The organism is Streptomyces verrucosisporus (assembly GCF_017114865.1).
Taxonomy (GTDB): Bacteria; Actinomycetota; Actinomycetes; order Streptomycetales; family Streptomycetaceae; genus Streptomyces; species Streptomyces fenghuangensis.
Window position 1 is genome coordinate 1 of record NZ_JADEYH010000012.1, and the last position, 56,134, is coordinate 56,134.

Sequence of the window (56,134 nt, forward strand, 5' to 3'; positions counted from 1 at the left end):
ATGGCGCGCCTGCGCTGAGCACACCCGCACCGGGCACGTCCGCGCCGGGCGGCCGGGGCATTCTCCGCCCCGCTTCCACCCGATACCCGCGGGCCACACCTCCACACACGCGCACGGCAGGGCCCCGCACACCACGAGTGTGCGGGGCTTACCCTTGAGTGTCATCTCCCACCCGCGATCAACGAGGGGCAGCACCACCCGTGCGCATCGCCAGATTCTCCATCGACGGCAACGTCGCGTTCGGAGTCGTGGAAGGGGACGCGGGCAGCGCCGACGGCCTCGTCCTCGACATCATCAAGGGCCACCCCTTCGCCGAGTTCGAGCGCTCGGGCAAGAGGGTCCCCCTGGACAAGGTGCGGCTGCTGCCGCCCGTGCTCCCGAACAAGGTGGTGGCCATCGGCCGCAACTACGCCGAGCACGCGGCGGAGATGGGCGGCGAGGTCCCCGAGGTGCCGGTCGCGTTCTTCAAGCCCTCCACCTCGGTGATCGGCCCCGGCGACCCGATCGTCTACCCGTCCTTCTCCCGTGAGGTGCACCACGAGGCCGAGCTGGCCGTGGTCATCGGCCGGATGTGCAGCCAGGTGCCCCGTGAGCGGGTGGCGGACGTGGTCCTCGGCTACACCTGCGCCAACGACGTCACCGCCCGCGACATCCAGCGCACCGAGTCCCAGTGGGCCCGGGCCAAGGGCTTCGACGGCTCCTGCCCGCTGGGCCCGTGGGTGGTCACCGACGTCGACCCGGCGGACCTGGCCGTCATGTGCACCGTCAACGGGGAGCAGCGGCAGCTCGGCCGCACCGGCCAGATGGTCCGCTCGGTGGAGGACCTGGTCGTCCACATCACCGAGGCGATGACACTGCTCCCCGGGGACGTCATCCTCACCGGCACCCCGGCGGGCGTCGGCCCCATCAACGTCGGCGACGAGGTCGCCGTCACCATCGAAGGCATCGGCACTCTCACCAACAAGGTGATCAAGCGTGGCTAGCGCATCTGACGTACGCGTACGGTTCTGTCCCTCGCCGACCGGCAACCCCCATGTGGGCCTGGTCCGAACCGCCCTGTTCAACTGGGCGTTCGCCCGGCACCACGGCGGCACCCTGGTCTTCCGCATCGAGGACACCGACGCGGCCCGCGACTCCGAGGAGTCCTACGAGCTGCTGCTGGACTCGATGCGCTGGCTGGGACTGACCTGGGACGAGGGCCCCGGGGTCGGCGGCCCGCACGCCCCCTACCGCCAGTCGCAGCGCATGGACGTCTACGCCGACGTCGCCGGCAAGCTGATGGAGGCCGGCCACGCCTACCGCTGCTACTGCACCGCCGGGGAACTGGAGGAGCGGCGCGAGGCCGCCCGAAAGGCCGGCAAGCCCTCCGGCTACGACGGCAAGTGCCGCACTCTCACCGGGGAGCAGAAGGCCGCGTACGAGGCCGAGGGCCGCGCCTCCATCGTCCGCTTCCGGATGCCGGACGAGGCGATCACCTTCACAGACCTGGTCCGCGGCGAGCTGACCTTCACCCCGGAGAACGTCACCGACTACGGCATCGTCCGCGCCAACGGCGCCCCGCTGTACACGCTGGTCAACCCGGTCGACGACGCCCTGATGGAGATCACCCACGTCCTGCGCGGCGAGGACCTGCTCTCCTCCACCCCCCGCCAGATCGCGCTGTACCGGGCGCTGGCGGAGATCGGCGTCGGAGGCGGGAGCACTCCTCGGTTCGGGCACCTGCCGTATGTGATGGGGGAGGGCAACAAGAAGCTCTCCAAGCGCGACCCGCAGTCCTCGCTCAACCTCTACCGCGAGCGCGGCTTCCTGCCCGAGGGCCTGCTCAACTACCTGGCCCTGCTGGGCTGGTCGATCGCCGAGGACCGCGACATCTTCTCGCTGGAGGAGATGGTCGCCGCCTTCGAGATCGGCGACGTCAACGCCAACCCGGCGCGCTTCGACCTCAAGAAGTGCGAGGCCATCAACGCCGTCCACATCCGGGACCTGGACACCAAGGAGTTCATCGCCCGCTGCGAGCCGTGGCTGACCGCCCCGCACGCCCCCTGGGCGCCCGAGAGCTTCGACCGCGCCGCCTTCGAGGCGCTCGCGCCCCTGGCCCAGACCCGCCTCACCGTCCTGTCCGACATCACCGCCAACGTCGACTTCCTCTTCCTGGACGAGCCGGTTCAGGACGAGGCGGCCTGGAACAAGGCCATGAAGCCCGGCGCGGACGCCCTGCTGCGCACCGCGCGGGCGAAGCTGGCCGGGGCCGAGTGGAACGCCGACGCACTGAAGGCGGCCGTCCTGGCCGCCGGCGAGGAGCACGGGCTCAAGCTCGGCAAGGCCCAGGCCCCGGTCCGCGTCGCCGTCACCGGCCGCACCGTCGGACTGCCCCTGTTCGAGTCCCTGGAGATCCTGGGCCGGGAGCGCACCCTGTCCCGCGTGGACGCCGCTCTGACCAGGCTGGAGGCCGCCGCGCAGGCGTGAGCCGCCGATGAGGGCGTGGAAACCCTGTGAGGGAGGCCGGGAGCTCTGCTCCCGGCCTCCCCGGGCTTTCCGGGACGAACCTCGCCCGCACCCTCGCAGGCGGAACTCCTCCGCCGACGGCGGTGGGGAGCGGACGCAGCCCACCGCGGCGGCCGGGCCCGATCCCGTGCCGGAAGGAGGCCCCGAAGCGCAGGCGGGGCCGCAGCGGTCGCCATGCGTGCGGGAGCGGTGCCGTTGGTGGGTGTTTCCGGCCGCCGGCGACCCGGCGGGAACTCGTTTTGGAGCACGGGCTTCCATCGGGTAATGTTCTTCCCGTCGCCAGGCGGAACGGGCCGAAAAGCCGGAGAAGCAAGGCGGTCACCAGGACAAGAGTTCCGCAAGAGCTTGAGTTCCGGTGGGGTATGGTGTAATTGGCAGCACGACTGATTCTGGTTCAGTTAGTCTAGGTTCGAGTCCTGGTACCCCAGCGCGATCTTCCCAGCAAGATCCAAGCCCCCGTTGTGTAGCGGCCTAGCACGCCGCCCTCTCAAGGCGGTAGCGCCGGTTCGAATCCGGTCGGGGGTACTCGCGGTCCTTCGGGATCGCTGCTGGGGCCCCCGTTGTGTAGCGGCCTAGCACGCCGCCCTCTCAAGGCGGTAGCGCCGGTTCGAATCCGGTCGGGGGTACAAGCGAGGGAAGGCCCTCCGCTTCGGCGGAGGGCCTTATTCGTTGTTCCGCCGGTGTTTCCGCGGCGAGGCGCCCCGCCGCGGAAACACCGGCGGGGCGTTCAGCCGCCGTTGCGGCGCAGCGCCTCGGTGAGGCGGCCGGCGGCCTCCACGATCGCCTGGGCGTGCATCCGGCCCGGGTGGCGGGTCAGGCGCTCGATCGGGCCCGAGACCGACACCGCCGCCACCACGCGGTTGGACGGGCCGCGCACCGGTGCCGAGACCGAGGCGACACCGGGCTCGCGCTCACCGATGGACTGGGCCCAGCCGCGCCGCCGCACTCCCGAGAGGGCCGTCGCCGTGAAGCGGGCGCCCTGCAGCCCCCGGTGCAGCCGCTCGGGCTCCTCCCAGGCCATCAGGACCTGAGCCGCCGAGCCGGCCTTCATCGGGAGTGTGGAGCCGACCGGCACGGTGTCCCGCAGCCCGGACAGCCGTTCCGCCGCGGCGACGCAGATCCGCATGTCCCCCTGGCGGCGGTAGAGCTGGGCGCTCTCCCCGGTGATGTCGCGCAGGTGCGTGAGCACCGGGCCCGCCGAGGCGAGCAGCCTGTCCTCGCCCGCGGCGGCGGCCAGCTCGGCCAGGCGCGGACCCAGGATGAAACGGCCCTGCATGTCGCGGGCCACGAAGCGGTGGTGTTCCAGCGCCACCGCGAGCCGGTGCGCCGTGGGGCGCGCGAGCCCGGTCGCTCCGACCAGCCCGGCGAGGGTGGCCGGACCGGACTCCAGAGCGCTCAATACCAGAGCCGCCTTGTCGAGTACGCCGACGCCGCTAGAGTTGTCCATGCAACGATATTCACGTCTCACATTACGAAACGCAAGTTCCTTTTCCCCGGGAACCCGCCAAGCTGGGGTGACAGTCGCCACCCCGCCCGTGCGGAGGCGGCGGCACGGATGTCGAGACGAGGCCGGCAGTGCGGCCGGTCGGAGGGAAAGCGATGGGACGGACACTCGCGGAGAAGGTCTGGGACGACCACGTCGTCCGGCGCGCGGAAGGCGAGCCCGACCTCCTCTTCATCGACCTGCACCTGCTGCACGAGGTCACCAGCCCCCAGGCGTTCGACGGGCTGCGCAAGAACGGGCGCCGGGTGCGGCGCACCGACCTCACCATCGCCACCGAGGACCACAACACCCCCACCCTGGACATCGACAAGCCCATCGCCGACCCCGTCTCGCGCACCCAGCTGGAGACGCTGCGCAAGAACTGCGCGGAGTTCGGGGTGCGGCTGCACCCGCTGGGCGACGTCGAGCAGGGCGTCGTCCACGTCGTGGGACCGCAGCTCGGGCTGACCCAGCCGGGCATGACGGTGGTCTGCGGCGACAGCCACACCTCCACGCACGGCGCCTTCGGGGCGCTGGCGTTCGGCATCGGCACCAGCCAGGTCGAGCACGTCCTGGCCACCCAGACCCTGCCGATGGCGCCCTTCAAAACCATGGCGGTCACGGTCAACGGCGAGCTGCCCGAGGGCGTGACCGCCAAGGACCTGATCCTGGCGATCATCGCCCGGATCGGCACCGGCGGCGGCCAGGGATATGTGATCGAGTACCGCGGCGAGGCCATCGAGAAGCTGTCGATGGAGGCGCGGATGACCATCTGCAACATGTCCATCGAGGCCGGCGCCCGCGCGGGCATGATCGCCCCGGACGAGACCACCTTCGCCTACCTCGAAGGGCGCGAGCACGCGCCCAAGGGCGCCGACTGGGACGCGGCCGTGAAGTACTGGCGCACCCTGCGCACCGATGAGGGCGCCGTCTTCGACCACGAAGTGGTCATCGAGGCCTCCGAGCTGGCGCCGTTCGTGACCTGGGGCACCAACCCCGGCCAGGGCGCGCCGCTGAGCGCGAGCGTGCCGGACCCGGCCTCCTTCACCGACCCCAGCGAGAAGCTGGCCGCCGAGAACGCGCTGAAGTACATGGGCCTGACCGCCGGGCAGCCGCTGCGCGAGATCGCCGTGGACACCGTGTTCGTCGGATCCTGCACCAACGGCCGCATCGAGGACCTGCGCGCGGCCGCCGCCCTGCTCAGGGGCCGCAAGGTCGCCGACGGGGTGCGGATGCTGGTGGTACCCGGCTCGGTACGGGTGGCGCTCCAGGCCGTCGAGGAGGGTCTGGACAAGGTGTTCACCGAGGCCGGCGCCGAGTGGCGGCACGCGGGCTGCTCGATGTGCCTGGGCATGAACCCTGACCAGCTCAAGCCCGGTGAGCGCTCCGCGTCCACCTCCAACCGCAACTTCGAGGGCAGGCAGGGCAAGGGCGGCCGTACCCATCTGGTCTCCCCGCAGGTGGCCGCCGCCACCGCGGTCCTGGGGCATCTGGCCTCACCCGCCGACCTGTCCGATGTACGCGAGCCCGCGGGAGTCTGAGGAAAAGCCATGGAAGCCTTCACCACCCACACCGGCCGCGCCGTCCCGCTGCGCCGCTCCAACGTCGACACCGACCAGATCATCCCCGCGCACTGGCTGAAGAAGGTCACCCGCGACGGCTTCGAGGACGGCCTGTTCGAGGCCTGGCGCAAGGACGGGGAGTTCGTGCTCAACCGGCCGGAGCGGCAGGGCGCCACCGTCCTGGTGGCCGGGCCCGACTTCGGCACCGGCTCCTCGCGCGAGCACGCCGTCTGGGCGCTGCAGAACTACGGCTTCAAGGCCGTGATCTCCTCCCGCTTCGCCGACATCTTCCGCGGCAACTCGCTGAAGAACGGCCTGCTGACCGTCGTCCTGCCGCAGCCGACCGTGGACGCGCTGTGGGAGCTGACGGAGGCCGACCCGACGGCCGAGGTCACCGTCGACCTGGTGGCCCGCAAGGTCACCGCGCCCGGTGTCGAGGCCGACTTCGAGCTGGACGAGAACGCCCGCTGGCGGCTGCTGGAGGGGCTGGACGACATCAGCATCACCCTGAGGCACGAGGAGGACATCGCCGCGTACGAGGCGAAGCGCCCCTCCTTCAAGCCGCAGACGCTCCCCGCCTGACGACCTGTACCCCGTACGCCCGCCCGTCGCGGCGGACGCACGCGCACCCCTTCGAGCGCCCCCGGCTCCGCGAGCCGGGGGCGCTCGGGCGTACGGGCGGGCACACGGAGAAGGAGGAGAGGTCCAAGTTCCTTGTCACTGGGCACAGTTGCCTCACCCGTACGTGTCCGTCCGCGGCGTGTTGGGGCCGACCGGGGTGACAACTCACCTTCAATGGCACAATCGGTGCATGGACAGCGACGGCCAACTTCCCCTCTACGACCTCGTCGCCGCCCGGCTGAAGGACGCGCACACCATGGTGCGCGCGCTGCAAGTGCCCGACGACGTACGGGCGGCGCTCGTCCGCAGGCTCCTGGCCGTCACGGCCGCCGCGAAGCACGACCTGGGCGGCGCGGCACGGCGGCTGGACCGGCTGATGGAGGACATCCGGGCCGGTGACGGCCTCTTCCCCGGAGAAGGTGAAGACCGGTGCGCGGACCGAAGTGCGTGATGGTCTATTTCGTTGCGACACAAGGGTGATTCGCACGTTTCGCGTTTGATTTGCGGTAAATATCTGCCTAACGTGCGAAAAAGCTTGGACAGATTCGTTCCGGCAATGCCTCCGAAGGGGAAGACGTGAACAAGGCGCAGCTCGTTGAAGCAATTGCCGACAAGCTCGGCGGACGACAGCAGGCCGCCGACGCGGTCGACGTGGTGCTGGACGCGATCGTCCGTGCGGTCGTCGCCGGCGACCGGGTCTCGGTCACCGGATTCGGCTCGTTCGAGAAGGTGGAGCGCCCGGCCCGCTACGCCCGCAACCCGCAGACCGGCGAGCGCGTCAGGGTCAAGAAGACCTCCGTTCCGCGTTTCCGAGCCGGTCAGGGCTTCAAGGATCTGGTCAGCGGCGCCAAGAAACTCCCCAAGGGCGGCGAGGTGGCCGTGAAGAAGGCCCCCAAGGGCAGCCTCTCGGGTGGGGCCGGTGCCACCACCCGCAAGGCGGCCGCCAAGAAGGCCGCCGCCAAGAAGGCGGCCCCGGCGAAGAAGGCCGCGGCGAAGAAGACGGCGGCGAAGAAGACGGCGGCGAAGAAGACCACCGCCAAGAAGACGGCGGCCAAGGCCACCCCGGCGAAGAAGACGGCGGCGAAGAAGACCACCGCCAAGAAGACGACCGGAAAGAAGAGCGCCGGAAAGGCCGTCGCCAAGAAGGCGCCCGCCAAGAAGGCTCCCGGCCGCAGGACCTCGGCGCGCAAGAGGGCGGCGACCCGCAGGAAGTGAGTCGCGGGAAGGGGTCCACGGGAAGTGAGCCGGGCACACGGGCATGCGGTGACCGCGCCGGGCCGGACTCCAGGGGAGTCCGGCCCGCGGTCCGTCCCGGGACCGCCGTCCGGCCGGGCCAGGCGCCCGGTTCGTCCGGTGCCGTGTCGCTCGGGGTCTGCCCGGCGGCGGGGCTCCCCTCCCCGGTATCCCGGCATCCGGCCGGGAGCGCCCCCAGGTGCCGCGGCCTCCCCGGGCCCGCAGGGCCGAGGGGACACGATCGCCAGGCGGCCGTAAGCCGCGTGCACTCGTCCCGCCCGGGCTCTCGGCCAACGCGGCACGGGGGCGCCCCCAGGCAGGAGGCCGGGGAAGCGGCGAGCGGGGTGAACCCCGGCCGATACGGCACTAGGCTCGGCGCCATGCAGGCCACCGCGTACACCTACGACCCCGCGACCCGCAGCGGCAGCGTGCTCCTCGACGACGGCACGCCCCTCCCCTTCGACACCGAGGCGTTCGACGCGGGGGGCCTGCGGCTGCTGCGCCCGGGGCAGCGGGTACGGATCGAGACCGAGACCGAGACCCTGACCGGCACCGAAACAGGAACCGGCGCCGGCGCAGGGCGCCGCCGGATCACGCTGGTGACGCTGCAGACGTTCTGAGCGTGTGCGGGCCCACGCCCAGGGCCAGCGCCGCGGCCAGATCCTCGCCGGTGTCCACATCCCGGCGGACGCTGTCCACCCCGGACAGGACGATCTCCGCCGCCCCGGAGCGCAGGTGACGGACGCGTGAGGCGCCTCCGAAGGCCGGGGCCAGAGCGGCCCCGCCGGACGCGGCGAGCAGCGTGGTGCCGACCTCGGCGGCATCGGCCAGGAAGGCCCGGCGGTGCGCCCGTGCCGCCTCCAGTACCCGGCCCAGTTCCGTGGGGCGCAGGGCGGGCAGATCGGCGTTGAGCGCGGCCACCGAGGCGCCGGGACGCTCCAGCCGTACGACCGCCTCGCCGTGCTCCAGCGCGGCGTTCATCCCGGCGCCCGGCGCGTCCGGCACGATCCGCGCTCCCAGAGCGGCCAGTTCCGCGCCCGCGAGCGGATCGTCCGTGACGATCACCACATCACCCACCGCCGCGCAGGCCAGTGCCGCGGCGACGGTGTCCTGGGCGAAGGCCAGGGCCAGTGCGGGCCGTAGCCCGCTCCCCGCCGCCGGGGCCAGCCTGCTCTTCGCCAGAGCCAGGGGTTTGAGGGGCACCACCAGGGTCCATTCCCGGGCCGCCGCGGCCCACGCCGCCGTGTCGTCGCGATGCATCGGCACCATTCTCACCCGCCGCCGGAGTCGCCCGGGGCTTTACGGGGTTACGGTGTGCTCGACAGGGCGACGACCCGGGGCGACACTTGTGCGGTTGTTCCCGGCGGCGCGTGTGCCGCAGCAGGCAAGAGGAGATGGTGTCCGGGTGTCCCGCCGCAGAATCGGCTTCTGGTACCGCTTTGCCGCGGTTTTGGCGAAACCGCCCCTGGTGGTGCTGTTCAAGCGGGACTGGCGCGGAATGGAGCATATTCCTCAGGAGGACGGATTCATCACCGTGGTGAATCACAACTCCTATCTGGATCCGCTCTCCTACGCCCACTACCAGTACAACACCGGCCGCGTCCCCCGTTTCCTGGCCAAGGACTCCCTGTTCAAGGGCGGATTCGTCGGCGCGGTGATGCGCGGCACCGGGCAGATCCCCGTCTACCGCGAGACCGCCGACGCCGTGAGCGCCTTCCGCGCCGCCGTCGAGGCGATCGACAAGGGCGAGTGCGTGGCGTTCTATCCCGAGGGCACCCTCACCCGCGACCCGGACATGTGGCCGATGGAGGGCAAGACCGGCGCCGCCCGCGTCGCCCTGATCACCAGGGCGCCCGTCATCCCCGTCGCGCAGTGGGGCGCCAACGAGGCCGTACCGCCGTACGCGGGGATCAAGAAGATCCGGTTCTTCCCGCGCAGGACGCTGAAGGTGCTGGCCGGGCCGCCCGTCGACCTGTCCCGGTTCTACGACCGCGAACCCACCGCGGAACTGCTGCGCGAGGTCACCGACGTCATCATGGACGCGATCACGCAGCTGCTGGCCGAGGTGCGCGGCGAACCCGCGCCCGCCCAGCGCTACGACCGCCGCCGGGCGCTCGCGCAGGGCCGGCGCGGCCCCGCCGCCAAGGCGGCCACGGGCCACGGCCCCGCCGCGCACGGCGCCGGCACGGAGCCGGCCACCGGCCGGAAGACCGCCGGCCGCACGGTAGCCGAGGGAGAGAGCGCGTGACGCGAGTCGCCGTCTACGGCACCGGATCCTGGGGCACCGCCTTCGCGATGGTGCTCGCCGACGCCGGCTGCGAGGTGACCTTGTGGGGGCGCCGTGCGGAGCTGGCCGAGGCGGTCAACACCACCCGTACCAACCCCGACTACCTGCCCGGGATCGTCCTCCCCGAGGCCGTGCGCGCCACCACCGACCCGGCCGAGGCCGCGGCCGGGGCCCACTTCACGGTGCTGGCCGTGCCCTCCCAGACCCTGCGCGGCAACCTCTCGGCCTGGAAGCCGCTGCTGCCGCCGCACACCGTGCTCGTCTCCCTGATGAAGGGCGTCGAACTCGGCACCGCCAAGCGGATGAGCGAGGTGATCGAGGAGGTCGCCGGGGCCGGCCCGGACCGGATCGCCGTGCTGTCCGGCCCCAACCTGGCCCGCGAGATCGCCGACCGGCAGCCCGCCGCCTCGGTCGTCGCCTGCCGCGACGAGGATGTGGCCCGCAGGCTCCAGGCCGCCTGCCACACCCCCTACTTCCGCCCCTACACCAACACCGACATCGTCGGCTGCGAACTGGGCGGGGCGGTGAAGAACGTCATCGCGCTGGCGGTCGGCATCGCCGACGGCATGGGCCTGGGCGACAACGCCAAGGCCTCGCTGATCACCCGCGGCCTGGCCGAGACCACCCGGCTCGGCCTGGCCATGGGCGCCGACGCGCACACCTTCGCCGGCCTGGCGGGCCTGGGCGACCTGGTCGCCACCTGCTCCTCGCCGCTGTCGCGCAACCACACCTTCGGCACCAACCTCGGCAGGGGCATGACCCTGGCGGAGACCGTCGCGGCGACCCGGCAGACCGCCGAGGGCGTCAAGTCCTGCGAGTCGGTACTGGACCTGGCCCGGCGGCACGGTGTCGAGACGCCCATCACCGAGACGGTCGTCGACATCGTCCACGACGGCAAGCCGCCGCTGGTCGCCCTCAAGGAACTGATGTCGCGCAGCGCCAAGCCCGAGCGCCGCTGACCGCCCACCACCGTCACGTCAGGTAATCTCGCCCGGATATGAGCAGCCAGTCCTTCTCCCCAGGCCCCCAGACGCCCCCGCCCCCCGGCCGGCGGCCGCGTGTCGCCGTCGTCTTCGGCGGTCGCAGCTCCGAACACGGGATCTCCGTGGTCACCGCGGGCGCCGTGCTGCGCGCCATCGACCGCAACGCCTACGACGTCCTGCCCATCGGCATCACCGCCGACGGCCGCTGGGCGCTGACCGCCGACGACCCCGAGCGGATGGCGATCGCCGACCGCGCACTGCCGAGCGTGGAGCAGCTCACCGAGTCCGACACCGGCTCCGTACTGCTGCCCTTCGAGCCGGACAACCGCGAGGTCGTCTACAGCGAGCCGGGCTCGGTGCCCAAGGTGCTCGGGGAGGTCGACGTCGTCTTCCCCATGCTGCACGGCCCGTACGGCGAGGACGGCACCCTCCAGGGCCTGCTGGACCTGGCCGGGGTGCCCTACGTCGGCTCGGGTGTGCTGGCCTCGGCGGTCGGCATGGACAAGGAGTACATGAAGCGGGTCTTCACCTCCTTCGGGCTGCCCGTCGGGCCCTACACGGTGGTCAGGCCGCGCGAGTGGGAGCAGGACGAGAAGGCCGCGCGGAAGAGGATCGTGGACTTCGCGGCCGACCACGGCTGGCCGGTCTTCGTCAAGCCCGCCCGGGCCGGATCCTCCTTCGGCATCACCAAGGTCGAGGACCTGGCGGGTCTGGACGAGGCGATCGCCGAGGCGCGGCGCCACGACCCCAAGATCATCGTCGAGTCCCTGCTGCGCGGCCGTGAGATCGAGTGCGGCGTCCTGGAGTTCGAGGACGGCCCGCGCGCCAGCCTGCCGGCCGAGATCCCGCCGGCCACGGCCCACGACTTCTACGACTTCGAGGCGAAGTACATCGACTCCGCCGAGGGCCTGGTGCCCGCCCCGCTGACCGACGAGCAGACCCGCGAGGTCCGGGAGCTGGCGGTGCGCGCCTTCGACGCGGCCTCCTGCGAGGGCCTGGTCCGCGCGGACTTCTTCCTGCTGGACAGCGGCGAGTTCGTCATCAACGAGATCAACACGATGCCCGGCTTCACGCCCATCTCCATGTACCCGCGGATGTGGGAGGCCAGCGGGGTCGGCTACCCGGAGCTGGTCGACCGCCTCATCAGGGCCGCCCTGCGCCGCCCGACCGGCCTGCGCTGACCGGCCTGCGCGGATTCGCTCCGGGCCGCGAGGGGCGCGCGGGCCCGGAGGCGGGGACGGCGGGACGTCACAGCGGCTTCCCAGGGACCGTCTGCCGCACCGCGTCGGCGAGGTCGACCAGGGCGTTGACCTCGGGCGCGTACGCGTCGGGGACGGTCACCCGGACGAAGACCTCGCGTTCGAGGAGGGTGAACCGGTGGCCGCCGCCCTGCTCCTCCAGCAGCCAGGAGACCCCGTTCACCTCCACCGAATCGGAGAGGGGGTTGTAGTGTTCACTGCCGGGCGTGAGGACCTCGGGCCGCGGCACTCCGCAGCCCAGTTCGATCGCGGGTTCGCCCCACACGGCGGCGAACCGCGTCTCGGGCTCGATCTCACCCCGGGGCTGCCCGTCCACCTCCTCGGGCAGCGCGCCGTACAGCTCGCGGCAGATGCCGGCGGCCTCGCCCGCAGGGCTCGGTACGGGCGGGCCGGAGCGGTCGCCGCCGGACGGCGTGCAGCCGGCCGCCGCGGCGAGCACGGCGAGCACGGCGGCCGGCTTACGGAGGGCGGACGGCAGGGAGCGGTGGGACACGGAGCTCACCGGGCGAGCATACGGGGGGCTACAGATGCACGACCGGGCAGGTCAGGGTGCGGGTGATGCCCTCCACGTGCTGGATGCGGGCCACCACCATGCGACCCAGGTCGTCCACCGTGTCGGCCTCGGCCCGCACGATCACGTCGTAGGGACCGGTCACGTCCTCGGCCCGGACCACTCCCGGAATCGCGCCGACGACCTCGGCGACGGACGACGCCTTGCCGACCTCCGTCTGGATCAGGATGTACGCCTGTACCACGGAACCTCCAGGGCGGCCACGAGGATCATGGGGGAAGAAGGGACGCCACGGTACCGCGTCACCCGTACCGCCGGGGAGACCCGCACCGCGGGCGGGCGCGGCGGTACGGCGGCGCGGGGAGCCGGACCGGCGGCCGCGGCGGTACCGTTCGAGCGCACGGAAGAAGGGGCACGACGATGCTGAGTTCTCCCGGGGGGCAGCCTCCCCCCGGATTCCCCGGGGGCGCCCCCAGGACTCCCGGCCGTACCGTGGGGGAGCTCGGGGAGTTCGGACTGATCCGCGAGCTGACCTCGCGGATCACCCCCACCCCGGCCGTACGGATCGGTCCGGGCGACGACGCGGCCGTGGTCGCCGCGCCCGACCGGCGCGTGGTGGCCAGCACCGACCTGCTGCTGGAGGGGCGGCACTTCCGGCGAGACTGGTCCACCGCCTACGACGTCGGCCGCAAGGCCGCGGCGCAGAACCTGGCCGACATCGCCGCCATGGGAGCCGAGCCCACCGCGCTGCTGCTCGGCCTCGTCGTGCCCGCCGAACTCCCCGCCACCTGGCCCACCGAGCTGATGGACGGTCTCCACGACGAGTGCCAGGTCGCCGGCGCGGCCGTGGTCGGCGGGGACGTGGTGGGCGGCGAGACCATCACCGTGGCCATCACCGCGCTGGGCGACCTGCACGGACGCGAGCCGGTCACCCGCTCCGGGGCGCGGCCCGGCGACACCGTCGCGGTGACCGGCTGGCTGGGCTGGTCGGCCGCCGGGTACTCGGTGCTCGCCCGCGGGTTCCGCTCACCGCGGGCCTTCGTCGAGGCCCACCGCCGCCCCGAGCCGCCGTACCACGCGGGCCCGGCGGCTGCGGAGCTGGGCGCGACGGCGATGACGGACGTCAGCGACGGGCTCATCGCCGACCTCGGGCACATCGCCGAGGCCAGCAAGGTCCGTATCGACATCCGCTCGTCGGCCCTCGACGTCCCCGTCCAGATGTCCGACATCGGGCAGGCGGTGGGCATCGACCCGCTGCAGTGGGTCCTCACCGGGGGCGAGGACCACGCGATCGTCGCGGCCTTCCCCGCGGACGCCAAACTCCCCGCCCGCTGGCGCCGTATCGGCGAGGTGCTGCACCCCTCCGCCGCGCCGCAGGTCACGGTGGACGGCGCCCCGTGGGACCGGGCGGGCGGCTGGGACCACTTCGGCGACTGACCCGCTGCCGCCGCCGCTCTCGCGGACCTGGTCGCTCGCCGAGGGGGGTTGCTCAGCCGATGGTTGCTGTGAACATGGGCGCGAGTCGCCCGACGGAGGAGGCGGCTTAGGCTGCGGGGTATGCGTACACCACCACCGCGCGTCCTCACCGTCGCCGGGTCCGACTCCGGCGGCGGAGCGGGCATCCAGGCCGATCTGAAGACCATGCTCGCGCTCGGCACCCACGGGATGAGCGTGCTCACCGCCGTCACCGCGCAGAACTCCCAGGGCGTGCAGGGCGCCTGGGAACTGCCGGCCGAGGCGGTGCGGCAGCAGTTCCGCAGCGTCGTGGACGACATCGGGGTGCAGGCGGTCAAGACCGGCATGCTGGCCACCGCAGAGCTGGTCGCGACGGTCGCAGGTCTGCTGGACGGCCTCGCCGCGCCCGTGGTCGTCGATCCCGTCGGGGTCTCCAAGCACGGCGACCCACTGCTGGCCGCCGAGGCGCTGGAGACGGTGCGCGCCGAACTGCTGCCCAGGGCCACCGTCGCCACCCCCAACCTGGACGAGGTGACCCAGCTCACCGGCGTACGGGTGGAGCGCGAGGCCGATCTGCCGCGTGCGGCGGAGGCGGTGCTGGCGTACGGGCCGCGGTGGGCGCTGATCAAGGGCGGCCACCTCAAGGACGGGGCGGACGCGGTGGACCTGCTCACCGACGGCGATGCCGAGCACTGGCTGCGCGCGCCCCGTCACGACAACCGCCACACCCATGGAACCGGCTGCACCCTGGCCGCCGCGATCGCCGCGCGGCTGGCGAAGGGGCGCACGGTCCCGGAGGCGGTCACCGACGCCAAGGAGTACGTGACGGGCGCCATCGCCGCGGGCTTCGCGCTGGGCGGCGGCATCGGCCCCGTGGACCACGGCTGGCGGCTGGGACGGGAGGTTCCGGAAGGAGCGGCCTGAGCGGCCGTTCCGGCCCGCCGCACAGCGGCGGGAGGCGGTTACGCGGGAAGGCCGGTCCACCCGAGGTGGACCGGCCTTCCCGCGTAACCGGCAAAGTGGCCGCGCTGCGCGTTGCGTCAGCGCGAGACCGGATCACCCCCGCCGCACGGCGGGGGAGAGGTCATGCGCTCAGCGCGAGACCTTGCCGGCCTTGATGCACGAGGTGCAGACGTTGAGCCGCTTCGGCGTCCGACCGACCATCGCACGCACCCGCTGGATGTTGGGGTTCCAACGGCGGGGCGTACGGCGGTGCGAGTGCGAGATGTTGTTGCCGAAGCCCGGCCCCTTGCCGCAGACGTCGCAGTTGGCAGCCACGGGTCACTCCAAAGACTTCAGATGCACTTACAGTGAAATCCCGGCGTCGGCAGGATCAGAGGATGACCGGCACTGCCAGGGAATTGGATAGAGCCCGAGCGGGTCGGGCAACCGGGGAAGCATACCTCGCCCCCGTCCGGACCATGAAATTACCACGGCCCCGCACCGTCGCCCCGGCCCCGCCCCCGGTCGCGGAGCGTGCCGGGCACTAGCCTTCGCCCGTCGCAGATGTCCTTCCCGGCCGCCCGGCCGCAAGCCCTCAGGAGGCCCGTCCGTGCCGCATCCGCTCGACGCCGCCACGGTACGGGAGTGGAGCGCCCAGGCGCTCGACGCGCTGGGCCGCGCCCGCGAGACCATAGACGCGATCAACGTCTACCCGGTCGCGGACGCCGACACCGGCACCAACCTCTACCTGACCGCGGAGTCCGCCGCCCGGGCCGTCGAGGCCGCCTGCGCGGGGGAGCCCACCCCGGCCCAGGCGGTGCGGGCCATGGCGCACGGCGCGCTGATCGGCGCACGCGGCAATTCCGGGACGATCCTGGCGCAGCTGCTGCGCGGCATGGCCGAGGAGATAGCCGAGGCCGAGAACGGCGGAAGCGGCGGGCCGCACGAGCGCGCCGGGGACGACGGGGAACCGCTGCGGCGCGCCCTGGTGCGTGCCGCGGCCGCGGCACGGGCCGCGGTCGCGCACCCGGTGGAGGGCACCGTGCTCACCGTGGCCGCGGCGGCGGCCGGCGCGGCGGCGGACACCGCCGGGGACTGCGCCGCGGTGGCCCGCGCCGCCTGGTCCGCGGCCCGCACGGCCCTGGAGGCCACCCCCGGGCAGCTCCCGGCGCTCTCCCGCGCGGGCGTGGTGGACGCGGGCGGCTACGGCCTGGTCACCGTGCTGGGCGCGCTGGTGGCCGTGCTCTCCGGGGAGCGGCCCGAGGCTCCGGCCGCCGGGCGGTCCGGAACGTCCGGCCCGGCCCCGGATCCGCTCCCGGCCGACGCGGGCTGCGCGGCCTCAACGGAGCAAACCGGCCCGGCCTGCGAGGTCGTCTACCTGCTGGAGGCCGGGGACGACGCCGTGGCCGCCCTGCGCACCCGGCTCGACGCCCTGGGCGACTCCCTGGTGGTGGTCGGCGGCGACGGGCTGTGGAACGTCCACGTCCACGTGGACGACGCCGGAGCGGCGGTGGAGGCCGGGATCGAGGCCGGACGCCCCTTCCGCATCCGGATCACGCACTTCGGCGTCCGGGGCGGCGACCGGCACGCCGACCGTACGCCCGCGCACGCCCCCGACCGTGCCGCCCGCCGCGCCGTGGTCGCGGTGGTGCCCGGTGACGGGCTGGCCGAACTGTGCGCCGAGGCGGGCGCCATCACCGTCACCGCGCGCCCCGGGGAGCCGCCCGCCAGCGGGGAGCTGGCTCAGGCGCTGCTGCGGACGGGCGCGCCCGAGGCGGTCCTGCTGCCCAACGACCCCGAGCTGCGGCATACCGCCGCCGCGGCCGCCGAACAGGCCCGCGCCGAGGGGATGCGGGTCGCCATCATCCCCACCCGCTCCCCGGTGCAGGGCATCGCCGCGCTCGCCGTGCACGAGCCCGGCCGCCGCTTCGACGAGGACGTCGTCGCCATGACCTCCGCGGCCGGGGCCACCCGGTACGGGGAGCTGTGCGTCGCCGAACGGCAGGCATGGACCACCGCGGGCATCTGCCAGGCCGGGGACGTCCTCGGTCTGATCGATGGGGACGTGGCGCTGATCGGCGCGCGGGCGGCGGACGTGGCCGCGGCCGTGCTGGACCGGATGCTCTCGGGCGGCGGCGAGCTGGTGACCCTGGTGGTCGGCGCGGACGCGCCCGCGGACCTGGCCGATCACCTGGAGGAGCATGTGCGCCGCAACCACCTGGCCGTCGACACCCTCGTCCACGAGGGACGCCAGAGCGGCCCGCTGCTGATCGGCGTGGAGTGAGCACGGTGGGCGCGGGGAGTGGGGCGGGCGGGTCGCGCGGCCCGCTCTGTCGGCGGCGTGGTGTGCAATGGGGTACGTGCCCGCGCTGGAAGAGAACACGCAAGATCCCCTGACGGAACCGCTGCGAAAGGTGCTCGGCGGCACCACCGCGAAGGTGATGGCCGAGCACCTCGGCCTGCGCACCGTCGGCGACCTGCTGCACCACTACCCGCGGCGGTACGCCGAGCGCGGCGAGCTGACCCGGCTGGCCGACCTGCCGCTGGACGAGCACGTCACCGTCGTCGCCCAGGTCGCCGACTCCCGGGTGCTCACCTTCAACCAGGGCCGCGGCAAGCGCCTGGAGGTCACCCTCACCGACGGCAGCGGCCGCCTCCAGCTGGTCTTCTTCGGCAGGGCCGTCCACCACCACCACAAGGAGCTGCTGCCCGGCCGCCGAGGGATGTTCGCGGGCAAGGTCGGTGTGTTCAACCGGAAGCTCCAGCTCTCCCACCCCGCCTACGAGCTGCTGGGCGCCGGCAGCGGAGCGGAGGCGGTGGACGCCTTCGCCGGCAGGCTCATGCCGATCTACCCGGCGTGCAAGCAGCTGGAGTCGTGGAAGATCGCCAAGGCCGTCGCCACGGTGGTGGACTCCCTGCTGGCCACCGGCTGGGCGGGCGTCGCCGATCCGCTGCCCGCCGCCCTGCGCGCCGAGCGCGGCCTGCCCACGCTGCCGGAGGCGCTGGAGAAGGTCCACCGGCCGCGCGCCAAGGCCGACGTGGAGCTTGCGAGGGCCCGGCTGAAGTGGGACGAGGCGTTCGTCCTCCAGGTCGCTCTGGCCCGCCGCCGCCTGGCCGAGGGCCAGTTGCCGGCCGTGGCGCGCAGGCCGCGCGAGGACGGGCTGCTGGACGCCTTCGACGCCCGGCTGCCCTTCACCCTCACCGACGGTCAGCGGGCCGTCAGCCGGGAGATCTTCGACGACCTGGCCACCGAGCACCCCATGCACCGCCTCCTCCAGGGCGAGGTCGGCTCCGGCAAGACACTGGTGGCGCTGCGCGCCATGCTCGCGGTGGTGGACGCCGGCGGGCAGGCCGCGATGCTCGCCCCCACCGAGGTGCTGGCCCAGCAGCACCACCGCTCGATCACCGAGATGATGGGCGAGCTGGCCGAGGGAGGGATGCTCGGTGGCACCGAGCACGCCACCAGGGTCGTGCTGCTCACCGGTTCGATGGGGGCCGCCGCCCGCCGCCGGGCCCTGCTGGACCTGGCCACCGGCGAGGCCGGGGTCGTCATCGGCACCCACGCCCTGATCGAGGACAAGGTGGGCTTCCACGACCTGGGCCTGGTCGTGGTCGACGAACAGCACCGCTTCGGCGTCGAGCAGCGCGACGCCCTGCGCTCCAAGGGCAGGCAGCCCCCGCATCTGCTGGTGATGACCGCCACACCCATCCCGCGCACGGTCGCCATGACGGTCTTCGGCGATCTGGAGACCTCCGTGCTGGACCAGCTCCCGGCCGGGCGCTCTCCCATCGCCAGCCATGTCGTGCCCGCCGCCGAGAAGCCCCACTTCCTCGCCCGCGCCTGGGAGCGGGTGCGCGAGGAGGTGTCGGCCGGACACCAGGCCTACGTGGTCTGCCCGCGCATCGGCGACGAGGAGGAACCCGCCGGCGCCCGGCGGGGCGGTGGAGGCGGCGAGGACGAGGGGAGCGGCGAGGACGAGGGGGGCGCCGACGGCGCGGACGAGCGCCGCCCGCCGCTGGCCGTGCTCGACGTGGCCGGACAGCTCGCCGACGGGCCGCTCAAAGGCCTGCGGGTGGCCGCGCTGCACGGCCGGATGCAGCCGGACGCCAAGGACGAGGTGATGCGCCGCTTCGCCGCGGGCGAGCTGGACGTCCTGGTCGCCACGACCGTCATCGAGGTCGGGGTGAACGTGCCGAACGCCACCGTGATGGTGATCATGGACGCGGACCGCTTCGGCGTCTCCCAGCTCCACCAGCTGCGCGGCCGGGTCGGGCGCGGCAGCGCGCCGGGCCTGTGCCTGCTGGTCAGCGAGGCCCCCGAGGGCAGCCCCGCCCGCGCCAGGCTGGGAGCGGTCGCCGCGACGCTGGACGGCTTCGAGCTGTCCCGCATCGACCTGGAGCAGCGCCGGGAGGGCGATGTGCTGGGCCAGGCGCAGTCCGGCACCCGCTCCTCCCTGCGGATGCTCGCCGTCATCGACGACGAGGAGGTCATCGCGGCCGCCCGGGAGAAGGCGACGGAGATCGTCGCCGCCGACCCCGAGCTGGAGCGCCTGCCGGAGCTGCGCGCGGCCCTGGAGGCCCTGCTGGACGCCGAGCGCGAGGAGTACCTGGAGAAGGGCTGACGGGGGCGGGCGGGCCCGCCAGGTGTCCGCCGCGCGCCTATCGTGGTGGGGCGGCGGTCCGCCGGGCCGCCGCCCCACCAACCCCTGCCCCAGCACCCTGGAGACGGTGAAGCGATGACCCGCGTGATCGCCGGAGCGGCCGGCGGACGACGCCTGGCGGTGCCGCCCGGCCAGGGCACCCGCCCGACCTCCGACCGGGCGCGCGAGGGGCTGTTCTCCACCTGGGAGTCGCTGCTCGGCCCGCTGGCGGGCCTGCGGGTGCTCGACCTGTACGGGGGCTCGGGCGCGGTCGGCCTGGAGGCCCTCTCGCGCGGCGCGGTCCACGTCCTGCTGGTCGAGTCCGACGCCCGGGCCGTGCGCACCATCCGCCAGAACGTCCGCGGCCTCGGCCTGCCCGGCGCCGAGGTGCACGCCGGCCGGGCGGAGCAGACGGTGCGCGCGCAGGCCCCCGCGGAGCCGTACGACGTGGTGTTCCTCGACCCGCCGTACGCCGTCGGGGACGAGGAGTTGCGCGAGATCCTTCTCACACTCCGTACCCGGGGGTGGCTCGCGGGCGGCGCCCTCGCCACCGTGGAACGGAGCACCAGGGGCGGCGAATTCCGCTGGCCCGCCGGTTTCGAGGGGCTGCGGTCGCGTCGCTACGGCGAGGGAACGCTCTGGTACGGTCGCGCCGCCGAAGAAGCCGAAGAGGTCACCGACGCGTCATGACCCGTACGGAGAGCGAGGAAACGCCAGTGCGCCGCGCCGTCTGTCCGGGGTCCTTCGACCCCATCACCAACGGACACCTCGACATCATCTCCCGCGCCTCCAGGCTCTACGACGAGGTGTACGTCGCGGTGATGATCAACAAGTCCAAGCAGGGCCTCTTCGCCGTCGAGGAGCGCATCGACCTGATCCACCAGGTCACCGCCGAGTACGGCAACGTGCGCGTGGAGGCATTCCACGGACTGCTGGTGGACTTCTGCAAGCAGCGCGACATCCCGGCCATCGTCAAGGGTCTGCGGGCGGTCAGCGACTTCGACTACGAACTGCAGATGGCCCAGATGAACAACGGGCTGTCCGGGGTGGAGACGCTGTTCGTGCCCACCAATCCGACCTACAGCTTCCTCTCCTCCAGCCTGGTCAAGGAGGTCGCGGCCTGGGGCGGCGACGTCTCCCACCTGGTGCCGCCCCAGGTGCTCCAGGCTCTGCGCGAGCGGCTGTCCCACCCCTGACGCGGCCGGCCGCCCCGCCCGGCCGCACCCGGTTCCTGGGAGCCGGCGGGCCCGTGCCCGGACCGGTTCCCGCATCCGCTGTCGCACCGGCGGCCGCTGCCCGTACAGTCGCTCCCGTGGACGTACAGCAGAAACTCGACGACATCGTCGCGACGGTCGAAGGCGCCCGCTCCATGCCCATGTCGGCCTCCTGCGTGGTCAACCGCGCGGAGCTGCTGGGGATGCTGGAGGAGGTGCGGCAGGCGCTGCCGGGCTCGCTCGCCCAGGCCCAGGAGCTGATCGGCGACCGGGAGCAGATGATCGCCGAGGCCCGGCAGGAGGCCGAGCGGATCATCGACTCCGCACAGGCCGAGCGCGGCTCGCTGGTCTCCGGCACCGAGATCGCCCGCCGTGCGCAGGAGGAGGCCGACCGCATCCTCGCCCAGGCGCGTCAGGAGGCCGAGGGGATCCGGGCCGAGGCCGACGACTACGTCGACAGCAAGCTCGCCAACTTCGAGGTCGTCCTCAGCAAGACCATAGGCTCGGTCGACCGCGGGCGGGAGAAGCTGCTGGGCCGGGACCCGGGCGCCGACCCATACGGCGAGGAGGGCGGCGAGGACATCCCGGAGCGCTCCGCCGACCCCGCCGAGCTGCGGGAGCGCGCCGACACCTATGTGGAGGCACAGTTCCGGGCCTTCGAGGCGGTGCTGTCCAAGACCCTGGAGGCGGTCGGGCGCGGCCGGCAGAAGCTCACCGGCCACCGGCCCATCGACGAGCTGGGCGCCCATCTGGCCGCCCAGGACGAGCACGGGCAGCAGAGCGACGCCGACTACTTCGCGGACCTCGCCGCCGCCTCCCACGAGCCGCAGCAGCCGCAGCAGCCGCAGCGGCCCCGGCAGATGCCGCAGGTCCCCGTGCAGCCGCCGCAGCAGCCCGCGTACGAGCCGCAGCAGCCGCAGCAGGACCCGTACGCCTACCAGCAGGGCGGTTACGGCTATCCCCAGGAGGGCTACCCGCAGGAGTACGGGCAGCCGCAGCAGGACCCGTACGCCTATCAGCAGCAGTCCCCGCCGCAGCCCGCCTACCAGCCGCAGCAGCCGCAGCAGGGCGGTTACGGCTATCCCCAGGAGGGTTATCCGCAGGAGTACGGGCAGCCGCAGCAGGATCCGTACGCCTATCAGCAGCAGTCCCCGCCGCAGCCGTCCGCGGCGCTCGACGAGACCAGCTTCTTCGACACCAGCATGATCGACATGGAGCAGCTGCGGCAGTACGAGCAGGGCCGCTAGCCCCGTCGCCCGGCGCTCCACCGGTCCGGCGTCCCGCCGGACCGGTGTCCGGTCGGCCCGGATTGGGTCCGGGGCGGCCGGTCCAGTATCCTGGCCATTCGGTCGTGGTCCGCCCGCGACGTTCGGCTGCCCAGAACGCAGGAATCGGAGCCAGCCGGTGTCAGACCGTAGAAAGCAGGAAGCCCTGAACGCCCCCCTCGACCCCCGCTCCCCCCTCGTGCTGGACACGCGCGAGCTGGGGCGCCGTCCGGGTGCGCTCAAGGAGCTCTCCCGGACGGTCCCGGCTCCCGGGGATCTCGGCATCGAGGTCATCGGGGTGCCGAAGGGCTCGCCCATGGAGCTCGACCTCCGCCTGGAGTCGGTCATGGAAGGGGTGCTCGTCACGGGCACCGCCCGTGCGCGACTGGAGGGGGAGTGCGTAAGGTGTCTGGAGCCGCTGGAGCAGGAATGCGAGGCGGACTTCCAGGAGATGTTCTCCTACCCCGACGCCGACGACCGGAGCCGCTTCGCGGACACCGGCGACGACGCCGAGGACGAGGAGACGTTCCAACTCGAGGGAGACCTGCTCGACCTCGAGCCCGTGCTGCGCGACGCGGTGGTGCTGTCACTGCCGCTGCAGCCGGTGTGCCAGGAGGACTGCCCCGGACTCTGCCCCCGCTGCGGGGCGAGGCTCGCGGACGACCCCGGGCACGACCACAACGAGGCCGTCGACATCCGGTGGGCGGCTCTCGAAGGACTCGCCGGCTCCATGCGGGACGGCGAGAAGGACGAAGACAACGCACCCCGCACTGCCGGGGACGATCCACAGGAGAAATAGCCGTGGCTGTTCCGAAGCGGAAGATGTCGCGCAGCAACACGCGCCACCGCCGGTCGCAGTGGAAGGCTGCGGTCCCGACCCTGGTGAAGTGCGAGCGCTGCCAGGAGCCCCGTCAGCAGCACATCGCCTGCCCGAACTGCGGCACCTACAACCGCCGCCAGGTCCTCGAGGTCTGATCGGCTGGTGACGGGCTCCATGTCAGACGCCACTACGCCCGGAGACCTTCCCCGCAACGACGGGGGTGAGACGGCGCAGAGGGCGGGTCTGGTGGACGCGGCATCGTCCCACACGCTTCTGGAAGGGCGGCTCGGGTACCAGCTCGAGTCCGCCCTTCTGACGCGTGCGCTGACGCACCGCAGCTACGCGTACGAGAACGGCGGTCTGCCCACCAACGAACGCCTGGAGTTCCTGGGGGACTCCGTGCTGGGCCTGGTGGTCACCGACACCCTCTACCGAACCCATCCCGACCTGCCCGAGGGGCAGCTCGCCAAGCTTCGCGCGGCGGTGGTCAACTCCCGTGCGCTGGCCGGGGTCGCCCGCGGTCTCGATCTGGGCGCCTTCATCCGGCTCGGCCGGGGCGAGGAGGGCACCGGCGGCCGGGACAAGGCGTCGATCCTCGCCGACACCCTGGAGGCCGTGATCGGCGCGGTCTACCTCGACCGGGGACTGGAGGCGGCCAGCGAGCTGGTGCACCGGCTCTTCGACCCCCTGATCGAGGAGTCCTCCAACCTCGGTGCCGGACTGGACTGGAAGACCAGCCTCCAGGAACTGACCGCGGCCGAAGGGCTGGGGGTCCCGGAGTACCTGGTCACCGAGACCGGCCCCGACCACGAGAAGACCTTCACGGCTGCCGCCCGCGTCGGTGGTGTCGCGTACGGCACCGGCACCGGCCGCAGCAAGAAGGAGGCCGAGCAGCAGGCGGCGGAGGCCGCCTGGCGCGCCATCCGGGCCGCCGCCGACCAACGGGAGGGCCAGAGGGCCGAGAAGGTCTCCTGACCGGCCCGGATCCCACCCCGCCGCGCCTATCGCCCACCCGCCCGGAATCCGGACGGGTGGGCGCGTCGTTCCACCAGTGCCCCGCACCGCCTCCCGCCGGCGCGGGATTTCCATCGATGAGGAGCCGTCGTTGCCAGAGCTGCCCGAGGTCGAGGTCGTCCGGCGCGGACTCGAGCGCTGGGTCGGCGGTCGCACCATCGCCGGAACCGAGGTGCTTCACCCCCGGGCGATCCGCCGCCACCTCGCCGGAGCGGAGGACTTCGCCGACCGGCTGTGCGGGGCGCGCGTCGGCGTGCCGCTGCGCCGAGGCAAGTACCTGTGGCTGCCGCTTCAGGACACCGGCCAGTGCGTCCTGGCCCACCTCGGCATGAGCGGGCAGCTGCTCGTCCAGCCCCAGGACACCCCCGACGAGAAGCACCTGCGCGTCCGCGTCCGCTTCGCCGACGAAGCGGGCACCGAGCTGCGCTTCGTCGACCAGCGCACCTTCGGCGGGCTGTCGCTGCACGCCACCACTGACGACGGCCTGCCCGACGTCATAGCCCACATCGCCCGCGACCCGCTGGACCCGGCCTTCGACGAGGCGGCCTTCCACACCGCCCTGCGCCGCCGCAGCAGCACGCTCAAGCGGGCACTGCTCGACCAGTCCCTGATCAGCGGGGTCGGCAACATCTACGCGGACGAGGCACTGTGGCGCTCGCGGCTGCACTACGACCGTCCCACCGCCACCCTCACCCGCCCGCGCACCGCCGAACTCCTCGGCCATGTCCGCGACGTGATGAACGCGGCCCTCGCCGTCGGCGGCACCAGCTTCGACAGCCTCTACGTCAACGTCAACGGGGAGTCGGGTTACTTCGAACGCTCCCTGGACGCCTACGGCCGGGAGGGCCTGCCCTGCCGCCGCTGTGCCGCGCCGATGCGCCGCAGCCCCTGGATGAACCGCTCCAGCTACTTCTGCCCGCGCTGCCAGCGCCCGCCCCGCCCGGCGCGCTGAACACCGCCCGCGGCCCGCATGCGGTGGGGGTGCCCGGCGGGAGGCCGATCAGAAGCCGAAGAAGTGACGCGGGCCCTCGCTGACCTGGGGGCCTTCCGGCGACCAACGCTGTGACCTGCGGCTTACCCGCCGACGGTTGTCAACGTTGGTCGCCTTTGGCTGCCCTCGGACGGCCCAGCGACGGCCCGAGCGGAGGTGCTTCGGCGCACCTCTCGATGCGAACCACCGATGGGGCGTCGGCCTCGGTCGCGCTGGTTGCTGTACAGCACCGGTCCTGAAGATCGCTGACCCGCCCCTACTCCTTGATCTTGACCTGGAAACCAAGGCGCTTCAGCCATGCGGCCGCATGCTCCTTGCCACCGCTGAACTCGCCGGAAGTCAGCGCCCGTCCCTGGTCCCACTTATGTGCTACTCCGGCGATCGCCTTCGAGTCGTACTCCCGCCCCTCGTGCACGAGAACGTACGATCGGGCTTCTCCGAAGCCGTACTTCGACAGGAACGCCTCACGTCCTGCCTCGTCGTACTCTTCGATGACCTTGAGTACGGATTCCCGTGTGATCGCTCCTCTGCGCATGGATGAAGGCTACGGCTGGGGCTGACAACGTGGTGACGATCTCGGTCAACTTGTTGGTAGGTGGAGGTTTCCGGGGGCACGGCCTGCGGCTACGACTTGAGGTCGGCGGAGCGGGTTTGGCCGGTGTCCTGCCTGGGCTGGGGTCGGGCATGATCAGGGGGCCGTACGCTGGTTGGCAACTCGGGCAGGCTTTGGACCTGCCCGCAATGTGTCCGAGTGGCCCCCTGGTCGTGCCCGACGCGGGTCCCGGACCGGGCAGGTGGGTAAAGCCGTGGAGCCGACCGCCCCCAGCCCCGGCCTGGTCTTTTCGCCCCCTTGCGGGCGCGGGCGGGTGACGGCGCGCGGCCCCGGCGGCGAAGACGAGGAGGGGCCAAGCGCGGCGGCGCCCGGCCCGGCGCCGCCGCGCTGTGCGCGGCACCTGATCCCTGTGGGATCAAGACTGCCCTTGGCAGACGTGGAGGCCGGGAACCGTGGGACGCGTCTTCGTGTTCCTGGTGTGCTGTGCACGGCCCTGCCTGCTTCCGCCGGTCCAGAGATGCCGGCCGTTGTGGTCGCCCCGTGGTTGGGGGCCAGTCGGACGCAGCGGCGGGCAGGCCAGGGGCTGTCCGGGGTTGCTGGAGCTGCGGTTTGGCGGCTCGGGTTGGCGGTGGTCGGTGGACCGTTCCCGGCGGCCGGGCAAGCGAGCGGAGCGAGCCTTGATGAGGTAGAGAAACCTGTAACAGTCCTACGTGGGGCGCTGGAACAGTGCACCTGACTTCCGGTGCTCCAGGTCGACCAACCTGACCAGGGTGAACCCTTGGCGCTCGTAGTAGCGGTGCAACCCTGGATTGGTCTTCCACGCGTCCAGGCGCAACCACCCCTTGCCCTGCTGAGCGGCACGCTTGGTAGCCCAGTCCAGCATCACGGCCCCAACATCCCGCCCCGCCGCTGCCCGGCTCGTCGCCATGCGGTGAACGTAGAGCGCGCTGCCGGGGTCGTCGGCCTCGGTCCAGAACTCCGGGTCGGCGTGGTCGTCCACGGTGATCGTGCCGATGGGCCGGTCCTCGTCATCGACCGCCAGGAAGCACTCGGCGTGCCTGATGGCCTTCTGGATGCGGTCGCGGTGGGGCGGGAACTGCCACTGGTCGATCCCGCGTGAGGCGAGCCACTCGGACGCTTCGATCAGAAGCTCCTCGACGGTCGGCAGCTCCTCGGCGCTCGCGGGCCGGATGCGGAGTCCGCTCATGACTGGTCCGCGGGCGTCTCGCGGCGTCGCTCGTAGGAGATCACGTGACGGTCGCCGGGTAGGACCGAGATCGCGACTCGGACGGGCTTGCCTTCCTCGGTGTACCCGGTGCACACGTGGTAGCCGACGGGCGTTCCGGGTGCCAACTCCAATCGCCGTACCTCGTCGGGGGTGGGCATGCGGACGTATAGCTCATCGATGGCCCGCTCCTGGCGGTAGCCGAGTCCGGCCAGCACCTCGTTCGCGCCCTCGGGGATGCTCTCGGGCCGCATGATCGGGGTGTCCCGCACCAGGTCGAGCGGGAAGAAGCTGTCGTTGATGTTGAACGGCTCGCCGTCCAGGTAGCGGACTCGGCGGCGGGTGACGACGAGTTGTCCGGCTTCGAGCTGGAGGCGCTTGGTCACCTCGGCGGTCGGCTCCACGATGCTGACCTCGATGGTCTGCTCGGGGTCGCGGCCCTGATGCTCGGTCATGAAGGCGTCCATCTCCGGCGTGTACGGCCGGGGGCGGAACTCCGCCTGGGGTCGGAAGACCATCGGCTTGCGCTCGCGGACGAAGTACCCGACGGGGCGCTTGGAGACGATCAACCCTTCGTTGACGAGGATGTCCAGCGCCGCGCGAACCGTGCCGCGCGTCACGCCGTACTCGTCGGTGAGCTGGGCCTCTGTCGGCAACTTGGCGCCGGGCGCGAGAGTGCCGGCCGCGATCTGCTGACGCAGGTCGTCAGAGATCTGCTGCTTGTAGGTGCCGCGACCGACCTTCTTGACTGCCATGCCTCCATGAAACGCCGCGCGACCTGCATTGTCCAGTCAATGTGGCCAAAGCCCTTGACGGAGCGCCGCCGAGGGGTCAACATCTGAACTGTTCGCATTGTTCAAACAATGCAGACGTTGATCTGACCCGTGGGTAGTGCCTGCTGCCCTCCCCTGAGAGGAAGTCCTGTCATGGCGTCTTTCAAGATCGACCTGTCGACCGCTGCGGTGATCGTGGCGACCGCCCCGCAGCCGAAGATCGCGAACCGGCGGACCGGTGAGATCGCCACCGACCCGGAGACCGGCGCGCAGCTGATGACGGTGGGCCTGATGGTGGTGGACGACGGTGAGGCCAACCTGCTGGACAAGGTCACGGTGCTGGAGACCGGCATCACCGGGGAGCTGACCACCGGGGCGCCGGTGGGAGTGACCGGGCTGCGGGCGCGGGAGTGGGAGAACGTCTTCAACGGCGAGAAGCGGCAGGGCATCTCCTTCCGCGCGGTGGCCATCACCCCGATGGTCCCGGCGACGGTGCAGGGCTGAGCGCCGTGTCGAACCTGACCGCTGTGGTGCTGGTGGTCGCCGTGGTGGCCGGTGGCGGGCTGCTGGCTCGCCGCCGGTTCCCGGCCGCGTGCTGGGTGCTGGCCGGGTTGCCGGTGGCCTGGGTGCGGCTGCACCTGACGTATGCGGCCACGATGGAGGTGTGCGGGCTGACCGTCACCCCGTCGCGGGCGCGGGCCTTTCTGACCCGGACGGTGGCCCGGCGGGAGGTCCGGCCGGTGGCTCCGCGGATTGTGCGGGTGCGGCCCAGCGCGACGGGGCTGCGGGTGCGGCTGCGGCTTCCGGCCGGGCTGGAACCGGCGGATGTGGCGGCGGCCTCGGTGCGGCTGCGCCATGCCTGGGGTGTGCACGCCGTGCACGTGGCGGAGATCAAGCCGGGTGTGGTGGAGCTGCGGATGACCGGCTACGACGTCCTCAAGCGGGTGCGGATGCCGCGCCGGGGCCTGCCCACCGGTGCGCTGGTGGTGCCGGTGGCGCTGCGCGAGGACGGCACCCCGTTCGTGCGCGACTACCGGGCCATTCCGCACGCGCTGACGCTGGGTGCGAACCAGTCGGGCAAGTCGATGTATCTGCGCAACCTGATCACCGCGCTCGCGGCCCGGCCGGTGGCGCTGGTCGGGATCGACTGCAAGCGCGGGGTGGAGCAGCGCCGCTTTGGTCCGCGGCTGTCGGCGCTGGCCACCACTCCGGATGAGGCCTCCGGTCTGCTGGCCGCCCTGGTGGCGGTGATGGAGGAGCGCTTCGACCTGCTCAGCGAGCGGGGTGTCTCCGATGTCTGGGACCTGCCCGCCGAGCTGCGGCCAACTCCGGTGGTGGTGCTGGTGGATGAGGTGGCCGAACTGTTCCTGGTTGCCGCCAAGAAGGACGAGGCCCGGCGGGATGAGATGGTCACCCGTCTGGTGCGGCTGGCGCAGATGGCCCGCGCGGTCGGCATCTACCTGGAGATCTGCGGCCAGCGCTTCGGCTCCGACCTGGGCAAGGGCGCCACCCTGCTGCGCGCGCAGCTCACCGGCCGGGTGGTGCACCGGGTCAACGACAAGCAGACCGTCGAGATGGGGCTGAACGACATCGCCCCCGAGGCCATTCCGGTGGCTACCACCATCGCCCCGGACCGGCCCGGCCTGGCCGTGGCCGGGGACGCCTCCGGCGCCTGGTCCCGCATCCGCACCGTGGAGATCGCCCCGGACACGGCGGCGGCCGTCTGCCGCACCTTCGCCCACCTCACCCCCGACCTTCCGGCCCTCGCCGCCTGGCGGCCCGCCGCCCCGGCCGTACCGGATGCGGGTGAGCGGCCGTCGCTGGTCAAACCGGCCCCGGTCACCGACTAACCCCCTCTCCCCTTACCGGTGGGCGCGGCCGTCTTCGCGCCGTGTCCCTACCCCCGCCATGCCTGAAAGGAGGTGCTCCCCGTGCGCACCAAACTCCGCCTCGACGCCGTGCTGATCCAGGCCGTCATCGCCGGTGCCCTGTCGTTCGCCCACCTGCACGACCTGGCCGCGGCGGCCGGTCAGGACGGCTGGAAAGCCTGGGCCTACCCCATCAGCGTGGATCTGCTGCTGGTCGCCGCCTGGCACCGCATCCGCACCCTGCAAGCCGCCGACCTTCCGGCGGGCTCGGCCTGGTGCTGGTTCGTCATCGCCCTCGCCGCCTCGCTGGGCGCGAACGTGGCCACCGCCGGACTGCTGGACCTCACCGACGTGCCCGCCTGGCTGCGCATCCTCGTCGCCGGATGGCCCGCGCTGGCCTTCTTCGGCGGCACCCTGCTGGCCCACACCACACCCGACACCACCCCGGAGCCGGAGCCGGATGCGCCGGCCACCGCGCCCGGCCCGGCTGCCCCGGTCGTCGAACGCGCACCGGAACCGGCCGCCCCGGCTGTCGAGCCGGATCCGGTCCCCGAACTCGACCCCGCCCCGGCCCCGGTGGCGCCCGAACCGGCCCCGGCTGCCGACCCGGCTCCGGCTCCGGCTCCGGCTGCTACGGCGGTGACGGTTCCGGCCGCGCTGGTCGAGCACGCCCGCAAGGTCGCCGACGCCCACCGCGCCCGCACCGGCACGCCCATCGACCCCGACACCCTGCGCGCCCGCCTCGGGGTGCCCGCCCCGATGGCCGACGCCATCGCCGCCCAACTCACCTGACAGGAGGACTGATCCGCCATGGCCGGACGTGAACCCGACCGCTCCGACTTCCTCGACGCCGCCCGCGAGATGGCCGACACCGGCCGCCCCGAGCTGGCCCGGTGGCTCGCCGAGGAAGCCGCCGACCGCACCACCGACCCCGACGAAGCGGCCTACATCCTGGCCAGCTACCCCGACCCCACCACCAAGGAGTGACCATGCCGCGCCCGAACCGCTTCCGCGACGTGCTCCGCGTCGGCCCGGTCCAGGTCGGCACCTACTACGACGGCCGGGGCCGCGACAAGCACACCGCCGCCTGCACCGCCCCGCGCTGCGGCTTCTCCGCCGACTACCACAGCCGCTCAGCCGCCGAGCTGGCCGCCCGCACCCACCGCTGCACCGCCTGACCCCCTGGAAGGGAGCACCCGCGATGTCGATGTTCCGCCCCACCTACCCGCCGCCCGACACCTACACCGCCCCGGCCATGCCCGCGGCCCCGTCCCCGTCCTCGGCCGTGCCGCTGGTCCCCGCCGACCCGGACCCGACCCCGGCCACCGCACCCGTGCCCGCCCCGGCTTCGGTGCCGCCCAGGCCGGTCCTCCAGCTCACCCCCGGCGCCCTGGTCACCGTCGCCGCCGGTGGCACCGCCGCCGTCCTGGTCGTCGGCACGGTGCTGGTCTCCCTGCTCCTGGCCGTCGCCGTCACCGCCACCTCGGTCGCGGTCTGCGCGGTCGTCCTGCGCTCCCTGCTCAACAACCAGCACGGCCGGGGCCGGTGATCACCGCATGGACACCCACCACCTGATCGCCGCCGCCCTGCCCGCGCTGGGCTGGGCCGTCCACGGCGGCCTGCTGGCCCGCCGCCTGGCCAGTGCCCGCCGGGATCCGCTGACCGGGCTGCACACCCGCGCCGGATTCACCGCCCGCGCCGAACGGATCCTGGCTACCTCTCCGGCCGCGCTGGTGCTGCTGGTGGACCTGGACGACTTCAAGGCCGTCAACGACACCCACGGCCACGCCGCCGGGGACGCCATCCTGACCGCCACCGCCGACCGGCTGACCCGCTGGTGCGCACGGCACGGAATCGCCGCCCGCCTCGGCGGAGACGAGTTCGCCGCCGTCGTCACCAACCCGGCCCGCACCTGCGGCCTGGCCGCGCTGCGCGAGGACCTGCGCCAGCCGGTCGCCCACGGCGGTCGCCTGCTGCCGGTCTCGGCCTCGGTCGGCTCCTGCTCCCGCACCGAGCTGCCGGTACCGACCCTGACCGACGCCCTGTCGGCGGCCGATGCGGCGATGTACGCGGCCAAGGGCCACGGCAGGCGCAACACCCACAACTAAGCGGCTCCCGGGGCGGCCTCAACCGCCAAGTTTCCGCCGCCCCGGATGCCTCCTTTCCCTTCCAGATCCGCAGATCCGAAAGAGAGGACCTCATCATGCCCCAGCACGCTCCGCACCGGCCGATCTGCCGCGACTGCGACGGCTTCCCGGCCGTGGCCATCACCACCGGCACCCGCCACCGCGACGGCTCCCGCGTGACCGTCCGCGTGGTCTGCCCGGCCTGCCGAGGCACCGGCCACGCCCCCCGCACCGCGGCCCTGGTCCGCGCCGGGCGGTGACCGCGCCCATGACCGACGCCGCCACGCTGGCGGGGGTGGACCCGATCACCTGGCAGGACTTCCTGCGGGTGGCCGGGTCCCCCGGCTTTGACCGCTGGCAAGAGCAGGTGCGCCGCACCGGCGGCTGCGCCGACCCCATCCACCTGACCGGCTCCACCAAGACCCTCGACCGCATCACCGGCACCGTCCTGCACGCCTACTCCACCGATGGTGAGCCCGGCGGCCGCCTGCGGGTGGCCTGCGGCAACCGCCGCGCCTCGCGCTGCCCGTCCTGCGCCTGGACCTACGCCGGAGACACCTTCCACCTCATCCGCGCCGGACTGACCGGCGACCGCTCCAAGGGCGTGGCCGAGACCGTCCGCGACCACCCCCGCGTCTTCGCCACCCTCACCGCACCGTCCTTCGGCCCGGTGCACAACCGTCCCGCCCGCGGCCGGTGCCGCTGCGGTGCCCGCCACCGCGAGAACGCGCCCGAGCTGGGCACCCCGCTCGACCCCGACACCTACGACTACGCCGGGGCGGTGCTGTGGAACAACCACGCCTCCGAGCTGTGGCGGTACTTCACCATCTACCTGCGCCGGGAAGTCGCCCGCCAGACCGGACGGACCCAGAAAGCCTGCCACCAGGTGCTGCGAGTGGCGTTCGGCAAGGTCGCCGAGTACCAGCGCCGGGGCGCGGTCCACTTCCACGCCGTCATCCGCTTCGACGGCCCCGACGGACCCGCCTCCGCCCCGCCCCAGTGGGCCACCGTGGAGCTGCTGACCAACGCCATCCGCGCCGCCGCCGCCCGCGTCGCCATCACCGTGCCCGCCGCCGGCACCCAGCCCGCCCGCACCCTGCGCTGGGGCACCCAGCTCGACATCCAGCCCATCGGCGCCTTCGACGGCGGGGAGATCACCGAACAGGCCGTCGCCTCCTACGTCGCCAAGTACGCCACCAAGGCCGCCGAGACCACGGGCACGGTGGACCACCGGGTCGGCAGCGTCGAGGCCCTCGATCTGCTGGACGTGCCCGAGCATCCCAGGCGGCTGATCGCGGCCTGCCTCGACCTGCACCGGTTCTACCCGGATCGGAAGCTGTGGGCCTGGGCGCACATGCTCGGCTTCCGGGGCCACTTCTCCACCAAGTCGCGCCGCTACTCCACCACCCTCGGCGCGCTGCGCCAGGTCCGCGCCGACTACCGCGCCGCCGAACAACGCGCCGCCCTCGGCCTGCCCGATCCCGACGACCGCCCCGAGGCGACCGTGCTGACCGTCGCCCACTGGGCCTACGCCGGGCACGGCCACACCGCTGGCGAGTCCTGGCTCGCCTCCCAGATCGCCCGCGACATCCGCGCATCCCGCGACGCAGCACGCGAAGCACGCGCAGACCTCGAAGCACAAGGAGAGTGGTGACCATGGCCCGTCCGCTCCCGGCCCGCTACCTGACCCCGGTGGACGTGGCCGACTTGTTCGGCGTGCCGGTGGAGACGGTCTACCAGTGGCGGCGCAAGGGCACCGGTCCCCGCGGCTTCCGGGTCGGCCGTCATCTGCGCTTCGACCCCGAGGACGTGCGGCGCTGGGTGGCCGAGCAGATGGGGGCGGCTGCCTGATGGCCGGACACATCCAAGACCGCTGGTTCAAGACCGTGCCTGGTCCGGACGGCAAGCCGGTCAAGGTCAAGACCGCCCGCCATGGCAAGGGTCTGCGCTACCGCGCTCGGTACGTCGCCCCGGACGGCACGGAGAAGAGCCAGTCCTTCCCCGACAAGGCCAAGCGCAAGGCGGAAGCCTGGCTCGCCAAGATCGGGGCCGACCTGGCGCGGGGTGACTACGTCGATCCGGCGTCGGGTCGTGTCACGTTCCGGGAGTACGTCGCGGACTGGATCAAGACGCAGACCACCGACCCGGCTACGCGGGGATCCGTCGAGATGCGGCTACGGCTGCACGCGGTCCCGTACCTGGGCTCTCGGACGATGGGGACGATCCAGCCGTCGCATCTGCGGCTGTGGATGCGGCAGATGGAGGACGCCGGACTGTCCCCGGCCTACCGCCGGGTGATCTTCGCGCACGTCTCGACGGTCTTCACTGCTGCCGTGGAGGATCGCGTGATCCGCGAGAACCCGTGCCGGGCCCGGTCGGTCAAGGCTCCCCGGCCCGACCCACGCAAGGTCAAGCCGTGGTCAGAGGAACGTGTGATGGCGGTCCGCTCGCAGCTCCCGGACGGCTACCGCGCGATGGTCGAGCTGGCGGCGGGCTGTGGGCTGCGGCAGGGGGAGGTCTTCGGCCTGGCCGTGGAGGACCTCGACTTCCTCGGCGGCCTGGTGCACGTCGTCCGCCAGGTCAAGTTGCTGGACAACCGGCCGGTCTTCGCTCCGCCCAAGGGCGGCAAGGAACGGGACGTACCGCTGCCGGAATCCGTGGCGGCCGTCCTGGCCGACCACATCACGCGGCACAAGCCGTGCGAGATCACGCTGCCGTGGAAGACGCCGGACGGCCCGCCGGTGACGGCGACGCTCCTCTTCTCCAGCCCGACCGGGCTGCCGCTGGACCGGAACCGCTTCAACGATCGCGTGTGGAGGCCGGCACTTCGGGCTGTCGGTGTGCCGACGGGCCGGGAGAACGGCATGCACGCGCTACGGCACTTCTACGCTTCGGTCCTCCTGGACGCGGGGGAGAGCATCAAGGCCCTGAGCGAGTACCTGGGGCACCACGATCCGGGCTACACCCTGCGGACGTACACGCACCTGATGCCGACGAGTCAGACGCGGACCCGTGCCGCTGTGGATCGGGTCTTCGGCGGCCCGATGGGTTCCGGTGACGGCCCGGAGACGGCCCAGGGACCGGATCAGGGCTCTGACCTGGGGGATTCTCAGAAGCCGAAGTTCTGTGTCCACCAGGGGCCGCCCTCGGCGAAGTGCGCACCCACGCCCAGGGTCCGGTAGTCGCAGTTGAGGATGTTGGCGCGGTGGCCGGGGCTGTCCATCCAGGCGTCCATCACCGCCTGTGCGTCGGCCTGGCCGCGGGCTATGTTCTCGCCGCCGAGGTTGTCGATGCCCGCCGCCTCGGCGCGGTCCCAGGGGGTCTCGCCGTCGGGGCCGGTGTGGGAGAAGAATTCCCGGGCGGCCATGTCCCGGCTGAAATCCTCGGCCAGTCGGGCCAGTTCGGGGTCGGCGGTGACCGGCCGGCAGCCGGCCTCGGCCCGTTCCAGGTTGACCAGTCTCAGCACCTCCGCCTCGGCGGCCGTCTCCTCGTCGAGGGAGGGGAGGCCGGGCGCGGTGGGCTTCCGGGAGGAGGCGGAGGGCTCGCCGGGGCTTCCGGAGGACTCGCGGACGGCGTCGTCGCCCGCGCCGTCCTTCCCGGCGGGGGGTGTACTGCCGCGTGACGGGGTGGGCTCGGCCGACTTCTCCGAGGGCGTGGCCTCCGGTTTCTCCGGCTCTTGGCCGCGCGAGGCCCCGGGGTCGGGGGAGGCGGTGCGGCCGTCGCCGGGGCCCGCGGCGGGGCCCTCTCCGCGGTCGTCAGGGGCCGGTGTCGCCGCGCCCTGGGTCCGCAGGTCCCGCAGATCGTCCGGGGCCACGCCGGAGGGGGAGGCGAACCCGCCGACGGTGTAGTCGCCGTTCGGGCCGGGCAGCAGTCCCGAGGCCACCGCCACGGCGCCCATCGCCATCGCGGCCGAGGCCCCGAGGAGGCCGGTGCGGACGGGGACGGCGCTCCGCCTGCGGTGCGGGCCGCGGTGGCGTCCGCCCGCCGCGTGGCGGTCGGAGGTGACGGGGGCCGGTGCTGGAACCGGTTCGGCGCGGCGGTGGCGTCCCATCTGCTGCAGTCCTCACGTGATCGGCGTCACTTATGTCACTCGAAAGAGTGAGTCCCGTTGCGGCGTGACTGTACGGCATCCCTGAGAGTCGCAGGAGCGGATGGCGGAAACGCCGGAGGGGGCGGCGGGCGGGGCGCGCGGGAGCGGCGCGCGTCCGGATAGCGTGCGCTCATGAGTACGAACACGGAGGGCATCGGCGCAGGCGCGGCCGGGGAGACCGTGCGGATGACGGCCTGGGTGCGCGGACGGGTGCAGGGGGTCGGCTTCCGCTGGTTCACCCGGGCCAGCGCGCTGCGGATCGGTGGCCTGGAGGGCTTCGCGCTCAATCTCGGCGACGGCCGGGTCCAGGTGGTCGCCGAAGGGCCGCGCGATCGCTGCGAGCTGCTGCTGGGATGGCTCCGAACGGGTGATACGCCGGGCCGGGTCGAAGGGGTGACCGAGATCTGGGGTCCGCCGCGAGGCGGCTACGAGGGCTTCGCGATCCGATGATCCAAAGTGGTTGCCTTTCCCCCCGTGACGTGCAAGGCTGCGGCCAGCGTCGCCCCTGTGGAACCCCGCGAGCCCTCCGGCAGATTGAGTGCCGTCGAGTCAAGGCCGCCGGGGCTCGTGGCGTGATCGTGTTGACCGTCAAAACTTTTGGTGAGACTCTGGAAGCCCCGCGCACCGCAGCTGTTCTGCCTTGGGAATGAAGGCCGAACGGCAACCGCGGGTGCGAATCCCTCACGACCCACCACCGTTCCGGTCGGTCATTCAGTGTGGAGGACCATCCATCATGGCAAAGGCGCTTCTCGGTTACGTCGGCGGTTCCGACCCCCGAGTCCTCGCCGAGATGCGACGGCTGCAGCAGCGTGTTCAGGACCTGGAATCCGAGCTGGTACGGATTCAGGCCGAGAACGACGCGCTGTCGGCCGCCGCTGCACGGCACGGCGACTCGTTGCTGGAGAGCATCGACGTATCCAAGGCGGAGCCTGCGCTCACCTGACCTCCCGGTCCGGGGAACGCAGCGCCAAGCCGCTGGAGAAAACTGCAAGGGACGCTTCGGCGTCCCTTCGTCGTTTCCGGCCGGAGCCGTGGCGCCTACCGTGTGATGTGCCCCACCCGTTCAGCGGCGAAACTCGCTTCGGCCGTGAAACGGGCACCTGGGAGTAAAGTCCGGGTACGTGCACCTCAAGAGCCTGACCCTGCGCGGGTTCAAGTCCTTCGCCTCGGCCACGACACTGCGCTTCGAGCCGGGCATCACCTGCGTGGTGGGTCCCAACGGCTCCGGCAAGTCCAACGTCGTGGACGCCCTGTCGTGGGTGATGGGCGAGCAGGGCGCCAAGTCGCTGCGCGGCGGCAAGATGGAGGACGTCATCTTCGCGGGGACGGCGGGCCCTTCCGGCCGTCCCCCGCTCGGCCGGGCCGAGGTCTCCCTGACCATCGACAACTCCGACGGTGCTCTGCCCATCGAGTACACCGAGGTCACCATCACGCGGATCATGTTCCGCAACGGCGGCAGCGAGTACCAGATCAACGGCGACACCTGTCGGCTGCTGGACATCCAGGAGCTGCTGTCGGACTCCGGCATCGGCCGTGAGATGCACGTCATCGTCGGCCAGGGGCAGCTCGACTCCGTCCTGCACGCGGACCCGGCCGGCCGCCGGGCCTTCATCGAGGAGGCCGCCGGCGTCCTCAAGCACCGCAGGCGCAAGGAGAAGGCGTTGCGGAAACTGGACGCGATGCAGGCCAACCTCGCCCGTGTCCAGGACCTCACCGACGAACTGCGCCGCCAGCTCAAGCCGCTGGGGCGGCAGGCGGCCGTCGCCCGCCGGGCCGCGGTGATCCAGGCGGACCTGCGCGACGCCCGGCTGCGGCTGCTGGCCGACGACCTGGTGGCCCTGCGCGCGGCACTGAAGGCCGAACTCGCCGACGAGGCCGCGCTCAAGGAGCGCAAGGAGTCGGTGGAGGCCGCGCTCGGGGAGGCGCTGCGGCATGAGGCGGCGCTGGAGCAGCAGGTCAGGGAGCTGTCCCCGCGGCTGGAGCAGGCGCAGCAGACCTGGTACGAGCTGTCGCAGCTCGCCGAGCGGGTGCGCGGCACCGTGAGCCTGGCCGACGCCCGGGTCCGCAGTGCGTCCGCCGAGCCCGTCGAGGAGCGCCGGGGGCGCGATCCGGAGGACATGGAGCGCGAGGCGGCCCGGGTCCGTGAGCAGGAGGCGGAGCTGACGGCCGCGCTGGAGGCGGCGAGCCGGGCTCTGGAGGACACCGTCGCCCACCGCGCGGAGCTGGAGCGCGCCCTGGCCGACGAGGAGCGGCGGCTGAAGGACGCCGCCCGCGCCATCGCCGACCGCCGCGAGGGGCTGGCCCGGCTGCACGGCCAGGTCACCGCCGCCCGCGGCCGGGCCACCTCCGCGCAGGCCGAGATCGACCGGCTGGCCATCGCCCGGGACGAGGCGGCCGAGCGCGCGGCGGCGGCCCGGGAGGAGTACGAGGCGCTGCGGGCCGAGGTGGACGGGCTGGACGCGGACGACGCCGAGCTGGCCGAGGGCCACGAGGCGGCCGGACGGGAGCTGGCCGGGGCCGAGGCGGAGCTGAGCGCGGCCCGCGAGGCGCTGTCGGTCGCCGAGCGGGAACGCGCGGCGACCGCCGCCCGCCGTGACGCCCTGGCCCTGGGGCTGCGCCGCAAGGACGGCACCGGCACCCTGCTCGGCGCCGGCGGGGAACTCACCGGACTGCTCGGCCCGGCCGCCGAACTCCTCACCGTCACACCCGGTTTCGAGGTGCCCGTCGCCGCAGCTCTCGGCCCGGCCGCGGACGCCGTGGCCGTGGACGGCCCGGCCGCCGCCGCCGAAGCCCTGCGCCTGCTGCGCGGACAGGACGCCGGCCGTGCGGCGCTGCTGCTCGGCGGCGCGCCTTCGCAGGAGCCGCCCGGCGCCCCGGGCGTACCCGGTGCGCGGTGGGCCGCGCAGCTGGTGTCGGGGCCGGACGCCCTGCTGCCCGCCGTGCGGCGGCTGCTGCGCGGCGTGGTGGTGGTCGACGTCCTCCGGGACGCGGTGGAGCTGGTGACCGCCCGCCCGGAGCTGACCGCCGTCACCGTCGAGGGGGATCTGCTCGGCGCCCACTTCGCGCAGGGCGGTTCCGCCGGCGCGCCGTCGCTGCTGGAGGTACAGGCCTCGGTGGACGAGGCCGCCGCGGAGCTGGCCGAGCTGGACGGCCGCTGTGAGGTGCTGGCCGAGGAGCGGGAGAGGGCCCGGGAGCGGCGGCGCGAGTGTGCCGTCCGGGTCGAGGAGCTGGGGGCGCGGCGCAGCGCGGCCGACAGGGAGAGGTCGCAGGTCGCGGGCCGTCTCGGGCGGCTGGGTGGACAGGCGCGGGCCGCGGCGGGGGAGGCCGAGCGCGCGGCGGCGGCCGTGGCCAGGGCGGAGGAGGCGCTGGCGCGGGCCCGCGAGGAGGCCGAGGAGCTGGCCGGGCGGCTGGCGGCGGCCGAGGAGCAGCCGGGCGAGGAGGAGCCGGACACCTCGGTGCGCGACCGGCTGGCGGCCGACGGCGCCAACGCCCGGCAGACGGAGATGGAGGCCCGCCTCCAGGCGCGCACCCACGAGGAGAGGGTCAAGGGGCTCGCCGGACGAGCGGACTCCCTGGACCGGGCGGCGCGTGCCGAACGGGAGGCGCGGGCGCGCGCGGAGCGCCGGCGCACCCGGCTGCGGCACGAGCGGGAGGTGGCCTCGGCCGTCGCCTCCGGTGCCCGGCAGTTGCTGGCGCACGTGGAGGTGTCGCTGGCGCGTGCCGGGGAGGAGCGGGAGGCCGCCCGGAGCGCCAAGGCCGGGCGGGAGCGCGAACTGGCCGCCGAGCGCGACCGGGGGCGGCAGCTGAAGGAGGAGCTGGACAAGCTCACCGACTCCGTGCACCGCGGCGAGGTGCTGGGCGCCGAGAAGCGGCTGCGGATCGAGCAGTTGGAGACCCGGTCCCTGGAGGAGCTGGGTGTGGAGCCGGCCGTACTGGTCCGTGAGTACGGCCCCGACCAGCCGGTGCCGCCGTCGCCGCCGGCCGATGGGGAGGAACTGCCCGAGGACCCCGGGCATCCGCGCAACCGCCTGGTCCCCTTCGTCCGTGCCGAGCAGGAGAAGCGGCTGCGGGCGGCCGAGCGGGCGTACCGGCAGCTGGGCAAGGTGAACCCGCTGGCGCTGGAGGAGTTCGCGGCCCTGGAGGAGCGGCACCGCTTCCTCGGCGAGCAGCTGGAGGACCTGAAGAAGACCCGCGCGGACCTGCTGCAGGTGGTCAGGGAGGTCGACGAGCGGGTCGAGCAGGTCTTCACCGAGGCGTACCGCGACACCGCCCGGGAGTTCGAGGGCGTCTTCTCCCGGCTGTTCCCCGGCGGCGAGGGGCGGCTGGTCCTCACCGACCCGGAGAACATGCTCACCACGGGGGTGGACGTCGAGGCCCGGCCGCCGGGGAAGAAGGTCAAGCGGCTGTCGCTGCTGTCGGGAGGCGAACGCTCGCTGACGGCCGTGGCGCTGCTGGTGTCGATCTTCAAGGCGCGGCCCAGCCCGTTCTACGTCATGGACGAGGTCGAGGCGGCGCTGGACGACACCAACCTCCAGCGGCTGATCGGGATCATGAGGGAGCTCCAGGAGAGTTCCCAGCTCATCGTGATCACCCACCAGAAGCGGACCATGGAGGTCGCCGACGCCCTGTACGGCGTCTCGATGCAGGGCGACGGGGTGTCCAAGGTCATCAGCCAGCGGCTCCGCTGAGCTTTCCCGGCGAGGAGCGGTGCCGGGCGGGATGCCCCGGCCCTTCACTCATGCTTCACTTCCTGAACGAAAAATGTTACAGCCTGAGACTGTTCCGGATGTCTCTCCTCTATTGACTTCAATTTTTGAATGAATAGTCTCTGCATGGTCTGCCATGCCTTCAAGCGGCGGCATGCGGTTGCGTGTGCCGGGTAAAAGGCGGCAACCACTTGGCACCCCACCCGGCATCGCCGCCGGGAACCGCAGGAGTACACAACGTGACCAGCACCGCGCAGGTGAGGCCGGACGGACCGGGCGCCCCGGCCGGACGGCAGCAGCACCTCAGACACGTCGCCTTCATCGCAGCCGCGGCGGCGATGGGAGGCTTCCTCTTCGGCTACGACAGCTCCGTCATCAACGGCGCGGTCGAGGGCATCCGGGGCAGATTCGACGTCGCCTCCGGCGTGCTGGCGCAGATCATCGCCGCCGCCCTGATCGGCGCCGCGATCGGCGCGGCCACCGCGGGCCGGCTCGCCGACCGGCTCGGCCGCATCCGGGTGATGCAGATCGCCGCGGTGCTCTTCGGCCTCAGCGCCGTCGGCTCCATGCTCCCCTTCACCATGTGGGACCTGGCCTTCTGGCGGACCCTGGGCGGCGTCGCCATCGGCATGGCCTCGGTGATCGCGCCCGCCTACATCGCCGAGGTGGCCCCGGCCGAGCACCGCGGCCGGCTCGCCTCCTTCCAGCAGGCCGCGATCGTGCTGGGCATCGCCGTGTCCCAGCTGGTCAACTGGGGCGTGCTCAACCTCGCCGACGGCGAGCAGCGCGGCAGTCTGCTGGGCGTGGAGGCCTGGCAGCTCATGCTCGGCATCGAGCTCGCCCCCGCCCTGCTGTACGGACTGCTGACCCTGCGCATACCCGAGTCCCCGCGCCACCTCGTCGCCCAGGGACGCACGGACGAGGCCAGGGCCGTCCTCGCGGGCGTCGAGGCCCGGGGGAGCGACCTGGACGCCAGGATCGCCGAAATCCGCGAGCGCATGCGCGGCGAGCGCAGGCCGAGCCCGCGCGACCTGCTGGGAGGGCGCTTCGGTCTGCTGCCGATCGTCTGGGTGGGCATCGGCCTGTCGCTGTTCCAGCAGCTGGTTGGCATCAACGTGATCTTCTACTACAGCGCCTCGCTGTGGCAGTCGGTCGGCATCGACCCCGGCAGCTCGTTCTTCTACTCCTTCACCACCTCGATCATCAACATCGTCGGCACGGTGATCGCGATGCTCCTGGTGGACCGGGTCGGACGCAGGCCGCTGGCCCTGACCGGCTCCGCGGGCATGGCGCTCTCGCTGGGCGCCGCGGCCTGGGCCTTCTCCTTCAAGAGCGGTACCGGCGACGACATCACGCTGCCCGACACCCAGGGCACGGTCGCGCTGATCGCCGCGCACTCCTTCGTGCTCTTCTTCGCCCTCTCCTGGGGCGTGGTGGTCTGGGTGATGCTCGGCGAGATGTTCCCCAACCGCATCCGCGCCGCCGCCCTCGGCGTCGCAGCCGGAGCCCAGTGGGTGGCGAACTGGCTGATCACCGTCACCTTCCCGAGCCTGTCGGACTGGAACCTGTCGGGCGCGTACGTCATCTACACCGTCTTCGCGGCCCTGTCGATCCCGTTCGTCCTGAAGTTCGTGCCGGAGACCAAGGGCAGGGCACTGGAGGAGATGGGCTGACCCGCGTCCAGGCCCCGCGCCACGGCCCGCCCACGCGGCGACGAGCGCCGTTTCGGCCCGCCCACGGGCCGAAACGGCGCTCGTCCGCGTCCTTGACCGATACTGGGACGCGTTGTGACTCCGGCTCCGAAGGAGCTTCTCGCCCGGCCCGAACGGCTCTGCGGCGGGCAGACCCTGCCCGTGACGCAGGTAACTCTCTAGGGAACCATGGACATCCTCATTCTCGTTGTCGTCATCGCCGTGGTCGCCGTCGTGGCGATCGGCGGACTGGTGGTCACCGGCGTCCGCAGGAAGAAGACGCCACGGCTGGACCGCTCCGCACCGCCCCCGACCATCACCGCGCCCCCGACCGAACCGCAGGTCGGCGAGGAGGCCGGGCCTCCCCGCGCGGAGGAACGCCGCACCATCGAAGAGGTCGAGCTGCCGCAGCCCCCGGTCGGGGCGACGGACGCGGAAGCGGCGGCGCCCCCCGCGCCCCCGCAGCCGGAGGCCCCCGAGATCGAGGTGCCCGCGCCCACCGCCGGACGCCTGGTGCGGCTGCGCGAGCGCCTGTCGCGGTCCCAGAACACCCTGGGCCGCGGTCTGCTCACCCTGCTCTCCCGCGACCACCTCGACGAGGACACCTGGGAGGAGATCGAGGACACCCTGCTCACCGCCGACGTCGGCGTCGCCCCCACCCAGGAGCTGGTCGAGCGGCTGCGCGAGCGGGTGAGGGTACTGGGCACCCGTACCCCCGCCGAACTGCGCGCGCTGCTGCGCGAGGAACTGCTGGCCCTGATCGGCACCGACCTGGACCGCACCGTCCACACCGAGGGCGGCGTGTCCTCCGAGGGCGTGGTGCGGCCGGGCGTGGTGCTGGTCGTCGGCGTCAACGGCACAGGCAAGACCACCACCACCGGCAAGCTCGCCCGCGTCCTGGTCGCCGACGGCAGGTCGGTCGTGCTCGGCGCCGCCGACACCTTCCGCGCCGCCGCCGCCGACCAGCTCCAGACCTGGGGCGAGCGCGTCGGCGCCCGTACCGTGCGCGGCCCCGAGGGCGGCGACCCGGCCTCGGTCGCCTTCGACGCGGTCAAGGAGGGCATCGGCGAGAGCGCGGACGTGGTGCTCATCGACACCGCGGGACGGCTGCACACCAAGACCGGCCTGATGGACGAGCTGGGCAAGGTCAAGCGAGTGGTGGAGAAGCACGGCCCGGTCGACGAGGTCCTGCTTGTCCTGGACGCCACCACCGGCCAGAACGGGCTGATCCAGGCCCGGGTCTTCGCCGAGGTCGTGGACATCACCGGCATCGTGCTCACCAAGCTCGACGGCACGGCCAAGGGCGGCATCGTCATCGCCGTCCAGCGCGAGCTGAACGTCCCGGTCAAGCTGGTGGGCCTGGGCGAGGGGGCGGACGATCTGGCGCCGTTCGAGCCGGAGGCGTTCGTCGACGCCCTGATCGGCGACTGACGTACCGGGGGCACCGGGCGCCCCGCCGCGCGCACGGCCGAGGCCGCGGCGGGGCCCGGAAGGTTCAGGAACCGGGCAGCTCGCGGTGGCAGACGTACGCCAGGGTGCCCAGCAGCAGCCTGGCCTGCGGGGGACGGCCGGCCCCCTCCAGCGTGGGCGGCCGCAGCCACCGGACCGGGCCGAGCCCGCCGAGGTCGGAGGGCGGAGCGGTGACGTGGTCGCCCGGGCCGAGGCCGTGCAGATCGAGCACGGCGTCGTCCCAGCCCATCCGGTACAGCAGACGGGGGAGGCCGGCGGCGGCGCCGGTGGCCACGAAGAACCAGGCGCGGCCGTGCGGGGTGACGGCGACCGGCCCGAGCGGCAGCCCCATCCGCTCCAGCCGGGCCAGCGCGCGGCGCCCGGCGGACTCGGAGACCTCGATGACGTCGAAGGCGCGGCCCACCGGCAGCAGCAGGGCCGAGCCCGGAACCCGCTCCCAGGCCGCGGTCGCCTCGTCCAGCGTCGCGCCGGCCGGCACCAGGAGCGACTCGTCCAGGGGGTGGGCGCCTGGTGAGGGGCACCGCGGGGTGCCGCAGGAGCACTCGGTCCGGCCGCCGACACGCGTGGCGCGCGCTCCCGGGACCACGTCCCAGCCCCACAGACCGGTGTACTCGGCCACCGCCGTGCACACCGGGGCGCGGCGGTGGCGCCGGGTGCCGGACCGCAACTCCCGGAGCTCCCGGATCTCGCGGATGCTGCCGATTGTGAAGCCCATGCCCCCTCCAACGGGTCCCGCGTGCTCTTGGTTACGAAACCGTCGCACAGAGCGACGCCGGGCGGTCCGGGTCGAAGCGGGGCGACGGGATCTCTGTGAGGGGGTGCGCCGGTCTTCGCGCGCCCCCGGTGTGCATCGCTTCAACCGGTTGTGGCCGCCCTGGGTCAAGTGAACCGCGCGAAACGCTGCTTGAGTTCATTCGAAGGGGTGGCGAATGGTGGCGGTTTTGCAATTTCACTCGTCACGCCAGTGATCGTAGGATTACTTTCGGTTCACACGGTGGCACAGAGGCACGGAGAGACGCCCTGCGTGCGCCTATGCCAGAGGCATGCCGAGAGGGCATCCGAGGACAGGACGCGTACGGGCCGGGATGGGGGCGTTCCAGTGGGCGGCAACGGCAGCAGCGGCGGAGTCGGCACCGCCGGGAAGCACCCGAACGGACAGCTCGCCTCGTGGTTCGCGCGCAGCGGCTGGTCCAAGGGAGAGCTGGCCCGGCAGGTGAACCGCCGCGCACGCCGGATGGGCGCGCACCACATCAGCACCGACACCTCCCGGGTGCGCCGCTGGCTCGACGGCGAGCAGCCCCGAGAGCCGATCCCGCGCATCCTCTCCGAACTGTTCTCCGAACGCTTCGGCCGTGTGGTCGCCGTCGAGGAGCTCGGACTGCGCACCGCCCGCCCGACGGCCTCCGACGGCGGCGTGGACCTGCCCTGGACGGGGCCGCAGACCGTGGCGATGATCAGCGAGTTCTCGCGCAGCGACCTGATGCTGGCCCGCCGGGGCTTCCTCGGCACCTCTCTGGGCATGGCCGCGGGGCCCGCGCTGATCGAGCCGATGCAGCGCTGGCTGGTGCCCGCCCCCGCCGCCCCGGCGCCCGGCGAGTACTTCCCCGGCGCGCAGCCGGCCCCCGCCCGGGATCCCGGCACACGGGGCGACGGCGGGCTGTCGGGCCCGGAACTGGAGCTGCTGGAGCAGACGATCGTGATGTTCCGCCGGTGGGACGCCCAGTGCGGCGGCGGGCTGCGGCGCAAGGCCGTCGTCGGCCAGCTCCACGAGGTCACCGACCTCCTCCACGAGCACCACGCCGAGCCGGTGCGGCGGCGGCTGTTCCGCGCCACCGCCGAGCTGGCGGAACTGGCCGGCTGGATGAGCTACGACGCCGGGCTCCAGCCGACCGCGCAGAAGTACTTCGTCCTCGCCCTGCACGCGGCCAAGGAGGCCGGCGACCGGCCGCTGGGCTCGTACGTGCTCTCCGGCATGGGCCGCCAGATGATCCATCTGGGCCGGCCCGAGGACGCGCTGGAACTGGTGCACCTCGCGCAGTACGGCGGCCGGGAGGACGCCACCCCCCGCACCCAGGCCATGCTCCACGCGGTGGAGGCGCGCGCGTACGCCAACATGGGGCGGCCCGACAAATGCCACCGGGCGGTGCGGATGGCCGAGGAGACCTTCGCCGAGGCCACCGAGGGGGACGGAGACCCGGACTGGATCGGCTTCTTCTCCGAGGCCGAGCTGAACGCCGAGAACGCCCACTCCTACCGGGACCTCGCCTATGTGGCGGGCCGCAGCCCCGCCTACCTCTCGCTCGCGCAGCCGGCGATGCGGAAGGCCGTGGAGCTGTTCGGCCGCGAGTGCGGCGGCGGCAGCGGCCACCAGCGCTCCTACGCGCTCAACCTCGCCGGCATGGCCAGTGTCCACCTGCTGCAGCGCGAACCCGAACAGTGCGCCGAGATGGCCGGCCGGGCGCTGGCGGTGGCCAAACGCCTGCGCTCGGAACGGGTCGACAACCGCATCCGCAGGACCGTGGCCACGGCGTCCCGCGAGTTCGGGGACGTCGCGGAGGTCGCGGAGCTCACCGAACGGCTCGCCGACGAGCTGCCCGAGCCCGAGGCCGCCCTCGCGGGCTGAGCGGGCCCGGAAACCGCGCCGCCGGCCCGTCCCCCGCCCCTGCCCCACCGTCCTTTCCCGGCCGCCCACCGCACGGCTCCCGGGTTGTCATACGACCGTGCCTCCGGGCCGTACCGCGCCCGCTCCGCGCAGCGGTCGTGCCCGGTCACGGAGGTGCGCCGCACGGGCGGCCGGGGGCCGGGCCGGCGGCGGCGCTGTTCCGGCCCGCGGGTGTGTTCACCCGGGCGTAACAGAGGGCGCGCCTTCGTCACGACCGCGAAACGCCGCGCCGCATCGGCGGAAACGGAGCTCCTGGAATCTGTGGCTCATCCTGATCCCCAGATCCGCCCCCACGGGTCGCGTACGCGAGGAGACGCCCACATTGAACGGCGCGGATACCGCTTTCGTACTGATCAGCGCGGCGCTGGTCATGTTGATGACGCCCGGCCTGGCCCTCTTCTACGGCGGCATGGTCCGGGTCAAGAGCGCACTGAACATGCTCATGATGTCCTTCATCTCCCTGGGCATCGTGAGCGTCCTCTGGGTCCTGTACGGCTACTCGCTCGCCTTCGGCACCGACACCGGCGGCCTGATCGGCAGCCTTGAGCACATCGGTCTGAGCGGCATCGGCACCGAGGCGCTGACCGGCGGCGACGAGGGCATCCCGGTCCTGGCCTTCGTCCTCTTCCAGCTCATGTTCGCCGCCCTGACGCCCGCCCTCATGAGCGGCGCCCTGGCCGACCGCGTGAAGTTCAGCGCCTGGGCGCTGTTCATCACGCTGTGGGCCACGGTCGTCTACTTCCCCGTCGCGCACTGGGTGTGGGCCGAGGGCGGCTGGCTGTTCGAGCTGGAGGTCATCGACTTCGCGGGCGGCACCGCCGTCCACATCAACGCCGGAGTCGGCGCACTGGCCGCCGTCCTGGTCGTCGGCAGGCGCATCGGTTTCAAGCGGGAGCCCATGCGGCCCCACAGCCTCCCGCTGGTGGTGCTGGGCGCCGCCCTGCTGTGGTTCGGCTGGTTCGGCTTCAACGCCGGCTCCGCGCTGGGCGCCAACGGCACCGCCGCCACCATGGCCCTGAACACCCAGGTCGCCACCGCCGCCGCCATCCTGGGCTGGCTGCTGTACGAGCGGATCCGGCACGGTGCCTTCACCACCCTGGGAGCCGCCTCCGGAGCCATCGCCGGCCTGGTCGCCATCACCCCCGCCGGCGCGCACGTGAACGCCGTGGGCGCGATCGTCATCGGCCTGGTGGCCGGCCTGGTCTGCTCCTGGGCCGTCAGCCTGAAGTACCGGCTCGGCTACGACGACTCCCTGGACGTCGTCGGAGTCCACCTCGTCGGCGGCGTCATCGGCACCCTGCTGGTCGGCGTCCTGGCCACGGACGGCGTGGGCGGACTCACCCAGCTCGGCAAGCAGGCCGCCGGGGCCTTCTCGGTGATGGCCTTCTCCTTCGCGGTCTCCTGGGTCCTGGCCAAGCTGGTCGACGCGGTCGTCGGCTTCCGGGCGAGCGAGGACGACGAGACCGCCGGACTGGACCAGGCGTACCACGCCGAGACCGCGTACGACTTCAGCGCGGTGGGCGGCTCGCCCGCCTCCCGCGGTGCCGCGGGAGGCCGCAACGACAGCGCGACGGCCTCGCCGTCCGCGAAGGGGACCGACAAGAAGGTGGACGCGTGAAGCTCATCACCGCAGTCATCAAGCCGCACCGGCTCGACGAGGTCAAGGACGCCCTGCAGGCGTTCGGAGTGCAGGGACTGACCGTCACCGAGGCCAGCGGATACGGCCGGCAGCGCGGCCACACCGAGGTGTACCGCGGCGCCGAGTACACCGTCGACCTCGTTCCCAAGGTCCGGGTGGAGGTCCTGGTCGAGGACGAGGACGCCGAGCAGCTCCTCGACGTGGTCGTCAAGGCCGCCCGGACCGGCAAGATCGGCGACGGCAAGGTCTGGAGCGTCCCCGTCGAGACGGCGGTGCGCGTCCGCACCGGCGAGCGCGGCCCGGACGCGCTGTGAGCCGGCCGGAGCGGGAGGCCACGTGACCACGGGATCCGGCGACCCCGGCAACTACGCGGCGGCCCGGCTGCGCCTCCTCGGTGGGGGAGCGCGCTCCGGGCCGCCGCGCCGCCGGGCCCTGTCCGGCCTCACCGACGCCTGGCTCGCCTCGCTGCTGGGCGAAGCGGGCGAGGGGATCGCGCTCGTGGCCGTCGGCGGCTACGGCCGCGGGGAGCTCTCCCCGCGCAGCGATCTGGACCTGCTGCTGCTGCACACCGGACGCGACGCGCACGAGGTCGCCGCCCTCGCCGACAGCCTCTGGTACCCCGTGTGGGACCTCGGGATCGCCCTGGACCACTCGGTGCGCACCCCGGAAGAGGCGGAGAGGGCCGCGGCCGGCGACCTCAGGGTGCAGCTCGGGCTGCTCGACGCCCGGCACATCGCCGGAGACCCGCGGCTCACCGCCGCCCTGCGCACCCGGATGCTCGCCCGCTGGCGCACCGGCGCCCACCGGCTGCTGCCCGAACTGCGCGAGGCGGCCCTGGAGCGCGCCCGCCGCCACGGCGAGCTGCGCTTCCTCCTCGAACCCGACCTGAAGGAGGCCCGCGGCGGCCTGCGCGACGCCACCGCCCTGCGCGCGGTGGCCGCCTCCTGGCTGGCCGACGCGCCCCGCGAAGGGCTGGAGGAGGCACACCGCACCCTCCTCGACGTACGCGACGCCCTCCATCTGACCACCGGCCGCGCCACCGACCGGCTCGCCCTCCAGGACCAGGACCAGGTCGCCGCCGCCCTCGCCCTGGAGGACGCGGACGCGCTGCTGCGCCGCGTCTACGAGGCGGCCCGGGTGCTCTCCTACGCCTGCGACGTCACCTGGCGCGAGGTCGACCGGGTGCTGCGTGCCCGCCGCCCGGGGCCGCGGCGCGCCCGGCGGCCGGCCGAGCGCACCCCGCTGGCCGACGGTGTCGTGGTGCAGGACGGCGAGGTGGTGCTCGCCCGGACCGCGCGCCCCGAGCGCGACCCCGTGCTCCCGCTGCGCGCCGCCGCGGCGGCCGCCCAGGCCGGGCTGCCGCCCTCGCGCCCCGCCCTGCGGAGGCTGGCCGCCGCGGCGCCGCCGCTTCCGGTGCCCTGGCCGGCCGAGGCCCGTGAGGAGTTCGTCACCCTTCTGGGAGCGGGCGAGGCCGCCGTCGTGGTGTGGGAGGCTCTGGACGCGGAGGGGCTGGTCACCGCCTGGCTGCCCGAGTGGGAGCGGGTGCGCTGCCGCCCGCAGCGCAACCCCGTGCACCGCTGGACCGTCGACCGCCATCTGATCGAGACCGCCGCACGGGCCGGGGCGCACGTCCGCCGCGTCCGCCGCCCCGATCTGCTGCTGGTCGCCGCGCTGCTGCACGACATCGGCAAGGGCCGGCCCGGCGACCACAGCGTCGCGGGCGAGGCCGTCGTGCGCGACCTGGCCGCCCGGATGGGCTTCGGCGCCGCCGACACCGCGACCCTGGCCACCGTCGTCCGCCACCATCTGCTGCTGGCCGAGACCGCCACCCGGCGCGACCTGGACGACCCGGCCACCGTACGCACCGTGGCCGACGCCGTCGGCGACACCGGCACCCTGGAGCTGCTGCACGCGCTCACCGTGGCCGACGCCCTGGCCACCGGGCCGGCGGCCTGGTCGGCCTGGCGCGCGGGTCTCGTGGCCGATCTGGTCGGACGCACCGGCGCGGTGCTGGAAGGGGAGGCGGCGGAGGCAGCCGAGGGGACGGAGCGCAGGGAGCACCCCGCCCCACGGCCCACGGCCGGGGCCGAACGGCTGGCCGCGCAGGCGTGGCGCACCGGCGGGCCGGTGCTCTCCCTGCGCACCCGGGCCGGGACGCCGGCCGAGGCGGACGGGAGCGACCGGACAGGCTTCGCGGAGGAGGCGGGCCCCGAACCGGTCGGCGTCGAACTGCTTCTCGCCCTGCCCGACCAGCCCGGCGTACTGCCCGCCGCGGCCGGTGTCCTGGCCCTGCACCGGCTGACGGTGCGCGCCGCGGACCTGCAAGCCGTCGACCGGCCCGGCCGGGGGCGGGTGCTGCTGCTGAGCTGGCGGGTGGCCGCCGAGTACGGAACGCCGCCGCGGGCCGACCGGCTCCGCGCCGACCTGGTGCGTGCCCTGGCGGGCTCCCTGGACATCCCCGCCCGGCTCGCCGAGCGCGAGCGGGCCCACCTGGGCCGCGCCCGCCGGTACGGAGCCGGCTCCCCGCCGCCGAAGGTGACCGTCGCCCCGGCCGGATCACGGCTGGCGACGGTCATCGAGGTGCGTGCCCAGGACGCCCCGGGGCTGCTGTACCGCATCGGACGGGCCCTGGAGGACGCCGGCGTCACCGTGCGCAGCGCCCGCGTCGGCACCCTGGGCGCCAGCGCGGTGGACGCCTTCTACGTCACCGGGCCCGACGGCGCCCCGCTGCCGCCGCGCGAGGCCGCCGGTCTCGCGGCGGAGCTGGAGCGGACCCTGGGCGGCTGACCGGACCGCGGGCGGGCGGATACTCTTGGAGGTCGACCGCCGACACCGCCACCAACGCGAAGGATCCGCGACCGACGTGTTCGACACTCTCTCCGATCGCCTCACAGCGACGTTCAAGAACCTCAGGGGCAAGGGCCGTCTGAGCGAGGCGGACATCGACGCCACGGCGCGCGAGATCCGTATCGCCCTGCTGGAGGCGGACGTCGCCCTGCCCGTGGTCCGGGCCTTCATCAAGCAGGTCAAGGAACGCGCCCAGGGCGCCGAGGTCTCCAGGGCCCTGAACCCGGCCCAGCAGGTCATCAAGATCGTCAACGAGGAGCTGATCGGCATCCTCGGGGGCGAGACCCGCCGTCTGCGCCTCGCCAAGAACCCGCCGACGGTGATCATGCTCGCCGGTCTGCAGGGCGCGGGCAAGACCACGCTCGCCGGAAAGCTGGGCCGCTGGCTCAAGGCGCAGGGCCACGCCCCGCTGCTGGTCGCCTGCGACCTGCAGCGCCCCAACGCCGTCAACCAGCTCACCGTCGTCGCCGAGCGCGCGGGCGTCGGGATCTACGCGCCCGAGCCGGGCAACGGCGTCGGCGACCCGGTGAAGGTCGCCGAGGACTCCATCGAGTACGCCCGCGGCAAGCAGTACGACGTCGTCATCGTCGACACCGCCGGCCGTCTGGGCATCGACGCCGAGATGATGCGGCAGGCCGCCGACATCCGCGACGCCGTCCGCCCCGACGAGACCCTCTTCGTCGTCGACGCCATGATCGGCCAGGACGCGGTCAACACCGCCGAGGCGTTCCGCGACGGCGTCGGCTTCGACGGCGTGGTGCTCTCCAAGCTCGACGGCGACGCCCGCGGCGGCGCGGCCCTGTCGATCGCGCACGTCACCGGCCGCCAGATCATGTTCGCCTCAAACGGCGAGAAGCTGGACGACTTCGACGCGTTCCACCCGGACCGCATGGCGTCCCGCATCCTGGGCATGGGCGACGTCCTCAGCCTCATCGAGAAGGCCGAGCAGACCTTCAGCCGGCAAGAGGCCGAGCAGATGGCCGCCAAGCTGGCCAAGGGCCCCAAGGAGTTCACCCTCGACGACTTCCTGGCCCAGATGGAGCAGGTCCGCAAGATGGGCTCCATCTCCAAGCTGCTGGGGATGATGCCCGGAATGGGGCAGATCCGGGAGCAGATCAACGACATCGACGAGCGCGACGTGGACCGCACCGCCGCGATCATCAAGTCGATGACCCCGGCCGAGCGCACCGACCCCACGATCATCAACGGCTCGCGGCGGGCCCGCATCGCCCGCGGTTCCGGCGTGGACGTCAGCGCGGTGAAGAACCTCGTGGAGCGCTTCTTCGAGGCCCGCAAGATGATGTCGAGGATGGCCCAGGGCGGCATGCCGGGGATGCCCGGGATGCCGGGCATGCCGGGGGCGGGCGGCGCCCGGAAGAAGGGCAAGCAGCAGAAGAAGGCCAAGGGCAAGCAGCGCTCGGGCAACCCGATGAAGCGCAAGGCCGAGGAGCAGGCCGTGGCCGAGCGCCGCGCCGCGGGGCAGGGCGGCGCCTTCGGGCTGCCCGGCGGCCAGGGACCGGAGGACTTCGAGCTGCCCCAGGAGTTCAAGGACATGCTCCCGCCCAAGTGACCGCACGGAGGACCGACGAGGTGACGCCGCCCGCCGCGGGCCGGCGGCGCCCTCAGGTCATGGCGACCACGTAGCGGAACAGGTTCTGCATCCACACGGTGCCGTCCGGCCGTACGTGCGGGCGCAGCGCCTCGGCCAGCTCCTTGGCGACCTGCTCCTCGTCGGTCGCCCGGACGGCCGCGTCGTACAGCCCGGTCGAGACCAGCCCGCGCACCGCGCTGTCCAGGTCGGCGTAGCCGAAGGGGCACGCGACCCGGCCCGAGCCGTCGGGGCGCAGCCCGGCCCGTCGCGCCAGATCCTCCAGATCGTCCCGGCCGCCCGGCCGCCAGCACCGGCCCGCCGCGCGCTCCGGCTCGGCCGGCCGCTGCGCCAGCCGCTGCGCCACCCGCAGAGCGGGGGCCGCGGCGCACCGCTCGGCCGGCCCCCAGCCCGCCAGCACCACCGGCACCCCGCGGCCGGCCGCCTGGGCCACCCGGGCGAGCACGGCGGCCTCCGGCAGGGCGTCGAAGGCGGTCACCAGCGTCGGAGGCGGCCCCTCGCGCAGCGCGGCACCGTCCGGTCCGCCGTCCGGCCCACCCGGCAGCACCCGCGCGGTCCAGTGCCGCGCGCCCCACTGCGGCTCCGGCAGCAGCCGCTGCCGGGCCAGCTCCAGGCGCGCCTCGTCGGTGTCCGTCCCCGTGACGGTCGCGCCCCGGGCCGCCGCCATCACCAGTGCCAGGCCCGAGCCGCAGCCCAGGCCCAGCACATGGGAGTGCCGTCCGACCTCGAACCGCTCGTATACCGCCTCGTAGAGCGGAACCAGCATCCGTTCCTGAATCTCCGCCCAGTCCCGGGCGGGCCGCGGGAGGTGCCGCTGTGCGAGCGTGGGTGCCATCGCAACATCCCCATTCCGATGGAAGGATCGCCGGATAACCGGCCGCCGTCTCGTCCCTTGATGAGGTCCTGGAAGTCCCCGAAAGCCAGGGAACTGCGCATCTGTCCCCGAGTCCAGAGGGGCGCCGGGGTGTTTCCACCACGCTTGCCCGCGCGCACTCCTACGTTCCCCCGGCAGTCCGGTTCACGCATCCGCAGCAGACCGCCGTAACACGCGCGACATGGCAGAGGCCTCCGTGCTCACACCCCGGGCGGAGGACTTCCCGCGCTGGCACCAGGACGTGACCAACGAGACCGGGCCGGCAGACAACGGGCCGGTGCGCGGCACCATGGTCATCCGGCCGTACGGGTACGGGCTCCGGGAGCGGACGCAGCGGGAGACGGGCGCCCGCATCAAGGCGGCGGGCGCCGACAACGCGTACTTCCCCCTGTTCATCCCCAGTCCTGCCTGACCAGGGAGGCCGAGCACGTCGGGGGCTTCGCCCCCGGGCCGGCCGTGGTCGCGCTCGGCGGGGGCGGGGCGCTGGAGGAGCCGGTGGTCGTCCGGCCGGCCTCCGGGACGATCGTCAACGAGTACTTCGCCAGGTGGGTGCAGAGCGACCGCGACCCGCCCTGCTGATCAACCAGTGGGCCAACGTGGTGCGCTGGGAAAAGCGTCCGAGGGTCTTCCTGCGAACGAGTGAGTTCCTGCGGCAGGAGGGGCACACCGCCCACGCCACCCACGAGGACGCGCGCGACTACGCCGCCCGCGTCCACCGCGGGGTCTGCCCCGACTTCATGGAGAACGTCCTGGCCATGGATGTCGTACTGGGCCGCAAGACGCCCCGGGAGCGCTTCGCGGGCGCCGTCAGCACCCTCACCCCGGAGGGCATGATGGGCGACGGCAAGGCCCCGCGGACGGGCACCGGCCACGAGCTGGGCCAGAACTTCGCCAGGGCGTTCGACACCCACTACCTGTCGAAGGACGGCGGGCGGGAGCCGGTCCGGCAGTCCTCCCGGGGGACCTCCCCCGGGTGGTCGGCGGCCTGATCATGGTGCACGGCGGTGACGGGGGCCTGCGGATCCCGCCGCGCCCGGCCCCCGTCCAGGCCGTCAAGGGAGTGCCGCTGCGCGTCGAGATCGGCCCGCGCGATCTGGGGAACGGCACCGCGACGCTGGTGCGCCGCATAGCCGGAGGGGGCTGGGCCCGCATTTCCCGGGCCGGCCCGGGCCCGGAGGGCGAGGCGCGGCTCGCGGAGCAGGGCGTCACGGTGCGCTGCCCGGTCGGCGAGGACGGGGCGGTACCCGAGTCCGACGACGCCCCCGGTACGGTGGCCGTGGCAGCCTGCTCCTATCTGAGACATCCCGGTGCCGTGGCGCGCCGGGGGCCTTTCGCGGCGCCGCGCGGGAGCCGGCGGGGCGCTCCGCCCGCCGACCGGCCGGTCCCCGCCCGGTCGGCTCCTCCCGGACCGGCAATACCCGTCCCGTCGGCGCGCATCAACCCGAACCGGCGGGTAGGTGCAAATTATTTGGGATGCCCCGTAATCGGAACACCGGGACACTCTGGCTCGTTGTGCACGACGTGAGCACGACACCACCTGTACTCGCCGCCGAGCTGGCACTCGCCTGGGCCGACATTCAACGGCACCACCCGGAGTTGCCCGACCTGGCCGCGCCCGAATCGCTGATCGGGGAGTCGTCGTCCGCCTGCGGCGCCGAGCTCTCCTTCGAACGGCTGCTGCACGAGGCCGTCCACGGGATCGCCGCCGCCCGCGGAGTCCGGGACACCTCGCGTGCCGGCCGCTACCACAACCGCCGCTTCCTGGCGATCGCCGAGGAGATGGGCCTGGAGCACTCCGAGGAACCGCATCCGAGCAGTGGCTTCTCGCTGGTCGTGATGAAGCCCGAGACCAGAAGGCGCTACCGGCCCACCATCGAGAAGCTGCAGCGCGCCCTGCGCGCCCACAGCGCCGCCACCGCCACCGACACCTCCCGCGCCTTCCGCGGCCCCGCCGCGCGGCACGGTTCGTCGGGCGGCGGGGTGCGGGTCAAGGCCGTGTGCGACTGCGGGCGCAACGTCCGGGTCGTACCGTCCGTACTGGCCCAGGCGCCGATCATGTGCGGGGCCTGCGGGAAGCCGTTCCGCATCCCGGACAAGGAGAAGGAGGCGGTCGGGGTGGGCTGAGGCGCCGCGGATCCGGGCCGGGCCGGGGGCCGGGGAGGCCGGGGCACCGGCTGCCCCCGCGGGGTGCGGTACAAGAGGTGTGGCACAATGGGCGGCTGTACTCGACAGCCGCACAGGACCCCTCTCTCCTCCGGCTGACGCGTCCACTCGGACACTCGGGTACCACAACCCCACGTGGCATCCCGCCGTGTCCAACCACGCCAAAGACCAGGAGACACCACAGCCGTGGCAGTCAAGATCAAGCTGAAGCGACTGGGCAAGATCCGTTCGCCTCACTACCGCGTCATCGTCGCCGACTCCCGTACCCGTCGCGACGGCCGGGCCATCGAGGAGATCGGTCTGTACCACCCGGTGCAGAACCCCTCCCGCATCGAGGTCGACTCGGAGCGTGTCCAGTACTGGCTGGGCGTCGGCGCGCAGCCGACCGAGCCGGTCCTGGCCATCCTGAAGGTCACCGGCGACTGGCAGAAGTTCAAGGGTCTGCCGGCCCCGGAGCCGATGAAGGTCGCCGAGCCCAAGGCCGACAAGCGCGTCCTCTTCGAGGCCGCCGCCAAGGAGTCGGCGGACGAGCCCAAGGGTGAGGCCATCACCCAGAAGGCGAAGAAGGCCGACAAGAAGGCGGACGAGGCCGAGGCCGCCGCCGAGTCGACCGAGGCGTGACCATGCTGGAAGAGGCCCTCGACCATCTGGTGAAGGGCATCGTCGACCACCCCGACGAGGTGCAGGTCGCCGCCCGCAACCTGCGTCGCGGGCGCGTGCTGGAGGTCCGGGTCCACCCCGACGACCTCGGCAAGGTGATCGGCCGCAACGGCCGCACCGCACGCGCGCTGCGCACCGTCGTGGGCGCTCTCGGCGGGCGGGGCGTCCGCGTCGACCTCGTCGACGTGGACCAGGTCCGCTGAGGGCCGCGGCAGACAACGCAGAGCACCGGCACGGGCCGGGAGCGGCACCGCCGCTCCCGGCCCGTGCCGTGACCGCCGGCGTACGGGAACCGGCGAGAACCTGGAGTGACGAGCAGTGCAGTTGGTAGTCGCGCGCATCGGCCGTGCCCACGGGATCAAGGGCGAGGTCACGGTGGAGGTGCGCACCGAT

At 73.0% G+C, this 56,134-nt stretch carries 57 protein-coding genes, 3 tRNA genes and 1 pseudogene (1 of these 61 cut by a window edge); 50 read left to right on the forward strand and 11 right to left on the reverse strand.

Annotation, left to right across the window (positions count from 1 at the left end):
• The first annotated feature begins 200 nt into the window (after positions 1-200).
• The 5 genes from IQ279_RS14760 to IQ279_RS14780 all read left to right on the forward strand — a co-directional run bounded on the left by IQ279_RS14760 (position 201) and on the right by IQ279_RS14780 (position 3,131).
• Positions 201-983, forward strand: a complete 783-nt coding sequence (locus IQ279_RS14760; protein ID WP_206348988.1) for a fumarylacetoacetate hydrolase family protein — start codon at positions 201-203, stop codon at positions 981-983.
• Positions 976-2,466 (forward strand): glutamate--tRNA ligase, encoded by a 1,491-nt coding sequence (gltX, locus tag IQ279_RS14765; RefSeq protein WP_206348989.1) that lies wholly within the window; start codon positions 976-978, stop codon positions 2,464-2,466. Before IQ279_RS14760 ends, gltX begins: the two co-directional genes overlap by 8 nt.
• 395 nt (positions 2,467-2,861) lie before the next feature.
• Positions 2,862-2,933: transfer RNA gene (locus IQ279_RS14770), tRNA-Gln, on the forward strand.
• Between the two features lie 24 nt (positions 2,934-2,957).
• Positions 2,958-3,030, forward strand: a tRNA-Glu gene (locus IQ279_RS14775).
• 28 nt (positions 3,031-3,058) lie between these two features.
• Positions 3,059-3,131: transfer RNA gene (locus IQ279_RS14780), tRNA-Glu, on the forward strand.
• 101 nt (positions 3,132-3,232) lie between these two features.
• Here the strand turns inward: IQ279_RS14780 and ndgR are convergent.
• Positions 3,233-3,952, reverse strand: coding sequence for an IclR family transcriptional regulator NdgR (gene ndgR, locus IQ279_RS14785; RefSeq protein WP_206348990.1), 720 nt, complete (start codon positions 3,950-3,952; stop codon positions 3,233-3,235).
• Positions 3,953-4,104: 152 nt separating this feature from the next.
• On the opposite strand from ndgR, the gene leuC reads away from it, so the two are divergent.
• From leuC to IQ279_RS14810, 5 genes are all read left to right on the forward strand, one after another.
• A complete protein-coding gene (gene leuC / locus IQ279_RS14790; RefSeq protein WP_206348991.1) occupies positions 4,105-5,529 on the forward strand; it encodes a 3-isopropylmalate dehydratase large subunit in 1,425 nt (474 codons plus the stop codon).
• A gap of 9 nt (positions 5,530-5,538) precedes the next feature.
• A complete protein-coding gene (gene leuD, locus IQ279_RS14795) occupies positions 5,539-6,132 on the forward strand; it encodes a 3-isopropylmalate dehydratase small subunit (protein WP_206348992.1) in 594 nt (197 codons plus the stop codon).
• A gap of 229 nt (positions 6,133-6,361) precedes the next feature.
• Positions 6,362-6,622, forward strand: a complete 261-nt coding sequence (locus IQ279_RS14800; protein ID WP_206348993.1) for an SCO5555 family protein — start codon at positions 6,362-6,364, stop codon at positions 6,620-6,622.
• Positions 6,623-6,747: 125 nt separating this feature from the next.
• A complete protein-coding gene (locus tag IQ279_RS14805) occupies positions 6,748-7,386 on the forward strand; it encodes an HU family DNA-binding protein (RefSeq protein WP_206348994.1) in 639 nt (212 codons plus the stop codon).
• A 398-nt stretch (positions 7,387-7,784) separates the two neighbouring features.
• Positions 7,785-8,024, forward strand: a complete 240-nt coding sequence (locus IQ279_RS14810; protein ID WP_206348995.1) for a hypothetical protein — start codon at positions 7,785-7,787, stop codon at positions 8,022-8,024.
• On the opposite strand, the gene cofC is transcribed toward IQ279_RS14810, so the two are convergent.
• A complete protein-coding gene (cofC, locus tag IQ279_RS14815; protein WP_372445145.1) occupies positions 7,996-8,673 on the reverse strand; it encodes a 2-phospho-L-lactate guanylyltransferase in 678 nt (225 codons plus the stop codon). The genes IQ279_RS14810 and cofC overlap by 29 nt on opposite strands.
• A gap of 136 nt (positions 8,674-8,809) precedes the next feature.
• Here cofC and IQ279_RS14820 point away from each other — a divergent pair, with 136 nt between their 5' ends.
• From IQ279_RS14820 to IQ279_RS14830, 3 genes are read left to right on the forward strand one after another with little or no spacing between them, the layout of a single operon-like run.
• On the forward strand, positions 8,810-9,652 hold the full coding sequence (locus tag IQ279_RS14820; protein ID WP_206348997.1) for a lysophospholipid acyltransferase family protein: 843 nt from the start codon (positions 8,810-8,812) through the stop codon (positions 9,650-9,652).
• Complete coding sequence (locus IQ279_RS14825; protein ID WP_206348998.1) at positions 9,649-10,650, forward strand: NAD(P)H-dependent glycerol-3-phosphate dehydrogenase; 1,002 nt, start codon at positions 9,649-9,651, stop codon at positions 10,648-10,650. Before IQ279_RS14820 ends, IQ279_RS14825 begins: the two co-directional genes overlap by 4 nt.
• Before the next feature lie 38 nt (positions 10,651-10,688).
• Positions 10,689-11,855 (forward strand): D-alanine--D-alanine ligase family protein, encoded by a 1,167-nt coding sequence (locus IQ279_RS14830; protein WP_206348999.1) that lies wholly within the window; start codon positions 10,689-10,691, stop codon positions 11,853-11,855.
• Positions 11,856-11,922: 67 nt separating this feature from the next.
• On the opposite strand, the gene IQ279_RS14835 is transcribed toward IQ279_RS14830, so the two are convergent.
• Positions 11,923-12,435 (reverse strand): DUF3515 domain-containing protein, encoded by a 513-nt coding sequence (locus tag IQ279_RS14835; RefSeq protein WP_307792358.1) that lies wholly within the window; start codon positions 12,433-12,435, stop codon positions 11,923-11,925.
• Positions 12,436-12,454: 19 nt separating this feature from the next.
• A complete protein-coding gene (locus tag IQ279_RS14840; RefSeq protein WP_093662086.1) occupies positions 12,455-12,688 on the reverse strand; it encodes an Lrp/AsnC family transcriptional regulator in 234 nt (77 codons plus the stop codon).
• Positions 12,689-12,936: 248 nt separating this feature from the next.
• Between IQ279_RS14840 and IQ279_RS14845 the strand changes: the two genes are divergently transcribed.
• Positions 12,937-13,881, forward strand: coding sequence for a thiamine-phosphate kinase (locus IQ279_RS14845; protein WP_307792359.1), 945 nt, complete (start codon positions 12,937-12,939; stop codon positions 13,879-13,881).
• Between the two features lie 120 nt (positions 13,882-14,001).
• Entirely contained in the window at positions 14,002-14,823 is an 822-nt protein-coding gene (gene thiD, locus IQ279_RS14850) for a bifunctional hydroxymethylpyrimidine kinase/phosphomethylpyrimidine kinase (RefSeq protein ID WP_206349001.1), read from the forward strand.
• A 168-nt stretch (positions 14,824-14,991) separates the two neighbouring features.
• On the opposite strand, the gene rpmB is transcribed toward thiD, so the two are convergent.
• Positions 14,992-15,177 (reverse strand): 50S ribosomal protein L28, encoded by a 186-nt coding sequence (gene rpmB, locus IQ279_RS14855; RefSeq protein WP_031508248.1) that lies wholly within the window; start codon positions 15,175-15,177, stop codon positions 14,992-14,994.
• 274 nt (positions 15,178-15,451) lie between these two features.
• Here rpmB and IQ279_RS14860 point away from each other — a divergent pair, with 274 nt between their 5' ends.
• The 9 genes from IQ279_RS14860 (at position 15,452) to mutM (ending at position 24,746) form a co-directional block, all read left to right on the forward strand.
• Positions 15,452-17,125, forward strand: a complete 1,674-nt coding sequence (locus IQ279_RS14860) for a DAK2 domain-containing protein (protein ID WP_206349002.1) — start codon at positions 15,452-15,454, stop codon at positions 17,123-17,125.
• Positions 17,126-17,192: 67 nt separating this feature from the next.
• Positions 17,193-19,463: an ATP-dependent DNA helicase RecG gene (recG, locus tag IQ279_RS14865; protein WP_206349003.1), complete on the forward strand. Its 2,271-nt coding sequence runs from the start codon at positions 17,193-17,195 to the stop codon at positions 19,461-19,463.
• 114 nt (positions 19,464-19,577) lie between these two features.
• Positions 19,578-20,171: a 16S rRNA (guanine(966)-N(2))-methyltransferase RsmD gene (gene rsmD / locus IQ279_RS14870; RefSeq protein WP_206349004.1), complete on the forward strand. Its 594-nt coding sequence runs from the start codon at positions 19,578-19,580 to the stop codon at positions 20,169-20,171.
• A gap of 26 nt (positions 20,172-20,197) precedes the next feature.
• Positions 20,198-20,677, forward strand: a complete 480-nt coding sequence (gene coaD, locus IQ279_RS14875; protein ID WP_206349112.1) for a pantetheine-phosphate adenylyltransferase — start codon at positions 20,198-20,200, stop codon at positions 20,675-20,677.
• A gap of 116 nt (positions 20,678-20,793) precedes the next feature.
• On the forward strand, positions 20,794-21,942 hold the full coding sequence (locus IQ279_RS14880) for a F0F1 ATP synthase subunit B family protein (RefSeq protein ID WP_206349005.1): 1,149 nt from the start codon (positions 20,794-20,796) through the stop codon (positions 21,940-21,942).
• 157 nt (positions 21,943-22,099) lie between these two features.
• Positions 22,100-22,759, forward strand: a complete 660-nt coding sequence (locus IQ279_RS14885; RefSeq protein ID WP_307792360.1) for a YceD family protein — start codon at positions 22,100-22,102, stop codon at positions 22,757-22,759.
• A gap of 2 nt (positions 22,760-22,761) precedes the next feature.
• Positions 22,762-22,935: a 50S ribosomal protein L32 gene (gene rpmF, locus IQ279_RS14890; protein ID WP_031508259.1), complete on the forward strand. Its 174-nt coding sequence runs from the start codon at positions 22,762-22,764 to the stop codon at positions 22,933-22,935.
• 19 nt (positions 22,936-22,954) lie between these two features.
• Positions 22,955-23,755: a ribonuclease III gene (gene rnc, locus IQ279_RS14895; protein WP_206349006.1), complete on the forward strand. Its 801-nt coding sequence runs from the start codon at positions 22,955-22,957 to the stop codon at positions 23,753-23,755.
• 130 nt (positions 23,756-23,885) lie between these two features.
• Positions 23,886-24,746, forward strand: a complete 861-nt coding sequence (gene mutM / locus IQ279_RS14900) for a bifunctional DNA-formamidopyrimidine glycosylase/DNA-(apurinic or apyrimidinic site) lyase (RefSeq protein WP_206349007.1) — start codon at positions 23,886-23,888, stop codon at positions 24,744-24,746.
• Between the two features lie 295 nt (positions 24,747-25,041).
• Here mutM and IQ279_RS14905 read toward each other — a convergent pair whose 3' ends face one another.
• From IQ279_RS14905 to IQ279_RS14915, 3 genes are all read right to left on the reverse strand, one after another.
• The gene (locus tag IQ279_RS14905; RefSeq protein WP_101254526.1) at positions 25,042-25,320 is read right to left on the reverse strand and encodes a ScoMcrA-related endonuclease; all 279 of its coding nucleotides are present in this window, start codon (positions 25,318-25,320) and stop codon (positions 25,042-25,044) included.
• A gap of 724 nt (positions 25,321-26,044) precedes the next feature.
• Entirely contained in the window at positions 26,045-26,545 is a 501-nt protein-coding gene (locus IQ279_RS14910; RefSeq protein WP_206349008.1) for a GNAT family N-acetyltransferase, read from the reverse strand.
• Positions 26,542-27,318 carry a GntR family transcriptional regulator gene (locus IQ279_RS14915; RefSeq protein WP_101256368.1) on the reverse strand — a complete coding sequence of 259 codons (777 nt, stop codon included), beginning with the start codon at positions 27,316-27,318 and terminating at the stop codon, positions 26,542-26,544. Before IQ279_RS14915 ends, IQ279_RS14910 begins: the two co-directional genes overlap by 4 nt.
• 171 nt (positions 27,319-27,489) lie before the next feature.
• Here IQ279_RS14915 and IQ279_RS14920 point away from each other — a divergent pair, with 171 nt between their 5' ends.
• From IQ279_RS14920 to IQ279_RS14970, 11 genes are all read left to right on the forward strand, one after another.
• Complete coding sequence (locus tag IQ279_RS14920; RefSeq protein WP_206349009.1) at positions 27,490-27,840, forward strand: SCO3933 family regulatory protein; 351 nt, start codon at positions 27,490-27,492, stop codon at positions 27,838-27,840.
• Between the two features lie 5 nt (positions 27,841-27,845).
• Entirely contained in the window at positions 27,846-29,186 is a 1,341-nt protein-coding gene (locus tag IQ279_RS14925; RefSeq protein WP_206349010.1) for an FtsK/SpoIIIE domain-containing protein, read from the forward strand.
• Between the two features lie 81 nt (positions 29,187-29,267).
• Positions 29,268-29,996 carry a DUF2637 domain-containing protein gene (locus tag IQ279_RS14930; protein WP_206349011.1) on the forward strand — a complete coding sequence of 243 codons (729 nt, stop codon included), beginning with the start codon at positions 29,268-29,270 and terminating at the stop codon, positions 29,994-29,996.
• Between the two features lie 18 nt (positions 29,997-30,014).
• Complete coding sequence (locus IQ279_RS14935; protein WP_206349012.1) at positions 30,015-30,191, forward strand: hypothetical protein; 177 nt, start codon at positions 30,015-30,017, stop codon at positions 30,189-30,191.
• A gap of 2 nt (positions 30,192-30,193) precedes the next feature.
• Entirely contained in the window at positions 30,194-30,382 is a 189-nt protein-coding gene (locus tag IQ279_RS14940; RefSeq protein WP_093654352.1) for a mobile element transfer protein, read from the forward strand.
• A gap of 29 nt (positions 30,383-30,411) precedes the next feature.
• Positions 30,412-30,753, forward strand: a complete 342-nt coding sequence (locus IQ279_RS14945) for a SpdD protein (protein WP_206349114.1) — start codon at positions 30,412-30,414, stop codon at positions 30,751-30,753.
• Positions 30,754-30,760: 7 nt separating this feature from the next.
• On the forward strand, positions 30,761-31,312 hold the full coding sequence (locus tag IQ279_RS14950; RefSeq protein ID WP_206349013.1) for a GGDEF domain-containing protein: 552 nt from the start codon (positions 30,761-30,763) through the stop codon (positions 31,310-31,312).
• A 95-nt stretch (positions 31,313-31,407) separates the two neighbouring features.
• Positions 31,408-31,590 (forward strand): hypothetical protein, encoded by a 183-nt coding sequence (locus IQ279_RS14955; RefSeq protein ID WP_206349014.1) that lies wholly within the window; start codon positions 31,408-31,410, stop codon positions 31,588-31,590.
• Between the two features lie 8 nt (positions 31,591-31,598).
• Entirely contained in the window at positions 31,599-32,984 is a 1,386-nt protein-coding gene (repSA, locus tag IQ279_RS14960) for a replication initiator protein RepSA (RefSeq protein ID WP_206349015.1), read from the forward strand.
• Between the two features lie 2 nt (positions 32,985-32,986).
• Positions 32,987-33,181: a helix-turn-helix domain-containing protein gene (locus IQ279_RS14965; protein WP_206349016.1), complete on the forward strand. Its 195-nt coding sequence runs from the start codon at positions 32,987-32,989 to the stop codon at positions 33,179-33,181.
• Complete coding sequence (locus IQ279_RS14970) at positions 33,181-34,512, forward strand: tyrosine-type recombinase/integrase (RefSeq protein ID WP_206349017.1); 1,332 nt, start codon at positions 33,181-33,183, stop codon at positions 34,510-34,512. The genes IQ279_RS14965 and IQ279_RS14970 overlap by 1 nt, the downstream gene beginning before the upstream one ends.
• On the opposite strand, the gene IQ279_RS14975 is transcribed toward IQ279_RS14970, so the two are convergent.
• A complete protein-coding gene (locus IQ279_RS14975) occupies positions 34,440-35,381 on the reverse strand; it encodes a CAP domain-containing protein (protein ID WP_206349018.1) in 942 nt (313 codons plus the stop codon). The two genes, IQ279_RS14970 and IQ279_RS14975, sit on opposite strands and share 73 nt — an antisense overlap.
• A 171-nt stretch (positions 35,382-35,552) precedes the next feature.
• Here IQ279_RS14975 and IQ279_RS14980 point away from each other — a divergent pair, with 171 nt between their 5' ends.
• The 5 genes from IQ279_RS14980 (at position 35,553) to ftsY (ending at position 43,248) form a co-directional block, all read left to right on the forward strand.
• Entirely contained in the window at positions 35,553-35,870 is a 318-nt protein-coding gene (locus IQ279_RS14980; RefSeq protein WP_241028141.1) for an acylphosphatase, read from the forward strand.
• Positions 35,871-36,153: 283 nt separating this feature from the next.
• Positions 36,154-36,363 carry a hypothetical protein gene (locus IQ279_RS14985; protein ID WP_093662111.1) on the forward strand — a complete coding sequence of 70 codons (210 nt, stop codon included), beginning with the start codon at positions 36,154-36,156 and terminating at the stop codon, positions 36,361-36,363.
• 178 nt (positions 36,364-36,541) lie between these two features.
• Complete coding sequence (gene smc, locus IQ279_RS14990; RefSeq protein WP_206349019.1) at positions 36,542-40,108, forward strand: chromosome segregation protein SMC; 3,567 nt, start codon at positions 36,542-36,544, stop codon at positions 40,106-40,108.
• A 257-nt stretch (positions 40,109-40,365) separates the two neighbouring features.
• Positions 40,366-41,799, forward strand: a complete 1,434-nt coding sequence (locus IQ279_RS14995) for a sugar porter family MFS transporter (RefSeq protein WP_206349020.1) — start codon at positions 40,366-40,368, stop codon at positions 41,797-41,799.
• Positions 41,800-42,006: 207 nt separating this feature from the next.
• Entirely contained in the window at positions 42,007-43,248 is a 1,242-nt protein-coding gene (ftsY, locus tag IQ279_RS15000) for a signal recognition particle-docking protein FtsY (protein ID WP_206349021.1), read from the forward strand.
• A gap of 64 nt (positions 43,249-43,312) precedes the next feature.
• Here the strand turns inward: ftsY and IQ279_RS15005 are convergent, their stop codons facing one another.
• Positions 43,313-44,002 (reverse strand): bifunctional DNA primase/polymerase, encoded by a 690-nt coding sequence (locus tag IQ279_RS15005; RefSeq protein ID WP_206349022.1) that lies wholly within the window; start codon positions 44,000-44,002, stop codon positions 43,313-43,315.
• 384 nt (positions 44,003-44,386) lie between these two features.
• On the opposite strand from IQ279_RS15005, the gene nsdA reads away from it, so the two are divergent.
• The 5 genes from nsdA (at position 44,387) to ffh (ending at position 52,005) form a co-directional block, all read left to right on the forward strand.
• Positions 44,387-45,910 carry a transcriptional repressor NsdA gene (nsdA, locus tag IQ279_RS15010; RefSeq protein WP_206349023.1) on the forward strand — a complete coding sequence of 508 codons (1,524 nt, stop codon included), beginning with the start codon at positions 44,387-44,389 and terminating at the stop codon, positions 45,908-45,910.
• Positions 45,911-46,271: 361 nt separating this feature from the next.
• On the forward strand, positions 46,272-47,567 hold the full coding sequence (locus IQ279_RS15015) for an ammonium transporter (RefSeq protein ID WP_206349024.1): 1,296 nt from the start codon (positions 46,272-46,274) through the stop codon (positions 47,565-47,567).
• Positions 47,564-47,902 (forward strand): P-II family nitrogen regulator, encoded by a 339-nt coding sequence (locus IQ279_RS15020; protein WP_093662123.1) that lies wholly within the window; start codon positions 47,564-47,566, stop codon positions 47,900-47,902. Before IQ279_RS15015 ends, IQ279_RS15020 begins: the two co-directional genes overlap by 4 nt.
• A 22-nt stretch (positions 47,903-47,924) precedes the next feature.
• Positions 47,925-50,375, forward strand: coding sequence for a [protein-PII] uridylyltransferase (locus IQ279_RS15025; protein WP_206349025.1), 2,451 nt, complete (start codon positions 47,925-47,927; stop codon positions 50,373-50,375).
• A 76-nt stretch (positions 50,376-50,451) separates the two neighbouring features.
• Positions 50,452-52,005: a signal recognition particle protein gene (gene ffh / locus IQ279_RS15030; RefSeq protein ID WP_206349026.1), complete on the forward strand. Its 1,554-nt coding sequence runs from the start codon at positions 50,452-50,454 to the stop codon at positions 52,003-52,005.
• A 52-nt stretch (positions 52,006-52,057) separates the two neighbouring features.
• Here the strand turns inward: ffh and IQ279_RS15035 are convergent, their stop codons facing one another.
• Positions 52,058-52,879 carry a methyltransferase domain-containing protein gene (locus tag IQ279_RS15035; RefSeq protein ID WP_206349027.1) on the reverse strand — a complete coding sequence of 274 codons (822 nt, stop codon included), beginning with the start codon at positions 52,877-52,879 and terminating at the stop codon, positions 52,058-52,060.
• Between the two features lie 220 nt (positions 52,880-53,099).
• On the opposite strand from IQ279_RS15035, the pseudogene IQ279_RS15040 reads away from it, so the two are divergent.
• From IQ279_RS15040 to rimM, 5 genes and pseudogenes are all read left to right on the forward strand, one after another.
• A pseudogene (locus tag IQ279_RS15040) lies at positions 53,100-54,212 on the forward strand (proline--tRNA ligase); the annotation flags it as partial.
• Between the two features lie 179 nt (positions 54,213-54,391).
• The gene (locus tag IQ279_RS15045) at positions 54,392-55,042 is read left to right on the forward strand and encodes a hypothetical protein (RefSeq protein ID WP_206349028.1); all 651 of its coding nucleotides are present in this window, start codon (positions 54,392-54,394) and stop codon (positions 55,040-55,042) included.
• Positions 55,043-55,267: 225 nt separating this feature from the next.
• Entirely contained in the window at positions 55,268-55,702 is a 435-nt protein-coding gene (gene rpsP / locus IQ279_RS15050; RefSeq protein ID WP_206349029.1) for a 30S ribosomal protein S16, read from the forward strand.
• Positions 55,703-55,704: 2 nt separating this feature from the next.
• Positions 55,705-55,944, forward strand: coding sequence for an RNA-binding protein (locus IQ279_RS15055; protein ID WP_093850657.1), 240 nt, complete (start codon positions 55,705-55,707; stop codon positions 55,942-55,944).
• A gap of 115 nt (positions 55,945-56,059) precedes the next feature.
• Positions 56,060-56,134, forward strand: the beginning of a protein-coding gene (gene rimM, locus IQ279_RS15060; protein ID WP_206349030.1) for a ribosome maturation factor RimM. The gene runs 525 nt beyond the window's last position; the window shows 75 of its 600 coding nt (coding positions 1-75); its start codon is at positions 56,060-56,062; the stop codon falls past the right edge of the window.

Bases quoted from the DNA above. Each gene is read 5' to 3' on its own strand.
- IQ279_RS14985 (WP_093662111.1), top strand. From the start codon at position 36,154: ATGGCAAAGGCGCTTCTCGGTTACGTCGGCGGTTCCGACCCCCGAGTC.
- IQ279_RS15055 (WP_093850657.1), top strand. From the start codon at position 55,705: ATGCTGGAAGAGGCCCTCGACCATCTGGTGAAGGGCATCGTCGACCAC.
- ftsY (WP_206349021.1), top strand. From the start codon at position 42,007: ATGGACATCCTCATTCTCGTTGTCGTCATCGCCGTGGTCGCCGTCGTG.
- cofC (WP_372445145.1), bottom strand. From the start codon at position 8,673: ATGGTGCCGATGCATCGCGACGACACGGCGGCGTGGGCCGCGGCGGCC.
- IQ279_RS14965 (WP_206349016.1), top strand. From the start codon at position 32,987: ATGGCCCGTCCGCTCCCGGCCCGCTACCTGACCCCGGTGGACGTGGCC.
- IQ279_RS14975 (WP_206349018.1), bottom strand. From the start codon at position 35,381: ATGGGACGCCACCGCCGCGCCGAACCGGTTCCAGCACCGGCCCCCGTC.
- IQ279_RS14800 (WP_206348993.1), top strand. From the start codon at position 6,362: ATGGACAGCGACGGCCAACTTCCCCTCTACGACCTCGTCGCCGCCCGG.
- recG (WP_206349003.1), top strand. From the start codon at position 17,193: ATGGGGTACGTGCCCGCGCTGGAAGAGAACACGCAAGATCCCCTGACG.
- leuC (WP_206348991.1), top strand. From the start codon at position 4,105: ATGGGACGGACACTCGCGGAGAAGGTCTGGGACGACCACGTCGTCCGG.
- IQ279_RS14950 (WP_206349013.1), top strand. From the start codon at position 30,761: ATGGACACCCACCACCTGATCGCCGCCGCCCTGCCCGCGCTGGGCTGG.
- rnc (WP_206349006.1), top strand. From the start codon at position 22,955: ATGTCAGACGCCACTACGCCCGGAGACCTTCCCCGCAACGACGGGGGT.
- repSA (WP_206349015.1), top strand. From the start codon at position 31,599: ATGACCGACGCCGCCACGCTGGCGGGGGTGGACCCGATCACCTGGCAG.
- ndgR (WP_206348990.1), bottom strand. From the start codon at position 3,952: ATGGACAACTCTAGCGGCGTCGGCGTACTCGACAAGGCGGCTCTGGTA.
- IQ279_RS14955 (WP_206349014.1), top strand. From the start codon at position 31,408: ATGCCCCAGCACGCTCCGCACCGGCCGATCTGCCGCGACTGCGACGGC.
- IQ279_RS14905 (WP_101254526.1), bottom strand. From the start codon at position 25,320: ATGCGCAGAGGAGCGATCACACGGGAATCCGTACTCAAGGTCATCGAA.
- rsmD (WP_206349004.1), top strand. From the start codon at position 19,578: ATGACCCGCGTGATCGCCGGAGCGGCCGGCGGACGACGCCTGGCGGTG.
- IQ279_RS14830 (WP_206348999.1), top strand. From the start codon at position 10,689: ATGAGCAGCCAGTCCTTCTCCCCAGGCCCCCAGACGCCCCCGCCCCCC.
- IQ279_RS14935 (WP_206349012.1), top strand. From the start codon at position 30,015: ATGGCCGGACGTGAACCCGACCGCTCCGACTTCCTCGACGCCGCCCGC.
- IQ279_RS14810 (WP_206348995.1), top strand. From the start codon at position 7,785: ATGCAGGCCACCGCGTACACCTACGACCCCGCGACCCGCAGCGGCAGC.
- IQ279_RS14915 (WP_101256368.1), bottom strand. From the start codon at position 27,318: ATGGCAGTCAAGAAGGTCGGTCGCGGCACCTACAAGCAGCAGATCTCT.
- IQ279_RS14920 (WP_206349009.1), top strand. From the start codon at position 27,490: ATGGCGTCTTTCAAGATCGACCTGTCGACCGCTGCGGTGATCGTGGCG.
- IQ279_RS14980 (WP_241028141.1), top strand. From the start codon at position 35,553: ATGAGTACGAACACGGAGGGCATCGGCGCAGGCGCGGCCGGGGAGACC.
- thiD (WP_206349001.1), top strand. From the start codon at position 14,002: ATGCGTACACCACCACCGCGCGTCCTCACCGTCGCCGGGTCCGACTCC.
- IQ279_RS15045 (WP_206349028.1), top strand. From the start codon at position 54,392: ATGCCCCGTAATCGGAACACCGGGACACTCTGGCTCGTTGTGCACGAC.
- IQ279_RS14910 (WP_206349008.1), bottom strand. From the start codon at position 26,545: ATGAGCGGACTCCGCATCCGGCCCGCGAGCGCCGAGGAGCTGCCGACC.
- IQ279_RS14940 (WP_093654352.1), top strand. From the start codon at position 30,194: ATGCCGCGCCCGAACCGCTTCCGCGACGTGCTCCGCGTCGGCCCGGTC.
- IQ279_RS14945 (WP_206349114.1), top strand. From the start codon at position 30,412: ATGTTCCGCCCCACCTACCCGCCGCCCGACACCTACACCGCCCCGGCC.
- IQ279_RS15035 (WP_206349027.1), bottom strand. From the start codon at position 52,879: ATGGCACCCACGCTCGCACAGCGGCACCTCCCGCGGCCCGCCCGGGAC.
- leuD (WP_206348992.1), top strand. From the start codon at position 5,539: ATGGAAGCCTTCACCACCCACACCGGCCGCGCCGTCCCGCTGCGCCGC.
- IQ279_RS15005 (WP_206349022.1), bottom strand. From the start codon at position 44,002: ATGGGCTTCACAATCGGCAGCATCCGCGAGATCCGGGAGCTCCGGGAG.
- IQ279_RS14970 (WP_206349017.1), top strand. From the start codon at position 33,181: ATGGCCGGACACATCCAAGACCGCTGGTTCAAGACCGTGCCTGGTCCG.